This window comes from Vibrio sp. YIC-376, assembly GCF_052353105.1.
Taxonomy (GTDB): domain Bacteria; phylum Pseudomonadota; class Gammaproteobacteria; order Enterobacterales; family Vibrionaceae; genus Vibrio.
Window position 1 is genome coordinate 1 of record NZ_JBBWFK010000023.1, and the last position, 50,972, is coordinate 50,972.

Annotated in this window: 46 protein-coding genes and 12 tRNA genes; 11 read left to right on the forward strand and 47 right to left on the reverse strand. The window is 46.4% G+C overall.

The features are described from left to right. Nucleotides 1–14: 14 nt before the first annotated feature. The 9 genes from tuf to fkpA all read right to left on the reverse strand — a co-directional run bounded on the left by tuf (nt 15) and on the right by fkpA (nt 7,392). Nucleotides 15–1,199, reverse strand: a complete 1,185-nt coding sequence (gene tuf, locus WJM94_RS22995) for an elongation factor Tu (RefSeq protein ID WP_444496495.1) — start codon at nt 1,197–1,199, stop codon at nt 15–17. Nucleotides 1,200–1,352: 153 nt separating this feature from the next. Continuing rightward, nucleotides 1,353–3,452 (reverse strand): elongation factor G, encoded by a 2,100-nt coding sequence (gene fusA, locus WJM94_RS23000; RefSeq protein ID WP_444496496.1) that lies wholly within the window; start codon nt 3,450–3,452, stop codon nt 1,353–1,355. A 135-nt stretch (nt 3,453–3,587) separates the two neighbouring features. Beyond that, nucleotides 3,588–4,058 carry a 30S ribosomal protein S7 gene (rpsG, locus tag WJM94_RS23005; protein ID WP_005488949.1) on the reverse strand — a complete coding sequence of 157 codons (471 nt, stop codon included), beginning with the start codon at nt 4,056–4,058 and terminating at the stop codon, nt 3,588–3,590. A 101-nt stretch (nt 4,059–4,159) separates the two neighbouring features. Then, entirely contained in the window at nt 4,160–4,534 is a 375-nt protein-coding gene (gene rpsL / locus WJM94_RS23010; protein ID WP_004399892.1) for a 30S ribosomal protein S12, read from the reverse strand. Between the two features lie 178 nt (nt 4,535–4,712). After that, a complete protein-coding gene (gene tusB, locus WJM94_RS23015; protein ID WP_444496497.1) occupies nt 4,713–4,988 on the reverse strand; it encodes a sulfurtransferase complex subunit TusB in 276 nt (91 codons plus the stop codon). 7 nt (nt 4,989–4,995) lie between these two features. After that, on the reverse strand, nt 4,996–5,352 hold the full coding sequence (tusC, locus tag WJM94_RS23020; RefSeq protein WP_444496498.1) for a sulfurtransferase complex subunit TusC: 357 nt from the start codon (nt 5,350–5,352) through the stop codon (nt 4,996–4,998). Further along, nucleotides 5,349–5,744 (reverse strand): sulfurtransferase complex subunit TusD, encoded by a 396-nt coding sequence (tusD, locus tag WJM94_RS23025; protein WP_444496499.1) that lies wholly within the window; start codon nt 5,742–5,744, stop codon nt 5,349–5,351. The genes tusC and tusD overlap by 4 nt, the downstream gene beginning before the upstream one ends. 2 nt (nt 5,745–5,746) lie before the next feature. Beyond that, the gene (locus tag WJM94_RS23030; RefSeq protein ID WP_444496500.1) at nt 5,747–6,463 is read right to left on the reverse strand and encodes a helix-turn-helix transcriptional regulator; all 717 of its coding nucleotides are present in this window, start codon (nt 6,461–6,463) and stop codon (nt 5,747–5,749) included. Between the two features lie 146 nt (nt 6,464–6,609). Next, entirely contained in the window at nt 6,610–7,392 is a 783-nt protein-coding gene (gene fkpA, locus WJM94_RS23035) for an FKBP-type peptidyl-prolyl cis-trans isomerase (protein WP_444496501.1), read from the reverse strand. 128 nt (nt 7,393–7,520) lie between these two features. Here fkpA and WJM94_RS23040 point away from each other — a divergent pair, with 128 nt between their 5' ends. Both WJM94_RS23040 and WJM94_RS23045 read left to right on the forward strand, forming a co-directional pair. Then, a complete protein-coding gene (locus WJM94_RS23040; protein WP_444496536.1) occupies nt 7,521–8,507 on the forward strand; it encodes a WD40 repeat domain-containing protein in 987 nt (328 codons plus the stop codon). Further along, on the forward strand, nt 8,504–8,731 hold the full coding sequence (locus WJM94_RS23045) for a SlyX family protein (protein WP_444496502.1): 228 nt from the start codon (nt 8,504–8,506) through the stop codon (nt 8,729–8,731). The genes WJM94_RS23040 and WJM94_RS23045 overlap by 4 nt, the downstream gene beginning before the upstream one ends. Before the next feature lie 61 nt (nt 8,732–8,792). Here WJM94_RS23045 and WJM94_RS23050 read toward each other — a convergent pair whose 3' ends face one another. From WJM94_RS23050 to kefG, 5 genes are all read right to left on the reverse strand, one after another. Beyond that, complete coding sequence (locus WJM94_RS23050) at nt 8,793–9,734, reverse strand: isoaspartyl peptidase/L-asparaginase family protein (RefSeq protein ID WP_444496503.1); 942 nt, start codon at nt 9,732–9,734, stop codon at nt 8,793–8,795. Between the two features lie 122 nt (nt 9,735–9,856). Continuing rightward, nucleotides 9,857–10,414 (reverse strand): peptidylprolyl isomerase, encoded by a 558-nt coding sequence (slyD, locus tag WJM94_RS23055; protein ID WP_444496504.1) that lies wholly within the window; start codon nt 10,412–10,414, stop codon nt 9,857–9,859. A gap of 88 nt (nt 10,415–10,502) precedes the next feature. Continuing rightward, nucleotides 10,503–10,703: a YheV family putative zinc ribbon protein gene (locus WJM94_RS23060; protein ID WP_444496505.1), complete on the reverse strand. Its 201-nt coding sequence runs from the start codon at nt 10,701–10,703 to the stop codon at nt 10,503–10,505. Between the two features lie 33 nt (nt 10,704–10,736). Further along, the gene (gene kefB / locus WJM94_RS23065) at nt 10,737–12,533 is read right to left on the reverse strand and encodes a glutathione-regulated potassium-efflux system protein KefB (RefSeq protein WP_444496506.1); all 1,797 of its coding nucleotides are present in this window, start codon (nt 12,531–12,533) and stop codon (nt 10,737–10,739) included. Further along, nucleotides 12,517–13,113, reverse strand: coding sequence for a glutathione-regulated potassium-efflux system ancillary protein KefG (kefG, locus tag WJM94_RS23070; RefSeq protein WP_444496507.1), 597 nt, complete (start codon nt 13,111–13,113; stop codon nt 12,517–12,519). Before kefG ends, kefB begins: the two co-directional genes overlap by 17 nt. Before the next feature lie 210 nt (nt 13,114–13,323). On the opposite strand from kefG, the gene WJM94_RS23075 reads away from it, so the two are divergent. The 6 genes from WJM94_RS23075 (at nt 13,324) to crp (ending at nt 19,031) form a co-directional block, all read left to right on the forward strand. After that, on the forward strand, nt 13,324–15,243 hold the full coding sequence (locus WJM94_RS23075; protein ID WP_444496537.1) for an ABC transporter ATP-binding protein: 1,920 nt from the start codon (nt 13,324–13,326) through the stop codon (nt 15,241–15,243). After that, on the forward strand, nt 15,240–15,728 hold the full coding sequence (locus WJM94_RS23080; RefSeq protein ID WP_444496508.1) for a TIGR02444 family protein: 489 nt from the start codon (nt 15,240–15,242) through the stop codon (nt 15,726–15,728). Before WJM94_RS23075 ends, WJM94_RS23080 begins: the two co-directional genes overlap by 4 nt. A gap of 184 nt (nt 15,729–15,912) precedes the next feature. Further along, nucleotides 15,913–16,920, forward strand: a complete 1,008-nt coding sequence (locus WJM94_RS23085; RefSeq protein ID WP_444496509.1) for a hydrolase — start codon at nt 15,913–15,915, stop codon at nt 16,918–16,920. A gap of 33 nt (nt 16,921–16,953) precedes the next feature. After that, nucleotides 16,954–17,166 (forward strand): YheU family protein, encoded by a 213-nt coding sequence (locus WJM94_RS23090; RefSeq protein WP_444496510.1) that lies wholly within the window; start codon nt 16,954–16,956, stop codon nt 17,164–17,166. 122 nt (nt 17,167–17,288) lie between these two features. Then, the gene (locus WJM94_RS23095) at nt 17,289–18,158 is read left to right on the forward strand and encodes a phosphoribulokinase (RefSeq protein WP_444496511.1); all 870 of its coding nucleotides are present in this window, start codon (nt 17,289–17,291) and stop codon (nt 18,156–18,158) included. A gap of 240 nt (nt 18,159–18,398) precedes the next feature. After that, complete coding sequence (crp, locus tag WJM94_RS23100) at nt 18,399–19,031, forward strand: cAMP-activated global transcriptional regulator CRP (RefSeq protein WP_005381432.1); 633 nt, start codon at nt 18,399–18,401, stop codon at nt 19,029–19,031. A 148-nt stretch (nt 19,032–19,179) separates the two neighbouring features. On the opposite strand, the gene WJM94_RS23105 is transcribed toward crp, so the two are convergent. From WJM94_RS23105 to nsrR, 11 genes are all read right to left on the reverse strand, one after another. Then, nucleotides 19,180–19,971: a DUF1338 domain-containing protein gene (locus WJM94_RS23105; RefSeq protein WP_444496512.1), complete on the reverse strand. Its 792-nt coding sequence runs from the start codon at nt 19,969–19,971 to the stop codon at nt 19,180–19,182. A 247-nt stretch (nt 19,972–20,218) separates the two neighbouring features. Beyond that, entirely contained in the window at nt 20,219–21,676 is a 1,458-nt protein-coding gene (gene astD / locus WJM94_RS23110) for a succinylglutamate-semialdehyde dehydrogenase (protein WP_444496513.1), read from the reverse strand. 28 nt (nt 21,677–21,704) lie between these two features. After that, a complete protein-coding gene (gene astA / locus WJM94_RS23115) occupies nt 21,705–22,724 on the reverse strand; it encodes an arginine N-succinyltransferase (RefSeq protein WP_444496514.1) in 1,020 nt (339 codons plus the stop codon). A gap of 117 nt (nt 22,725–22,841) precedes the next feature. Continuing rightward, the gene (locus WJM94_RS23120) at nt 22,842–24,053 is read right to left on the reverse strand and encodes an aspartate aminotransferase family protein (RefSeq protein WP_444496515.1); all 1,212 of its coding nucleotides are present in this window, start codon (nt 24,051–24,053) and stop codon (nt 22,842–22,844) included. Between the two features lie 361 nt (nt 24,054–24,414). Then, nucleotides 24,415–25,002, reverse strand: a complete 588-nt coding sequence (locus WJM94_RS23125; RefSeq protein ID WP_444496516.1) for an aminodeoxychorismate/anthranilate synthase component II — start codon at nt 25,000–25,002, stop codon at nt 24,415–24,417. Between the two features lie 201 nt (nt 25,003–25,203). Further along, nucleotides 25,204–28,143: an ExeM/NucH family extracellular endonuclease gene (locus tag WJM94_RS23130; RefSeq protein WP_444496517.1), complete on the reverse strand. Its 2,940-nt coding sequence runs from the start codon at nt 28,141–28,143 to the stop codon at nt 25,204–25,206. Between the two features lie 362 nt (nt 28,144–28,505). Then, nucleotides 28,506–29,522 (reverse strand): tryptophan--tRNA ligase, encoded by a 1,017-nt coding sequence (gene trpS, locus WJM94_RS23135; RefSeq protein ID WP_444496518.1) that lies wholly within the window; start codon nt 29,520–29,522, stop codon nt 28,506–28,508. A gap of 114 nt (nt 29,523–29,636) precedes the next feature. Further along, nucleotides 29,637–30,323, reverse strand: coding sequence for a phosphoglycolate phosphatase (locus WJM94_RS23140; protein ID WP_444496519.1), 687 nt, complete (start codon nt 30,321–30,323; stop codon nt 29,637–29,639). Nucleotides 30,324–30,418: 95 nt separating this feature from the next. Continuing rightward, nucleotides 30,419–31,162 (reverse strand): 23S rRNA (guanosine(2251)-2'-O)-methyltransferase RlmB, encoded by a 744-nt coding sequence (gene rlmB / locus WJM94_RS23145; RefSeq protein WP_444496520.1) that lies wholly within the window; start codon nt 31,160–31,162, stop codon nt 30,419–30,421. A 99-nt stretch (nt 31,163–31,261) separates the two neighbouring features. Next, nucleotides 31,262–33,781 carry a ribonuclease R gene (rnr, locus tag WJM94_RS23150; protein WP_444496521.1) on the reverse strand — a complete coding sequence of 840 codons (2,520 nt, stop codon included), beginning with the start codon at nt 33,779–33,781 and terminating at the stop codon, nt 31,262–31,264. Between the two features lie 115 nt (nt 33,782–33,896). Further along, complete coding sequence (gene nsrR / locus WJM94_RS23155) at nt 33,897–34,322, reverse strand: nitric oxide-sensing transcriptional repressor NsrR (RefSeq protein WP_444496522.1); 426 nt, start codon at nt 34,320–34,322, stop codon at nt 33,897–33,899. Nucleotides 34,323–34,433: 111 nt separating this feature from the next. Here nsrR and hmpA point away from each other — a divergent pair, with 111 nt between their 5' ends. After that, nucleotides 34,434–35,618: an NO-inducible flavohemoprotein gene (gene hmpA / locus WJM94_RS23160; protein WP_444496523.1), complete on the forward strand. Its 1,185-nt coding sequence runs from the start codon at nt 34,434–34,436 to the stop codon at nt 35,616–35,618. 81 nt (nt 35,619–35,699) lie between these two features. On the opposite strand, the gene motX is transcribed toward hmpA, so the two are convergent. Together motX and WJM94_RS23170 are read right to left on the reverse strand one after the other, a co-directional pair. Then, on the reverse strand, nt 35,700–36,335 hold the full coding sequence (gene motX / locus WJM94_RS23165; RefSeq protein WP_444496524.1) for a flagellar protein MotX: 636 nt from the start codon (nt 36,333–36,335) through the stop codon (nt 35,700–35,702). A gap of 228 nt (nt 36,336–36,563) precedes the next feature. After that, nucleotides 36,564–37,880, reverse strand: a complete 1,317-nt coding sequence (locus WJM94_RS23170; protein WP_444496525.1) for an adenylosuccinate synthase — start codon at nt 37,878–37,880, stop codon at nt 36,564–36,566. A 162-nt stretch (nt 37,881–38,042) separates the two neighbouring features. Between WJM94_RS23170 and WJM94_RS23175 the strand changes: the two genes are divergently transcribed. Next, the gene (locus WJM94_RS23175) at nt 38,043–38,228 is read left to right on the forward strand and encodes a DUF2065 domain-containing protein (RefSeq protein ID WP_444496526.1); all 186 of its coding nucleotides are present in this window, start codon (nt 38,043–38,045) and stop codon (nt 38,226–38,228) included. A 71-nt stretch (nt 38,229–38,299) separates the two neighbouring features. Here WJM94_RS23175 and hflC read toward each other — a convergent pair whose 3' ends face one another. The 8 genes from hflC to tsaE all read right to left on the reverse strand — a co-directional run bounded on the left by hflC (nt 38,300) and on the right by tsaE (nt 47,458). Then, nucleotides 38,300–39,280 carry a protease modulator HflC gene (gene hflC / locus WJM94_RS23180; RefSeq protein ID WP_444496527.1) on the reverse strand — a complete coding sequence of 327 codons (981 nt, stop codon included), beginning with the start codon at nt 39,278–39,280 and terminating at the stop codon, nt 38,300–38,302. A gap of 2 nt (nt 39,281–39,282) precedes the next feature. Further along, on the reverse strand, nt 39,283–40,488 hold the full coding sequence (hflK, locus tag WJM94_RS23185; RefSeq protein ID WP_444496528.1) for an FtsH protease activity modulator HflK: 1,206 nt from the start codon (nt 40,486–40,488) through the stop codon (nt 39,283–39,285). A gap of 45 nt (nt 40,489–40,533) precedes the next feature. Beyond that, nucleotides 40,534–41,823 (reverse strand): ribosome rescue GTPase HflX, encoded by a 1,290-nt coding sequence (gene hflX / locus WJM94_RS23190; protein ID WP_444496529.1) that lies wholly within the window; start codon nt 41,821–41,823, stop codon nt 40,534–40,536. A 39-nt stretch (nt 41,824–41,862) separates the two neighbouring features. Further along, on the reverse strand, nt 41,863–42,126 hold the full coding sequence (hfq, locus tag WJM94_RS23195) for an RNA chaperone Hfq (RefSeq protein ID WP_444496530.1): 264 nt from the start codon (nt 42,124–42,126) through the stop codon (nt 41,863–41,865). 193 nt (nt 42,127–42,319) lie between these two features. Continuing rightward, nucleotides 42,320–43,252 carry a tRNA (adenosine(37)-N6)-dimethylallyltransferase MiaA gene (gene miaA / locus WJM94_RS23200; RefSeq protein WP_444496531.1) on the reverse strand — a complete coding sequence of 311 codons (933 nt, stop codon included), beginning with the start codon at nt 43,250–43,252 and terminating at the stop codon, nt 42,320–42,322. Beyond that, nucleotides 43,249–45,267, reverse strand: a complete 2,019-nt coding sequence (gene mutL, locus WJM94_RS23205) for a DNA mismatch repair endonuclease MutL (protein WP_444496532.1) — start codon at nt 45,265–45,267, stop codon at nt 43,249–43,251. The genes miaA and mutL overlap by 4 nt, the downstream gene beginning before the upstream one ends. A gap of 17 nt (nt 45,268–45,284) precedes the next feature. Further along, nucleotides 45,285–47,000 carry an N-acetylmuramoyl-L-alanine amidase gene (locus tag WJM94_RS23210; RefSeq protein WP_444496533.1) on the reverse strand — a complete coding sequence of 572 codons (1,716 nt, stop codon included), beginning with the start codon at nt 46,998–47,000 and terminating at the stop codon, nt 45,285–45,287. Beyond that, the gene (gene tsaE, locus WJM94_RS23215) at nt 46,994–47,458 is read right to left on the reverse strand and encodes a tRNA (adenosine(37)-N6)-threonylcarbamoyltransferase complex ATPase subunit type 1 TsaE (protein ID WP_444496534.1); all 465 of its coding nucleotides are present in this window, start codon (nt 47,456–47,458) and stop codon (nt 46,994–46,996) included. The genes WJM94_RS23210 and tsaE overlap by 7 nt, the downstream gene beginning before the upstream one ends. Before the next feature lie 362 nt (nt 47,459–47,820). Here tsaE and queG point away from each other — a divergent pair, with 362 nt between their 5' ends. Beyond that, on the forward strand, nt 47,821–48,948 hold the full coding sequence (gene queG / locus WJM94_RS23220) for a tRNA epoxyqueuosine(34) reductase QueG (RefSeq protein ID WP_444496535.1): 1,128 nt from the start codon (nt 47,821–47,823) through the stop codon (nt 48,946–48,948). 619 nt (nt 48,949–49,567) lie between these two features. Here queG and WJM94_RS23225 read toward each other — a convergent pair. From WJM94_RS23225 to WJM94_RS23280, 12 genes are all read right to left on the reverse strand, one after another. Next, nucleotides 49,568–49,644, reverse strand: a tRNA-Met gene (locus WJM94_RS23225). Nucleotides 49,645–49,677: 33 nt separating this feature from the next. Continuing rightward, nucleotides 49,678–49,753, reverse strand: a tRNA-Gly gene (locus WJM94_RS23230). A gap of 34 nt (nt 49,754–49,787) precedes the next feature. Beyond that, nucleotides 49,788–49,863, reverse strand: a tRNA-Gly gene (locus WJM94_RS23235). Nucleotides 49,864–49,897: 34 nt separating this feature from the next. Beyond that, a tRNA-Gly gene (locus WJM94_RS23240) sits at nt 49,898–49,973 on the reverse strand. 18 nt (nt 49,974–49,991) lie between these two features. After that, a tRNA-Met gene (locus WJM94_RS23245) sits at nt 49,992–50,068 on the reverse strand. Between the two features lie 41 nt (nt 50,069–50,109). Beyond that, nucleotides 50,110–50,185: transfer RNA gene (locus WJM94_RS23250), tRNA-Gly, on the reverse strand. A gap of 32 nt (nt 50,186–50,217) precedes the next feature. Continuing rightward, nucleotides 50,218–50,294 (reverse strand) — tRNA-Met (locus WJM94_RS23255). Between the two features lie 41 nt (nt 50,295–50,335). Next, nucleotides 50,336–50,411, reverse strand: a tRNA-Gly gene (locus WJM94_RS23260). Nucleotides 50,412–50,531: 120 nt separating this feature from the next. Then, nucleotides 50,532–50,608 (reverse strand) — tRNA-Met (locus WJM94_RS23265). Nucleotides 50,609–50,668: 60 nt separating this feature from the next. Then, a tRNA-Gly gene (locus WJM94_RS23270) sits at nt 50,669–50,744 on the reverse strand. Nucleotides 50,745–50,776: 32 nt separating this feature from the next. Further along, a tRNA-Met gene (locus tag WJM94_RS23275) sits at nt 50,777–50,853 on the reverse strand. A gap of 41 nt (nt 50,854–50,894) precedes the next feature. Beyond that, nucleotides 50,895–50,970 (reverse strand) — tRNA-Gly (locus WJM94_RS23280). Between the last annotated feature and the right edge of the window lie 2 nt (nt 50,971–50,972).

The following is a 50,972-nucleotide window of genomic DNA, read 5'->3' on the forward strand; positions in this document are numbered from 1 at the left end:
TAATTCGTTATGAATTAGTCGAAGATCTTAGCAACAACACCAGCACCTACTGTACGGCCACCTTCACGGATCGCGAAACGTAGACCTTCGTCCATTGCGATTGGTGCGATTAGCTCAACAGTCATCTGAATGTTGTCACCTGGCATTACCATTTCTACGCCTTCTGGTAGAGAGATATCACCAGTTACGTCAGTTGTACGGAAGTAGAACTGTGGACGGTAGCCTTTGAAGAATGGAGTGTGACGACCACCTTCATCTTTAGACAGTACGTATACTTCTGATTCAAACTTAGTGTGTGGAGTGATTGAACCTGGTTTAGCTAGTACTTGACCACGTTCTACTTCGTCACGCTTAGTACCACGTAGAAGTGCACCAACGTTCTCACCCGCACGACCTTCGTCTAGAAGTTTACGGAACATTTCAACACCAGTACATGTAGTTGTAATAGTGTCTTTGATACCGATGATAGCAACTTCGTCACCAACTTTTAGGATACCGCGCTCGATACGGCCAGTTACTACTGTACCACGACCTTGGATTGAGAATACGTCTTCGATAGGCATTAGGAATGGCATATCGATCGCACGCTCTGGCTCTGGGATGTAAGAATCTAGAGCTTCAGCTAGTTCGATGATTTTCGCTTCCCATTGCTCTTCGCCGTTTAGTGCGCCTAGAGCTGAACCTTGGATAACTGGTAGGTCATCACCTGGGAAATCGTACTCAGATAGAAGTTCACGAACTTCCATTTCTACTAGTTCTAGTAGCTCTTCATCGTCAACCATGTCACATTTGTTCATGAATACGATGATGTAAGGGATACCAACCTGACGGCCTAGTAGGATGTGCTCACGAGTTTGTGGCATTGGGCCATCTGTTGCAGCAACAACTAGGATACCACCGTCCATTTGCGCAGCACCAGTGATCATGTTTTTAACATAGTCAGCGTGTCCTGGGCAGTCTACGTGTGCGTAGTGACGAGTTGGAGTGTCGTACTCTACGTGAGAAGTAGAGATTGTGATACCACGCTCGCGCTCTTCTGGAGCGTTATCGATAGATGCGAAGTCACGAGCAGCACCGCCGTAAACTTTAGCAAGAGTAGTACAGATAGCTGCAGTTAGAGTTGTTTTACCGTGGTCAACGTGGCCGATAGTACCAACGTTTACGTGCGGTTTTACACGTTCAAATTTTTCTTTAGACACAATCGTGTTCCTTCCTAGTTATGATTCGCCGTGATCATTATTGATCGACGACGCGCCAGAAATTGTTATTTTATGCGCCAACGTCCGTTAGCGCAATATTTGGACGGCTTGATCTGGCAAAAAGTCTTAAACTTTTTGTAGTTTAACCGTCAATTAGTAACCACGTTCTGCAATGATTGCATCGGCAAAAGTCTTAGGCACTTCAGCATACTCGTGGAATTCCATTGAGTAAGACGCACGGCCTTGAGTTGCAGAACGTAGGTCAGTTGCGTAACCAAACATCTCAGATAGTGGTACTTGAGCACGGATGATCTTAAGACCTGCCACACCTTCGTCCATACCTTCGATAATACCGCGACGACGGTTTAGGTCACCAACAACGTCACCCATCCAATCTTCCGGAGTAGTTACTTCGACATTCATCATTGGTTCTAGAATCACAGGTTGCGCTTCTAGAGCACCTTTCTTAAATGCCATTGAGCCAGCGATCTTAAACGCCATCTCACTTGAGTCTACATCGTGGTAAGAACCATCAAATAGTGTAGCTTTAATATCTAGTACAGGGTAACCCGCTAGAACACCACTATTCATTTGTTCTTCGATACCTTTCGCTACCGAGTTGATGTATTCCTTAGGAACTGCACCACCCACGATTTCGTCTACGAATACGAAACCTGCACCAGGTTCTGAAGGCTCAAGTTTGATCCACACATGACCGTATTGACCACGACCACCTGATTGACGAACAAACTTACCTTCCACTTCCGCTTTACCACGAATGGTTTCACGGTAAGCAACCTGAGGTTTACCAACGTTACAGTCAACGCTGAATTCACGCTTCATACGGTCTACGATGATATCCAGGTGAAGTTCACCCATACCAGAGATCAGAGTCTGACCTGTTTCGTCGTCCGTTTCCACGCGGAATGATGGATCTTCCGCAGCCAGTTTACCTAGCGCGATACCCATTTTCTCTTGGTCTGCCTTAGAACGAGGTTCTACAGCAATCTGAATAACTGGCTCAGGGAACTCCATGCGCTCCAGAATCACCTTGTGGTTCTGATCACACAGCGTATCACCTGTAGTTACGTCTTTCAGACCGATAGCAGCAGCGATGTCACCAGCGCGAATTTCTTTTATCTCTTCACGCTTGTTTGCATGCATCTGAACGATACGACCAAAACGCTCTTTCTTCTCTTTTACAGAGTTGTAAACGCCATCACCTGAGTTTACAACACCAGAGTAAACGCGCATGAAAGTAAGCGTACCCACAAATGGGTCGGTCGCGATCTTAAACGCTAGCGCAGAAAATGGTTCGTTGTCGTCAGCATGACGTTCAACTTCATTTTCGTTTTCATCGACACCTTTAATTGCAGGCACATCGGCTGGCGATGGTAAGAAGTCGATCACAGCATCTAGTACCGCTTGAACACCTTTGTTCTTAAATGCACTACCACAAGTGGCCAGCACGATTTCGTTATTTATTGTACGGGTACGTAGCGCTTGCTTGATCTCAGCTTCAGTAAGCTCACCTTCTTCAAGGTACTTATCCATCAGCTCTTCGCTAGCTTCAGCAGCAGATTCAACCATATGGCTGCGCCACTCTTCAGCAAGCTCCATCATGTCAGCTGGAATGTCTTCGTATGTGAACGACATGCCTTGGTCGGCTTCATTCCAGTTGATCATTTTCATCTTGATAAGGTCGATAACACCTTTGAAGTTCTCTTCTGCACCAACGTTTAGTTGGATAGGAACAGGATTCGCACCAAGACGATTCTTAATTTGGTCCACAACGCGTAGGAAGTCTGCGCCTGCACGGTCCATCTTGTTCACAAATACCATACGAGGAACGTGGTACTTGTTTGCTTGACGCCATACCGTTTCAGACTGAGGTTCAACACCAGATGAACCACAGAACACAACCACTGCACCATCAAGCACACGAAGAGAACGCTCTACTTCGATGGTAAAGTCAACGTGTCCAGGGGTATCAATGATGTTTACGCGATGCTCTGGGAATTGTGCTTCCATACCACGCCAGAAAGTAGTAGTCGCAGCGGAAGTGATAGTGATACCACGTTCCTGCTCCTGCTCCATCCAGTCCATGGTTGCGGCACCATCGTGAACTTCACCGATTTTATGAGACAGACCAGTGTAGAACAGAATACGTTCAGTAGTAGTTGTTTTACCTGCATCTACGTGAGCACAGATACCGATGTTACGGTAGCGCTCAATAGGAGTTTTGCGAGCCACGATTGAATCCTCTTATTAGAGATAGGGACTATTGCTATAGCTAAAAATGCTATCCCCTAGATATAGCAATAGTTCCTAGCATAAGCATAGGAACTAAAGAAGTGCTGCAAGGAACCTTGCAGCACTGAAAAGGTATTACCAACGGTAATGTGCAAACGCTTTGTTCGCTTCTGCCATACGGTGAACGTCTTCACGTTTCTTAACAGCAGTACCTTTGTTCTCAGACGCGTCTAGCATTTCAGCAGCTAGGCGTTGAGCCATAGATTTTTCACCACGCTTGCGCGCAGCTTCAACCAACCAACGCATAGCAAGTGCGTTACGGCGAACCGGACGTACTTCTACAGGAACTTGGTAAGTTGAACCACCAACACGGCGAGATTTAACCTCTACCGCAGGGCGAACGTTTTCAAGAGCTTCTTCAAAAATAGCTAGGTGGTCTTTACCAGACTTTTCAGCCATAGAATCTAGTGCAGTGTAAACGATTTTTTCTGCAGTAGATTTTTTACCGTCAACCATTAGGATGTTAACGAATTTTGCCAGCAATTCAGATTTGAATTTTGGATCTGGAAGGATCTTACGCTGACCAATGACGCGACGACGTGGCATGGATTTATCTCCGTTGTCTTCTTCAGGTTTTATCCAAAACTTTTCAGTTTTTTCAAAAAATTAAAAATAATTTAGTGTTTGGCCTTACTTAACGGAATCCATTAAGACTTAGGACGCTTCACACCGTACTTAGAACGACCTTGTTTACGGTCATTTACGCCAGCACAGTCAAGTGCGCCGCGAACAGTGTGGTAACGCACACCTGGAAGGTCTTTAACACGACCACCACGGATTAGAACAACTGAGTGCTCTTGAAGGTTGTGGCCTTCACCGCCGATGTACGAAGTAACTTCGAAGCCGTTTGTCAGACGTACACGACAAACTTTACGAAGTGCTGAGTTAGGTTTTTTAGGTGTAGTAGTGTAAACACGAGTACATACACCACGTTTTTGTGGGCACGCTTCTAGTGCAGGCACGTTGCTTTTAACAACTTGCTTTGCACGTGGCTTACGTACCAACTGGTTAATAGTTGCCATTAACTAGCTCCTGATTTACTTGAAAGTAAGCTTTGTGAAAAATCTATCCCCAACAACCGTTGGCAGTTAGGGACGCAAAATTCTATGCAGCAGTGAGAGGTGTGTCAAGAATTATACGGATCTTTTTTGTTCAATTAGAGCATTTCGTCCGTAAAGCGTTATCGACAGGAAGTGACGTTTAATCCCAAGTCAGGGATTTATCTTGTTTTACCGTTAGTTCAACGAAACCTGAGTAGCTCACTACCTTGACTGATGGGCTGATTCGATTCGATATACCACGAGCCTGAACATCGCTCTCCAGTGCAAACACGGTGGTGTTCTTAATATGACTGAACGCGCGATGCTGTGGGTTAGCCGCATACACCGCATCTTCGATGAGCAAAATGTCGTCTTGCTCACTGTACACGACCACTGCCTCTTCTAAGGCAGAGACGGTTTTGATGATATGTAACATGACTTCCTCAGAATGACAGCAGTTTACCTGCTTGTTGCAGTTTCTCTTTTACTTGCTCAACGCATAGTGCCTGCGCATCGATGATCAGGTCGGCTTGAGCTAACCCTCGCTGAGCCAGTGATTCAGAACAAACGAACACTTGTTCGATATCATACAGATCGAACAACTTAAGCATAGGTGCGTAATCTTTGCTTAAAATCGCACTCGGGTCCTGCCCCAGTAAAAGCTGATAAACGCCATCTCCGATAAAAATCACACTGATATCTTCGCAGTAGGCCGAAGCGGCAAGCAGGGCATCAATCCCCTCCCGTCCAGAAGAACGACCATGCGGCGCACTGCGAAATAGATAAGTTAACTGACTCAAAACTGTACCACTCTGTCTTGGGTTAACGTCGCTTCGGCTAAGCTGCCTAAACCGGCCTGAACAAAACCTTCAGCCAAATTATTTTGAACTAAACCGTGCAAGTTGGCCTCTTCCTCACTGATGACACCGCGACGCAGAGCCGCTGCCACGCAGGTTTCCAGCCGCACATCATGTTCTTGGGCTAAGGTTTGCCATGCTTTACTCAGGTCAAATTCATCATTCGCAGGTACGCTAAGTGAGCTGCCGTTGGTCACGCCGTCCTGGTAGAAAAACACACTCACCAGCGTATGACCTTGCTCAATCAGGGCCTTAGCAAATTGATAAGCACTGCGAGCAGATTGGCTACCGTAAACCGGGCCATTCACAACTAACGTGTAAGTTAATCCACTCACGCTTATTCATCCTCAGTTTTACGCTGACGGATGTACAAATAAACGGTGTGTTTGGAGATATTCAGACGATCAGCCACTCGGTTGATGGCGTCTTTAATATCAAAAATACCTTTGTCGTACAGCTCCATGACGATCTGACGGTTCTTGGTATTGTTCGATACTGATTTATCCGCATTAATCTCTTCAATCGTACGCTCAACCGTCTGATCCACCAGCTCTTCAACATCGCTTGCGAAGTTCACCGATGAAGCGGCTTCTTTTGCCTCTTGTGTTGGCATGAATGATTGCAGGACTTGCGAGAATGGCGCATCGAGGTTGACGTTAATACATAGCAGCCCGATAACACGGTTCTCGCCATTGCGAATCGCTACCGTAATCGACTTCATTAACACGCCACCTTTCGCACGTGTGAAGTAGGAACGGGAAAAGTTACGCTCAGAACCTTCGATGTCCTTGAGCATTCTGAGTGCTAAGTCAGTAATAGGCGAACCAACCTGACGGCCAGTATTCTCACCATTGGCAATTTTAATCGCAGAGGTATTTAGATCTTCCAAAGAGTGAAGAACGATCTCACAGAACGGGCCAATCAGGCTGGCAATACCATCAACGACCGCTTCGTATGATCTCAAGATGATTTTATCGTGCTCGGTGAATGGCATCACGTGAACGGATTCCATTTCGAGCAACATCTCCGCATTTATTGTATCTGTAGTTGTCATAAGCCTTCGAGCGAAAAATCAACAAATTGGTGTAAGTTTATCAGAAAATTTGAAAGGCAACCTAGCAAACTCTCCAACTAGTGACCTAGAACAAAAAAGGCCCGTTAAACGGGCCTTTTTCAACAACTTAGCGTAAGTTTTTCAGATTACTCAGCTTTGTCATTCTCAACTTTTAGTAGCTCAACTTCGAATACAAGCGTTGAGTTAGCTGGAATACTTGGCGTGTCTTGGTCACCGTAAGCTAGCTCTGGCGGGATAACGAACTTGAATTTAGAACCAACAGGCATTAGCTGTACGCCTTCCGTCCAACCCGGGATTACACGGTTTAGAGGGAATGTTGCTGGCTCGCCACGATCGTATGAACTGTCGAATTGAGTACCATCAGTCAGTGTACCTTTGTAGTGAACCTGTACTGTGTCAGTATCTTTTGGCTTCTCGCCTTCAGCTGGAGTGATCACTTGGTAAAGAAGACCAGACTCAGTTTTCACAACACCTTCCTGCTTCTCAAACTCTGCACGGAAGTCATCGCCAGCTTTCTTCGCTGCTGCCGCTTTCTCAGCTGCTTGTGCCTGCATCTTATCTGCAACGCGCTTGTCCAGAGATTCTAGCGCTGCACGAGTTTCTTCTTCGTTTAGCTCAGCATTGCCTTTAAATACATCTTCGATGCCTTTAAGAACAAGATCTTTGTTTAGATCGATACCGATTTCGCTTGGTTTCTCGATGCTAGCGCTTAGGTAGTTAGCAAATGAAACACCGATTGCGTATGCCGCTTTATCATCGTCGGTTTTAAAGTGAACTGCTTTGCCGGTTTCTGCTTGAACTTGTTCAGCTTGAGGTGCGGCTTCTGCTTTTGTTTCTTCTTCTTTCTGACAACCTACCGCTAGCATTACTGTTGCAGCAAGTAGCGACACTTTTAAAACTGATTTCATTAAATTCTCCCAATAATGGCTTCGCCATTGGTTGTTGTGCACAAATCTTCCATGAGACTAGTGAAGACAATCGTTATACCAATATACTAGCTATATGTCTCAAGACACAAACCGGATTATTAGATGTGATGCAAAGAATTTCTCATTTATTCCTATATTTAATTGTCATCACCACGTCAAATGGTTGCTTTTTTACCGAGCAGAATATGCAACGCTGGCCCCTTGAACCACAAGGCTCGACCAGCTTTGCCCTTAGCCGCGATGGACGGTTCGCCCTGCTTTATTCTCAAGAAGACCACTTGATGCTGTGGGACCTTGAGCAAAATGAGCAATTAGCCCAGCTTGGTGAGCTGGATGCCGACGCCAATGTAGTGTCCCATATACGCATCTCAGACAATGGTCGTTATGCGGTGACCGCGGGCCAGATGAACTTTGCGGTATGGGATCTCGGCTGGACACAAGCCAAAGGCCTCTGGTCTGTTTCAGATGCATTGATTCGCGACGTTGATATCACAAGTAACGGTGAACAGGTACTACTTGGACTCTCAAACGGTAAAGCGATTTACGTCAACTTAGTCACCGGACGACGTCTTGAGTTCCTTGCTCATCAGGAAAAAGTCAATTCCGTCGCGATATCTCCCAATGGCCGATTCGCACTGACTGGTGGCAATGACTACAAAGCTTACCTTTGGGACACCGAGTCCGGCCAGATTCTGCGAACCTTTGAGCATGAACAACGAGTGGTTCGAGTTGCTTTGCAGCGCGACGGGAAACTGGCCATGAGCTCCGATGGCGGCAATCAGGCGGTGATCTGGAATTTAGAGACAGGGAAAACAGTGTCGCATCTGAGTAGCTGGTCTCGTCAGCTAATTTTCTCCGCCGCCCGTTTCTCTGATGATGGCTCTCAGCTGGTCACCGGAAGCCCTTCTGGTCAGGTATCCATCTGGGATACTCAAACCGGCAAGCGAGTTGATGGATTTGAAGTTGAGCCGAAAAAAGATACTCGCCCTCCTCGCGCGGTCGTGTATGATGCAGCCTTTGATTCCAAACAACGTGTAATTACTGCCACTTCAGCAGGCATAGCCCAAGCTTGGCAGCTAGAGAACGGATCATGACAGAAAAACTTATTCAGCAACTCGAAGCGCGGATTAATGACCTTGAGTGTCAGGCAGCGTTTCAAGAACAGACGATTGAAGATCTGAACGAAGCTTTATCTCAGCAGCAACTCTTGATTGCCAAAATGCAAGATCAGATGAAGTATGTAGTGGGTAAAGTGAAAAATATGGATTCGTCGAATATGGCCGATCCAGCTAACGAGCCGCCACCGCCACACTACTGATATTCAGTATTAAACAAAGCCCAGCTCTCGCTGGGCTTTGTTCTTTATCGCCTTTCAATACCTAATCATCGGCGTAGATTTTGACACTCAATTCGCCTTGAGTGTTGATGCCAGCCCGGTACATGCCCGAACTGTTCATCGCAAAGTGCGCCTCTCCGTGAGCATCGATGGCAATCAAACCACCTTCACCGCCCATGGTTTTGAGATCACCCTGAATCACCGCTTCACACGCTGTATGTACGTCTTCTTTGAGGTAACGCATTCTCGCTGCGACATCTTCTGCAACACGCTTACGAATAAAGAACTCACCCACACCTGTCGTTGAAACTGCCACCACGCCATTTTCGGCCACCGTGCCACAGCCAATCAGTGCGGAATCACCGACCCTACCGTATTTTTTGTTGGTTACACCGCCAGTGCTGGTTGCCGCAGCCAGGTTGCCATGCTGATCCAGTGCCACCGCACCGACTGTTCCATGTTTACGATCATCTGGATAGCGGGATTCAGAAAGCGCAAACTCGCCCTTTTCACGCATCGACAAAAGCTGCTCATAACGGCGATCGGTAAAGAAGTAATCTTGTTCGGTATATTGATGACCTTGCTCGAAGGCAAACTTTTCCGCTCCGTCGCCAACCAACAGGACATGATTGCTCTTTTGCATCACATCACGCGCCAGCTCAATTGGGTTTTTGATATGTCGAATGCCAGCCACCGCACCTGCTGCCAGAGTTTTACCATCCATAACAGAGGCATCCATCTCAACCATTTCATTATGCGTTAACACTGACCCTTTACCGGCATTGAAGTGGGGTGAATCTTCCAGCACTTTGACCGCAGCAACGACAGCATCGAGAGCGTCTCCGCCGTTCGATAATATTTGATGGCCAGCTTTTGCAGCAGATTCCAAATCCGCCAAAATCGCTTGTTGCAATGTATCGCTCATTTGTTCACGCAGGATGGTGCCCGCACCACCATGAATGGCGATAGAGAATGGTTTATTCATAACCTTGTCCACGACTGTAATTTCCGCCACTACACCTCAGATAAACAAAAAGCGCAAGTTGGGCATCAACTTGCGCTTTTCTAATTCAGAACCTAGATGTGTTATCTAGTGTGGGCTGCGAATTAGTGAGAACCGCAGCTACCGCCGCCACAACAGCCGCCTTCATGATCGTGATCGTGACCATGGTCGTGATCATGACCACCACAGCAGCCACCACCTTGGTGGATGTGACCGTGTTCGATCTCTTCAGCCGTAGCTTCGCGAGTTGCTACTACTTCCACTTCAAATGTTAGTGTTTGACCAGCTAGCATGTGGTTACCATCAACCACTACTTCGTCACCATCTACTTCAGTCACTTCTACAGGGATTGGACCTTGGTCAGTGTCTGCCAGGAAACGCATACCAACTTCGATTTGGTCAACACCTTGGAATACTTCTGCAGGAACGCGCTGTACTAGAGCGTCGTTGTGCTCACCGTAAGCATCTTCAGGAGCTACAGTCGCAGAAAACTTGTCGCCAGACACTTTACCTTCAAGTTCTTTTTCAAGACCAGAGATTAGGTTGTCGTGACCGTGAATGTAATCTAGCGGCGCTTCAGCTGTTGACTGATCAACCACTACACCGTCTTCCAACATGACTTTGTATGCAATGCTTGCAACAACGTTCTTTTCAATTTTCATACTAACTCCAGAGAGATTAACTGACTTAACCAAAATGGGGTTAAGTACCAAGATGGTAGTATTATGGGGATCTATTATCGAAGTTCAATTATTCCGGCTTAAAAATACCGATCATTTCCTGTTCTGAGTGTTTATTTTTCTCTACAGATTGCGGTTTACGCTGCTCAGTGTAATCACACTCAACGCACTCAACCAATTCTATGTTGTTCTCGATCCACCAGCGTAGGGTATCTTGCTGGCTGCACTGTGGACAACTTGCACCGGCAATAAAACGTTTCTTAACTTTCACGCTACTTCCTTATCTTGAGCCTGAGCTCAAGTACTACTTCCAATGATTGGGCGACTGATGATCGCTTTCCATTTCACGACCAAAAATTTCTTCCAGCTCTTTACGAGCTTCTTTCGCTCTTTGAGCGAGTTTCTTATCTTCACTGTGCTGAGGCAGCAAGTCTTTAAGCATAGCATTATCCAGCCTGCGAAAATGTGCTTCTGCCCGCTTTGCTTGATATGGATGCATGCCGAGTTCTACGAGCGTCTGGCGTCCAAGATCAAGGGCACCTAAGAAGGTTTCACGTGAATAGTTCTGCACGCCATGGCTCATTAACTGATAAGCTTCTACCCGGCTTCTGGCACGGGCGAGTAATTTAAGCTTAGGGAAATGCGCTCGACAGATATCAACGATAGCCATCACCTCATCCGGGGAGTCAGTACAAATCACCAACGCTTCCGCTTTATCAGCACCAGCAGCACGTAATAGGTCAATCTGTGTTGCGTCACCATAAAACACCTTGTAGCCATACTTCCTCAACAAGTGTATCTGGCTGGCATCACTCTCTAAGACGGTAACTTTAATTTTATTGGCATACATCAAGCGACCGACAATTTGCCCGAAACGGCCAAAGCCCGCAATGATGACCCGAGGGCGACGATCGACCACATGACTGGTGACGCTTTCTTCCTCTTGGTTTAACGTATGCGCAAACCACTTCTTTTGCCCCATCAGTAAAAGGGGTGTGGTGACCATCGACAAACTTACTACGACCAACAGGAACGCCACTTGTTCTTTGCTTAAGATCCCTTCCTGACTGGCTGCTGTAAAAATAACGAAGGCAAATTCACCGCCCTGGCTCAAAATGGCAGCCATGCGGCTACGCGCTTTAGGTCGAACGCGGGCACAGCGAGCCAAGGCATACAACACCAGCCCTTTAACTATGACCAATGCCAAAACAGCGGTGAGAATTTCCAGAGGTTGCAACGCCAGTAAACCTAGATTCACAGCCATACCAACAGCGATGAAAAACAGACCAAGTAGTAGCCCTTTAAAAGGTTCGATGGCGATTTCCAACTCATGTCGGTATTCACTTTCTGCCAACAGCACGCCCGCTAAGAAGGTTCCCAATGCCATCGACAACCCAAGCTTTTGCATCACTACCGCGATTCCGAGAACCACCAACAAAGCAGCAACGGTAAAAAGTTCACGAACCCCACTCATCACGACAAAACGAAACAGTGGTCGCAACAAGAAATGACCGCCTATCAGCAACGCAATCACACTGCCTAATACAGTCAGCGCGTCGAACCAGCTGCCGACATTTTGTTCCCCCGCCAGTAACGGCAATGCCGCTAACATTGGGATCACGGCTATATCCTGAAACAGCAGAACAGCAAATCCGGACTGGCCGGTTTCAGTACCATTCAGCCCCTGTTCTTCGATCACTCTTAAAGCAATCGCGGTCGAGGACAGCGCTAACCCCATGCCGATGACCAAGCTCACTTGCATACTAAAACCGAACAAGCTGATAATGCTGCCAATCACCGCAGTGGTCACGACAACCTGAGCGCCACCGAGCCCCAAAATCGGCCCGCGCATCTGCCATAGCTTTTTCGGATTCAGTTCTAAGCCGATCAAGAATAGCAACAGTACAACCCCGAGCTCGGCAAAGTGTAAAATCGCATCGACATCGCTTATCAATCCCAGTCCCCATGGACCAATCAAAACCCCGGCCAATAGGTAGCCCAGCACTGATCCCAACCCAAACCTCTGGGCAAGTGGCACCGCAACAACAGCAGCGGAAAGAAAAACCACACTGCTTTGAAGAAACTCACTGGTCACTGCCATGCTGAACTCCCTGTTCGTTTGACGCGTTCCAATCTTTTAGCGGGTCGCCTAGCCATCGACGATACAGCTCTGCGTGCTCATAACGTTCAATATCAGAGACATTCCGCGACCAATACAGAACCAAAGGCTCTAACCAGTGCATTTGACACAGAGCCGCAGTCAATTCAAACGGCTGCAAAATCTGCTCTAGAGGATACTTGTTGTAACCTTTGATGCTGAACGCTTCCTCTTTGCCCCCGGTGGTGATCACACTGCGCCAATATTTTCCTTTCAATGCGCAGCCTTCGCCAAAAGCAAAGCCCTTACCCAGCACCCGATCCAACCACTCTTTTAACAGAGCCGGGCAGGAATACATGTAGAGAGGATGATGAAACACGATCACATCATGCTTCATGAGGAGTTCATGCTCGTAGTTTATATCAATGAAAAAGTCCGGATAGGCACCGTAAAGATCGTGCACAGTCACGTGATCAAGCGGTTCGATTCTTTTGATCATCACTTGATTAGCTATAGAGTTGTGTGGCTCTGGATGAGCGTATATGACCAGAACTCTTGGGAGAATTGACGATGCGACAGTCAAATGGTCGTCCTTGTGGTAATTTTTATCCGTTATCAAATTGTTATACTTTTTTGTACAGCATAATGCAATTCACGGTCAGAGATCGACTTTTAACGCCAATACCCCTACTATTCACCGCTAGATATATACCCAAGTGGCTTCAAAAAATAGTTGAGGTCACTTCGCTATGTGACCAAGCAACGCGCACTGCGCAAAGTGAATGACAACTTTATGATTACCTTCTCTGATATTCAGTTACTGCGTGGCGGTAAACCTCTTTTAGAACAAGCCTCTGCTACTATCCATCCGGGTGACAAAGTGGGCTTAGTCGGCAAAAATGGCTGTGGTAAATCTACCCTGTTTGCCTTGATGAAAGATGAACTGTCCATTGATGCCGGCTCTTTTAGCCAACCACAACACTGGGAACTGGCGTGGGTAGCACAGGAAACACCTGCTCTGGAACGCAGCGCATTAGAATATGTCATTGATGGTGATCGTGAATTTCGCGATCTTGAAAAGCAGCTAGCTGTCGCTGAAGAAAAAGACAACGGCACACTGGTTGCTGAAATCCACGGTAAGATTGAAACCATTGGTGGTTACAGTATCCGTGCTCGAGCCGCTGAGCTACTTGATGGCTTAGGGTTCAGTCAGGAACAAATGAGCTGGAGTCTGACTCAGTTTTCTGGTGGCTGGCGTATGCGCCTCAATCTGGCTCAAGCGCTGCTTTGTCGCTCTGATTTACTGCTGCTCGATGAACCGACCAACCACTTGGATTTAGATGCGGTAATGTGGTTAGAGCGCTGGTTACAAAACTATCCGGGTACGCTTGTCCTGATCTCGCACGACCGAGATTTCCTCGATCCAATCGTTGGGCGCATCATTCACATTGAAAACCAGCAATTAAACGAATACACAGGTAACTATTCATCGTTCGAGAACCAACGAGCGCAGAAAATGATTCTACAACAAGCGATGTACCAGAAGCAGCAGAAACAGATGTCGCATATGCAAAGCTACATCGACCGCTTCCGCTACAAAGCATCCAAAGCTCGTCAGGCACAAAGCCGCATTAAAGCTCTGGAACGAATGGAGAAAGTGTTACCTGCACAGTTTGATAACCCATTCAGTTTTGAGTTCCGTCAACCGGCGGCGCTGCCAAACCCAATCATGATGATGGATGACGTCTCTGCGGGTTACGGCGACAATTTAATTCTGGAAAAAATTCGCCTTAACCTCGTTCCGGGTAGCCGAATTGGTCTTCTAGGCCGCAACGGCGCGGGTAAATCAACGCTGATCAAATTGCTTTCCGGAGAACTGAAAGCACAAGGTGGCGATCTGACCTACTCACAAGGGGTGAAGATTGGTTACTTTGCTCAGCATCAACTAGAAACTCTGCATCCTGAAGAAACGCCGCTGCAGCACATGATGCAAATCGCCCCCGATCAAACCGAACAACAGCTGCGTGACTACTTAGGTAGCTTCGGTTTCCAAGGTGATAAAGCCCTGGAAAAAGTGGCCCCGTTCTCAGGTGGTGAAAAAGCACGTCTGGTATTGGCATTAATCGTTTGGCAAAAACCAAACCTATTGTTACTCGATGAGCCTACCAACCATCTGGACTTGGATATGCGTCAAGCGCTGACCATGGCACTGCAAACTTTCGAAGGCGCGATGGTGATTGTCTCGCACGACCGCTACCTGCTGCGTGCCACAACCGATGACTTGTACCTTGTTCATGATCGCCAAGTTGCTCCATTTGATGGTGACTTAGTTGATTACTACAAATGGCTTACTGAGCAGCAAAAAGCAGAGCGTAAAGAAGCGCAAGCGGCACAACCTGCCAAAGATTCAGCCAACAGCGCTGCTGCAAAAAAAGAGCAGAAACGTCGCGAAGCAGAATTTCGTAAACAAACCGCACCAATTCGCAAAACGCTGACACAATTAGAAAATAAAATGGATAAGTTAGGTGTAGCACTAGCAAAAGCTGAAGAACAATTGGCGGATAACTCACTTTATGAAGCCGAAAATAAAGCTAAACTAAATGAAGTGTTGGCACTTCAGGCATCGAGCAAGTCGGAGCTTGAAGAGGTAGAAATGGAATGGATGTCTGCTCAGGAAGAACTGGAGCAGATGGAGCTCGAGTTTAACCAATGACAGATAAACACGCGGAATACACTCTTACCTTAGAACACCTGTGGCAGTTCAGTCTGCAGTTTTATGGCGTGCGAGAAGTAAAAGAAGCGTGTTTATCATTGCAAAACAATTATCACGGGAACGTGAATCTGCTACTGCTGCTCCGTTGGCTTGACGAGCAGCAGCTCATTTTCCAAGAAAAAGACTGGCATCTGGTACAGAGCTGTCTTGGTCGCAGTGAAACGTTACTGCACTCTTTTCGCGAACTAAGACGTCATCTCAAGTCGCAAGTAAACGATGCGTTATATCGCGAGACCTTGCAGTTTGAACTGCAACTCGAGAAGCAACAGCAATCCGACTTGGTGAACTGCATCAACTCCCTAACCCTGATTAAGAATGATGGCGATCCGCTCACGCTCAGATATTGTCGCCAGCTAGGTGGTGAGCACTTGCAGCATGCTTTTGCTATCCCAGTGCCAAACATTCACCCGCCCAAACATCCATAAATCGCCATAAATAACTTGGAAAGCTGACTATTCCACTGCGTAGTTGTCCTTGAACTTACGCCAGTGACTACGCTCTGAATCCTGCATCTTAAAGTCATTTGGGTATAAAATACCTATACTATGTAAAGGATTATATTAATAAGTCCTCCTATGGATGTCGGAGGGCGTATAAGAGCAGTTAGGTATGACACAATTTTTTGCAGCCGCAGGGATGAAAAACCCGCACCTTCAGACCCTTCTCCCACGCTTTATTCGTAAAAAAGCGCTGTTTACTCCTGTCTGGCAGACGCTGGATACCGAGGATGGTGACTTTCTCGATCTTGCCTGGAGTGAAGATCCAAACAAAGAACCCGCTCAACACAAACCAATCTTCATCCTGTTTCACGGCTTAGAAGGCTGCTTCTACAGTCCTTATGCCAATGGATTAATGAATGCCTTTGCTCAATCGGGCTGGATCTCTGTGATGATGCACTTTCGTGGCTGCAGTGGTAAACCAAACAAAAAGGCCCGTGCGTACCATTCCGGTGAGGTAACGGATGCGCGTTATTTCCTGGAGCATCTTGAGCAACGTTTTCCGCATAGTCCCAAAATCGCGGTTGGCATTTCCCTTGGTGGCAATATGCTGGCGAACTATCTGGCGCAATACAGAGATAACCCCATCCTGAAAGCGGCAGCCATAGTGTCCGCGCCACTCGATTTGGCCGCCTGTGCTAACCGAATTGAACAAGGTTTTTCCAAAGTATATCGACGTTATTTACTCTCATCACTCAAACGTAACGCCTTACAAAAGCACACACTACTCCATGGTGAACTGGCGCTCTCTTACAACTCCATCAAACGCGTAACGCGCTTACAAGAGTTTGACGATTTGATCACCGCGCCACTGCACGGTTTTAAAGATGCTCATGATTATTACACCCAGTGTTCTGGCTTGAGTAAGTTGCAGAAAATCAAGCTGCCAACCCTGATTATTCATGCCAAGGACGATCCATTTATGACCGATGAAGTCATTCCAAAATTCGTCCTGCCAGATAACATCGACTATCGCTTGTATGAACATGGCGGTCATGTCGGTTTTATCTCTGGCTCCGCGTTAAAGCCGAAGTTCTGGCTGGAAGAAGCACTGCCCTCCTACTACCAGTGCATCGCTGCCGGTCACCTTTCTGCTGTTTCAAAACGTAAGACACAGTAAACTGGGGACCCATCATAAAATTTCGAGGTATTTATGATCATTCCTTGGCAAGACATTGCGCCGGATACGCTGGAAAATCTGATTCGTGAATTCGTTCTTCGTGAAGGGACGGATTACGGCACGGTAGAAGTCTCCCTGCAAGATAAGATCGATCAGGTAAAGTCACAACTAGAAAAAGGTGAAGCAGTCATTGTGTATTCTGAGCTGCATGAAACTGTAGATATTCAAAGAAAAGCAAAGTATTAGACTCTTCACATTTTACCGTACCCCAGTCGATGACAAGGCGTTGTTACGTGCTATAGTGGGTTATCAATTGTGCAGTAGACACCTGCTGCACCTTAAAGGAAAAACTTTCGACAAGGTTTGTCATGTCAGCTAAACACCCAATTATTGCGGTTACCGGTTCATCTGGTGCCGGAACAACTACTACATCTGAAGCCTTCCGTAAGATGTTCAACATGATGAACGTCAAACCGGCATGGGTTGAAGGTGACAGCTTCCATCGCTTTACTCGCCCGGAAATGGATATCGAAATTCGAAAAGCACGCGAACAAGGCAGACACATCAGCTACTTTGGTCCACAAGCCAATGACTTTCCTGGCCTGGAAAAGTTTTTCCATCAGTACGGCGAAAACGGTACTGGTAGCATACGCCGTTATCTGCACACATTCGATGAAGCCGTACCATACAATCAGATGCCAGGGACTTTCACTCCTTGGCAAAATTTGCCAGAGAACAGCGATGTACTTTTCTATGAAGGGTTACATGGTGGCGTTGTAGATGGCGACGTGAACGTAGCTCAGCACGTCGATTTTCTGATTGGCATGGTACCGATTGTAAACCTGGAGTGGATCCAAAAGTTCGTGCGCGATACACGTGACCGTGGCCACTCACGAGAGGCCGTCATGGACTCCATCGTTCGCTCGATGGATGACTACCTGAACTTCATCACTCCACAGTTTTCACGTACTCATATTAACTTTCAGCGTGTACCGACGGTGGACACTTCAAACCCGCTCAACGCGAAAGGTATTCCGAGTTTAGATGAGAGTTTTGTGGTGATCCGACTTCGTGGTATCAAGAATGTCGATTTCCCATACCTTCTGGCCATGATTGATGGTTCGTTTATGTCACGCCACAACACCATCGTTGTACCTGGCGGAAAGATGAGCTTTGCGATGGAGCTGATCGTACGGCCTATCCTACAACAACTCATAGAAACAGGAAAAATTGGCTAAAAATCTCGCTTTCGTAGTGTTTACTTTTCATACCGTGATCATGTGCACAGTTTTGCGTACAAAATAGCAACCATGGCACGATTAAAATCAAGAAATAATCCTAGAAAAAGGATACTATTTCTTACCGAAACACAAGATAGCTTGCAGCATATAAAAAGTGCTCTTATTCTAGTAAACCTGATTCAGGCTTAGCTAAAATATGGATAGCGCAAGCGTACCCTGCAGAGGAAGTGAGATATTATGGTTCTAGGTAAACCTCAAACCGACCCAACATTAGAGTGGTTTCTTTCACACTGTCATATTCATAAGTACCCATCAAAGAGCACGCTAATTCACGCGGGCGAAAAAGCGGAAACCTTGTACTACATCGTTAAAGGTTCTGTTGCGGTTCTTATCAAAGACGAAGAAGGTAAGGAAATGATCCTTTCTTACCTAAACCAAGGTGACTTTATTGGTGAACTTGGTCTATTCGAGGAAGACCAAGAGCGTACAGCTTGGGTTCGAGCTAAATCTCCTTGTGAAGTGGCTGAGATTTCTTTCAAGAAATTCCGTCAGCTTATCCAGGTAAACCCAGACATCCTAATGCGTCTTTCTGCGCAGATGGCTCGTCGCCTTCAAGTAACTAGCCAAAAAGTGGGTGACCTAGCGTTCCTAGACGTAACTGGTCGTATCGCTCAGACGCTTCTGAACCTGGCAAAACAACCAGATGCGATGACTCACCCAGATGGCATGCAAATCAAGATCACTCGTCAAGAAATCGGTCAAATCGTTGGCTGTTCTCGTGAGACAGTAGGTCGTATCTTGAAGATGCTAGAAGAGCAGAACCTAATCTCTGCGCACGGTAAAACTATCGTAGTTTACGGTACTCGTTAATCTCTGATAAGAGTAACGTAAGTCAAATAAATCAAAGCCACCAATGGCAACATTGGTGGCTTTTTCTTTACAGATAAAAGTGAGTCAGTCTAGAGCCCCATTCCCAACGGCCTTAAGCAGCCATCGGGAATCGAGTTAACGTATTGAATTAACTATTCGTGCTCTCAAAGATTTTATCTGCAGAAGCAGCAACGAATCCTGGATAAAGTTCACCATTTGCCATTGGGTAACGTTTAGCAAATTCGTAGAAGCCACCTGGAATGATCTCAGAGCCTTCAGTAAAGTGAACAGGCACTTTATCAGCCATGGTGGAAGATTGCTCCAGCAAAACTTCTGGCGAGCCCTTAACTTCACCACCAGACTCGTTAATCACAAATCCAGCTTGACGTAAGTGATCATTCACTTCTTGCACTTCATTGTGCTGGTTCAACTGATTCACGCTAACCGTAAAGTGGTTTGCACCGTAACCATGTGCAGCAAGCCAGGACGCGTATTCGCTCTCTTTAGCCAGAGTCTGATAATCTGCAAAACTTAGGTCCCATAAACGGCCACCATGCAAAAATGCGCTGCCTGTCAGTTTCTCTGCATCTACTTGTGCCACCAGCTTCGCAACAATCGCTTGTAGCTCTGGAGAACACTCTTCTACTTTGAGCTCACTAATAAAGACTTTTGGCTGTTTTGGATCTGGGTGCTCGTAGTGCTTAGCAACGAGTTTCTTGCTTTCAAAGACATAATCACCACACGCTTCATAGCCAATCGCTAAAAATGGCTTAGCCAGCGTTTCAATGCCAAGAGGCTCAACATTAAATGTGCGTAAAGCAATATGGTCGTTAATTAAAGGTTCATCTTCCTGAAGAAGCTGATGAACTTTAGCAGCAGAAGGGCATAGACGTTGAATGTAGTCTTGCCATAGTGATTCAAATAACACATCGGGCGTCATAACGGCTCCTTGTTACGAGATGTAGGGATAAGATAAGAATGTTGGCGGCTCGTTCACAGCCTTAAAAGCTGTCCAGAATAATGAACGAGCAGCCACCAACCTGTGACGGAATATCAGTCAGTCTAAACACGCTTGTCTAAGTTTTTAATCACTTCACTAGTCAGCCAACGCACATTAATACTCCATACATCAGCAGTGCGCTGGCAAACTGAGCCACAGTACATTGCCGAGGCTCATATACTTCAAATTAAAGCGTTAAACCCGGGCTCAACGTTGCAGGTAGTTCAGTCGCGCTACCTTCCATAGATGCCATTGGGTAAGCACAGTAATCCGCTGCGTAATATGCGCTTGGACGAAGGTTACCTGATGCACCAGGACCACCAAATGGCGCGTCGCCACTTGCACCAGTCAATTGACGGTTACGGTTTACAATACCGGCACGAATGTGGTCTACAAAGTATTCCCACTCTTGGTCATTCGTTGAAACGAGACCAGCGGACAGGCCAAAGCGCGTGTCGTTCGCCAGTTCCACTGCCTTTTCCAGACCTTCGTAACGCACCAGCTGCAATAGCGGGCCGAAATACTCTTCATCAGGTAGCTCAGCAATATTAGTGACATCGATAATGCCCGGAGATACAAATGCCGCTTCCCCTGCTTTGGCTAAAACTAGACTCTCGCCGCCTAAAGACTGAAGATTTGATTGAGCATCCAGAATGAACTTCGCCGCTGCCACAGAAATTTGCGGCCCCATAAACGGCGCTGGCTCAGCGAACGGTTGATCAACACGAATGTTCTTCGTCGCTTCAACTAACTTAGTGATTAGCGCATCGCCTTTCTCTCCCAATGGCACGTACAGGCGTCGTGCACAGGTACAACGTTGGCCTGCACTGATGAATGCAGATTGAATGATGGTGTAGACCGTTGCGTCTAAATCGCCGTAGTTCTCAGAGATAACCATTGGGTTGTTGCCACCCATTTCCAGCGCCAGCATCTTGCCAGGTTGACCCGCGAATTGGCGATGTAGAATATGACCGGTGTTTGCACTACCAGTAAACAGTACGCCATCGATACCTTTCGCATCAGCCAGAGCAATGCCTGTCTCTTTGGCACCTTGAACCAGGTTAATCACGCCTTTAGGCAAACCCGCTTCTTCCCACAGCTTCATCGCCACCTCACCAGTCCAAGGTGTTTGTTCTGATGGCTTAAATACCACGGTGTTACCCGCCAAAATTGCAGGAACGATGTGACCATTTGGAAGGTGACCAGGGAAGTTATAAGGGCCGAATACTGCCATTACGCCTAGTGGACGATGGCGCAGGACTATCTGGTTGCCTGCAGCTTCACGTGTCGCTTCACCCGTGCGTTCATGATAAGCACGAATCGAAATTGCGATTTTACCAGCCATTGCAGCGGCTTCTGTGCGAGTTTCCCAAATAGGCTTACCCGTTTCTTTAGCGATCACTTCAGCAATCTTTTCGCTGTTTTCTTTTACTTTTTCTGCAAACGCAAGCACGATCGCTTCACGTTCTGCGAATGGACGATTTTTCCACTCCACAAAAGCAGCTCGAGCAGCGGCTACCGCTTGGTTAACCTGTTCAGCAGTTGCACCTTTACCTTGCCAAATCACTTCTTGGTTGTACGGAGACAGAGATGTGAACTCTTCACCCTGACCTTGTACCCACTCACCTGCAATCCAATGTGTCATTGTTACTATCCTTAAATTCTGTCTTCTATTACTGCGGTAGAAGGCGAACGAAGTCCCCTTCCTCTACCAATAGTGCGTCCGCAAGTTCTGGCGCAAGTACGACGCTCTTGCTCTCTGCGTCATACGCCGCTTTTGCCGCTGCGGCACGGAAGTTTTCGAATGATGAGTTACACATCAAGAAATCTTGTGTACTGTTGTGCGATGCGATTTTTACTCGAGCGCGGAATGAATGACGCACAGATTCAATATTACGTACGTCACACTCAACCGTTGGACCCGCATCGAAAATGTCTACGTAACCACGGTTGGTAAAGCCTTCACGCTCCAGCAGCTTCAATGCAGGACGAGTTTTGTCATGTACCTGACCGATTACTGCTTGTGCTTCTGGACTGAGCAGGTTGATGTAGATTGGCAGCTTCGGCATTAAGTCAGCGATGAAGCCTTTCTTACCGATACCAGTCAGATAATCCGCCAACGTGAAATCAATCGAGAAGAAGTGCTCTTGCAGCCATTGCCAGAATGGAGAATTACCGTTGGCATCAGAAACACCGCGCATCTCGGCAAAAATGGTCTGAGAGAAGCGCTCTGGATGTTCAGCCATCATTAAGAAACGACACTTTGACATCAGACGACCATTCAGGCCCAGGCGGAATTTCTCACGCAAGAAAAGAGTACAGATTTCACTGTTACCCGTGTAGTTGTTGCCAAAGGTCAGCAGCTTAACGACATTGTTTACGCCTAATTTTGGCGATGAGTGAACCACTTTGCTGATGTGGTAAGAATAGAAAGGCACATCCCAACCGATAGATGCTTCGATTCCGGTAGTACCTGCAACTTCACCCGTTTCAGAGTCAAAACCCACCATCAGGTAGCCTTCGTCACCAGGTTTAGTTACGTCAGGCTTACCAAAGCTGTACTCCGAGTGTTTGATTCGATTGGTTAACAGTTCTTCGTTAACCGGTAGAGATGTAAATCCGTGGCCAGACTCAACCGCACAAGTGTGCAGAGCGTCATAATCTGACATCGCGATAGGGCGAACTACTAGCATCAATGCTCCCTCCAGATGCAAGAAAATCCTAACTATATTGATTATATTTTAGGAAAATTCCCCCGTCAGAGATCCTTGACGGGGGTTAATACGTTGGCGTTTTATTTGTTGTACCGCTTACACTAAAGTCGCGATAGCTTTATCCAGTTTCGCCAAACCTTCTTCAATTTCTTCTTTTGTAATAACCAGTGATGGCGTGAAACGGACAACGTTAGCACCTGCAATCAGTACTAACAGGCCTTCTTTACCAGCAGCGACTAATACATCACGTGCGCGACCTTGCCATGCTTCGTTTAGCGCAGCACCTAGCAGTAGGCCTTTACCACGAACTTCTGCGAAGATGTTGTATTTCGCGTTAATCTTTTCCAGACCTTCACGGAACATCGCTTCACGCTCTAAAACACCAGCCAGAACTTCAGGTTTAGTAACTTCGTTTACTACTGCTTCTGCCACCGCACAAGCCAGTGGGTTACCACCGTAAGTAGAACCGTGCGTACCAACTTTAAAGTGTTCAGCAAGCTTCGCTGTAGTTAGCATTGCGCCGATAGGGAAACCACCACCAAGTGATTTAGCTGTGCTTAGGATATCTGGCGTGATACCAAGACCTTGGTATGCGTAGAAGTGACCTGTACGGCCGTTACCCGTTTGTACTTCATCAAAAATAAGTAGTGCGTTGTACTTATCACAAAGTTCACGTACTGCTTGAGCAAACTCTGGTGTTGGAGGCACGATACCGCCTTCACCTTGCAATGGTTCCATCATCACGGCACATGTGCGGTCTGAGATGTGCGCTTGCAGTGCTTCGATATCATTGTATGGAAGATGCGTTACATCGCCTGGCTTAGGACCAAAACCATCTGAGTAAGCCTCTTGGCCGCCAACGGTTACGGTAAAGAACGTACGACCGTGGAAACCTTGTTTAAATGCGATAATTTCTGATTTCTCAGGACCGTATACGTCTGCTGCATAACGACGAGCCAGTTTTAATGCGGCTTCGTTTGCTTCTGCACCTGAGTTCGAGAAGAAAACACGCTCTGCAAAGCTTAATTCTGTCAGCGTCTTCGCCAGACGAAGTGCTGGCTCGTTAGTCATCACGTTACTAAGATGCCAAAGTTTGTTGCCCTGTTCAGTCAACGCTTCCACCATCGCAGGGTGACAATGACCAAGACAGCTCACTGCAATACCACCAGCAAAGTCGATGTATTCTTTACCTTCCTGATCCCAAATACGTGAACCTTTACCTTTCACAGGGATCATTTCCATCGGGTTATAACAAGGTACCATTACCTCATCGAATAAACCGCGCTCTACTTTAATTTCCTTTGTCATCGCACTTTCCTTCTTAATACCGCATGCCTAGCAGATAAGCGAACTTAATCGGTTCTATTTACCAGCAAATAAAGTTTTGCATTTAAGCTATTGCGGCATTGTATTTACATTCAATTAACCATTTCAATAGTGATTTATTCTTTTTACATTGAACAAAAACTGCCAATAATCACTACCTGTGATTATTTATGCACGAAGAAACAAAAATAGAGAAGATTTTTTTTATCAATCCCTGCTAATACAAGGGACAAAAGGAAAAAACTGGCGTGAATAGACAGATTCAGAGTAGTGAAACGCATAGTTTTGCAGTTCACTAACCCCGACGGAAAGATGAATTATTTGTTAAGAAAAGTGATCACGATCAGATCGTTTTACGCGCAAGAAAGTTTGCCAGCAGCTCATGGCCCTGTTCTGTTTTGATCGATTCTGGATGAAACTGCACCGCGTCAATAGGCAGAGTTTTATGTTGATAGCCCATAATCTCATCCATACTGCCATCCGGTAGCTCTGTCCAGGCAGTCAATTCAAACACATCTGGCAACGTACCATTCTTCACCACAAGAGAGTGGTAGCGGGTTACGGTGAGGGGGTTATTGAGATTTCTAAACACACTGCGACCATTGTGGCGGATTGGCGATGTTTTACCATGCATCACCTGTCGCGCCCGTACGACTGTCCCACCAAACGCCTGTGCTATGGCTTGATGACCCAAACAAACACCGAGGATTGGCAACTTACCCGCGAAATGTTGAATCGCTTGTAATGAGATACCCGCTTCGTTTGGCGTACAAGGTCCGGGAGAGATCACTAAGTGCGTAGGATTAAGTGCTTCAATACCTTGAATATCAATTTCATCATTGCGCACTACCTTTACTTCTGCGCCAAGCTCGCAAAAATACTGATAAAGGTTGTAAGTAAAAGAGTCGTAATTATCAATGATCAACAACATAAGGTGTCGGTTGCTCCCAATCCGTTTGGCAATACTGTCTCAACCACACATTTGTGATAATTGAGGGCGGTATTTTGCAACACCAAGCAAGAAAGGCAAGCTTTTGCGCAATAAAAAAGGCCAGCATCGGCTGGCCTTTGGTCTCCACAGTAACCTGAGTGACTGAGTTGCAGGAAATAAAACCGATCAATGTTGGTGACGTTAGGAGCCTAATCCAAACATCGCGAAGAGTGCTCCTAAGCCAGATGAACCAGCATTGGCCCCTTTTGAAGGTTTATTGCCAGAAGCAGTACGTTCAAGGGTTACTTGACGTGGAGAACTGAACTTCACCGAACTCCCTGTAGCGTCAGTTAATCGCTCTTCTAACTGATACATACCAGGCGCTGGATTCTTATCAAACTCCAGCGTTACGCTGCGCGCCTCAATGTCATTTTGAGTTAATGTTACGCTCGCGCTGTAAGCTCGCGCTTTCGGGCTCGCTGCTGCTGGGCGCTTTGAAGAAGTGAAGCTTACCGCAGCAACATCTCCCGCTACTGCATTTGGCGGTAATCGCATACCCACCGTTAATTTCCCGCCAGCTTTTGGTAATTTCATCTCGGAATCAGGAAGCTCAATCGCAATGATCACTGGATCATGGTCAGACGCAGAAAAGGCATCTTTGTACTTCGGCATATCGCCCGTGTACTTGCTGCTGTATTCGAACAAGTTACTTTCCAGTGAGTTGATGTGCCAATCTTCAATCGCCACCACCTTTTGTGCCAGACTACTGCTCGCTAAAGCGTGGTCTAAGTTGCCTAATTCACCAGAGTAAGTGTACGAAAACGTATCGCTGCCATGCAGCAGTGTGTTGAGGTTATGCAAACCATAACCTCGCGCAATTTGCGTCTTCTCTATCTGCAGATCTCCACCATCAATTGTCGTATACGCCGCTGTGTAGATATCACGTCCGTATTTCTCTTTTGAGTAATCCGTCAGAGTCAGAAGAGGATCTTCCTTGCCATAAGCATTCAGGTCGCCGATTACAAGTACATCACCATCAACGTCTTTAAGTGTCTCACCCACAACCTGCGCAGCAGAAACTCGGAAGTTATTACAGTTACCTTGCAAGTCTTCAGGCTCCGAACCTTCCACTCCTGCAATCCATTCTTCAATACATTCCGAACCTTTCGATTTGAAATGATTCACTACCACCGAAAGATCTTCGCCGGTTTCTTTAACCGTAAAGGTTTGCAGTAAGCTGTGACGTTGGTATTGGTCATACGCCGGGTTGCCTTCTGCACCGTCATTGCGGGTGATGGTATGCTCTTCAACATGTTGCTCTGGAGTAACGATGACTTTCGCGGCTTCTTTCGGAGCAACGGATTTAGCACGGTATAAGAGCGCAACCATAATCGCATCGCTACCGAAGTACTCATCTTGATATTTATCCTGATCAGCGATTTCCACGTAGGTGTAGTGATCGTCTACATCCGCAATGTCGGCATTCAGTGCGTCTACTAAGTTCTGTATCGCACTACCCTCACCAAAACCGTTGTTTTCTATTTCCATCAATCCAATAATATCGGCATCCATTGTGTTCATGGCAGCTACGATTTTGGCTTGCTGAATTAAGAACTCGTCGTAGTTTGTTGCCCCACGGTTTTGACCCGTTGGATTATCATTGCCGCTGTCAGCAACCGAAGTGAAATAGTTCAGGACATTAAAACTTGCGACACGTAAATCTGAGTCGGCAATCGCTGGGGCTGCTTTACGTGTGACATCAAAGTCATCACCAGAAGTGACAAAGTTGCGGCTATCAACCTCGTTCGTCGCGATCAATCGATACTCGTTGTAGCTGTAGTTCACGACACCTTGTAACCCTTCAACAAGAGAGCCCAAACGAATATGCTGCTCGGATGAACCGTCCTGATCAATATCCTCACCAAAGGTCGGGTAGTAAGGGAGCTGACCATCAGGCGCTTTGCTGTCTGACTCTAAGTACACACGATTGTTCGTATTGTCTTTTGCCAGGGCAACGGCTGCATCACTTTCTGCAGCATAAAGTTGAGTCGGCTTAAATAGCGGCGCTTGATAGGACAACATCATGTTGTTGCGTCTTGCATCATAGTCATAGGAGAAGTTGCGGGTAACGAAAAGTTCACTAGCGGATTGAAGCACCACTTGCATCCCTTCATGACGTTCAAGAGCATCACGCAGCGTCTCCCCGTCTTTAATATTTAATACAGTAACAAGAGGGATGTCTGATGTACCCGTTTTGACGTAATTCGTCGCATCGGAAGATAACTGGGTATTACTGTAGTACTCCTGAACCTTACCTTTAACACAAACAACATCTCCAGGTTTCAGCTCACTATCCTCAGTGTCAGTATAAATAAACAGACCTTCTGAGGTCTTGTCATTGCCATCATTCTCAAGCGCTTGAAGATAAAAACCTTTCGTTAATCCAGTAGTTACCGCACTGACGACACCAGTAACAAAATGATCTTCGGTGGTGATGTAAGGGTAGCCATTAATGAATGGAGAAGAGGCACCTTCACCCTGGATCTCTTGGATGGATGTGAAAACAGGGGTATTTCCATCGACTTCACAGGCAAATGGGACTGGAGGTTCCGCAGCGTTTAGCTCTCCAAGGCCTTCTATATTGTCTTTAGCCAGAGCAGTCCACTGGGCCGATTGGTAAGTAGCAGAAGGGATTAGGGCGTCGCTGTTGCGCACTAGAGTGGTATCTTGGCCGAATGACACATCGCCCATTACACCTACGATATCATGTACTTCACCATCTTTGAGTAGAGCTAAGGGGTCATCGCCATTAAAGTTGGCCACGTTTTTATCAGTAATATCAGCAACGGCTTTTATTGCGTCACTCGCATCACCATGAGCAAGAACAAATACCTGATTCGCTTGCAACGTTACCTGGCTTAAATCGATTTTACTTCCCCAAGTACCGCCGCCATTTGACGATTTCGCCAGTTCAAAACCGGTTAACGTCACTGCAGTATCACCTGTATTAGCGATTTCTACCGCTTTATTGTAGGAGCCGCCTTCGACGTACTGAGAAATAATAATTTCCGCATTTGCATGCGCGCTAAGCGTACTGGCGATGGTTAGTGCAAGGAGTGAGGGTTTGATTAACGTGTCCATTGTCATACCTGATCGTTATTGAAATGCAAACTAAGCCCTAATAAGAGCCAACCTTTGCGTTTACTATCAGGTTTGTTTATGAAACAAATAAGAAAGGCCAGCAAAACTCGTGAGACATATCACATATGAAATTAAGAAAGTATGCCACAGCAGCCTATTAAAACAGTTTTAGTAATAAATACAGGTCAATAGGTAACTTACAGCTCAGAATTAGACTAATTACTCAACATTATATTTACGAGTATGTTAAGGAGAGCAACAAGGTGATGGGTTATTTAAAACGGTGCCTTTTGATATCGATGAAATAAAAAAAGCCCCATCAATAAGATGGAGCTTTTCAAAATAAGGAGTGTTAGTTACTGCTATGGGCGAGTAACAAAACCTACCACTTCGTAAGCTTTCTTCAGCGTTTCTGCTGCGCGAGCCGACGCTTTTTCTGCGCCTTGCTTCATCACTTCGTTCATGTAAGTACGGTCTGCACGGATACGGTGATACTCTTCTTGAATTGGCTCAAGCATAGCAACAACAGCTTCACCGACATCTTTCTTAAATGGGCCGTACATTTCGACACCTTTGTACTTCGCTTCGATTTCTTCAAAGCTCATGCCTGTCGCTGCCGAGTAAAGGCCCATTAGGTTCGCGATGCCCGCTTTGTTATCAAAATCATAACGGATACTCGGTGGCGTTTCCGTATCAGTTTGCGCTTTGTTGATCTTCTTAATGATCGATTTTGGGTCTTCAAGTAGCGTGATAACGTTCTTACGGTTGTCATCAGACTTCGACATCTTCTTAGTCGCATCCTGAAGGCTCATTACGCGCGCGTTGACCGTTGGGATGTATGGTTCAGGAACCGTGAAGATTGGGCTCTCAGGAGAGTAAATATTGTTGAATCGCGTAGCGATATCACGAGCCAGCTCAAGGTGTTGCTTCTGGTCGCTACCTACTGGCACCTGATGTGCGCCGTAAAGCAGGATATCTGCAGCCATCAGCACTGGGTAATCAAATAGACCAACGTTTACGTCGTTCGCGTAGCGTGCTGATTTGTCTTTGAACTGAGTCATACGGCTCAGTTCACCCATTTGCGTGTAACAGTTAAGAAGCCAACCAAGCTGAGCATGCTCTGGTACGTGTGACTGAACAAATAGCGTGCTCTTCTTCGGGTCAACACCCACTGCCAGACAAATCGCCAGTGCATCCAGAGTCGCTTCATGCAGCGCTTTTGGATCCTGACGAACCGTAATCGCATGAAGGTCTACCACACAGTATTGGCAATCATAATCGTCTTGCATCTGGTGCCATTGACGTAGAGCACCCAAGTAGTTACCGATACTTAGTTCACCTGACGGTTGAACACCACTCAATACAATGGGTTTGCTCATTAGAATGATTCCTTTGACTTCTTAATCTAATTAAATGAAAAACCGTGCAGTTTTTGATGCACGGTTAGCTCAGTGTACTCATTAACAAGTATTTTGGAAGATTTTTTGTCACCGTTATGCAGAAACGGCGACTATCTCCAATAATTCCGCCAGCTGATCAGCAACGAAGTCCGGGTTAGATGCCGAAATAGGCTCGCCGTGGTTGTAACCGTATGTTAAGCCGAAGGAAGCGCAGCCAGCGTTCTTCGCCGCAAGGATATCGTTTTTCGAATCACCGACCATAAGCATTTCGCCCGGTTGCACCTGATGTTTTTCCATTAACCAGTTTAGTGCTACTGGGTTAGGTTTTTTCTCTGGGAACGCATCGCCACCCAGTACATCCACAAAGTAATGTGCAATGCCGTGTTGTTCCAAGATATGCGGTACAAACTTAGACGGTTTATTCGTTACCACTGCAAGGGTAAAACCCGCTTGGTGTAACTCTGCTAGCGTCTCTTTTACTGTCGGGTAAAGATGACTCAGCTTATGACCACTTTGTTCGTAAAAATCATCAAACAGCTCTCGAGCCTCGGCACGCAGCTCATCACTCAATTCAGGATTGATGGTCAGACTTTGACTTAGCGAGCGGCCAATGAGCACATCTGCGCCATTCCCCACATAGTCACGAACTTGTTCTACAGAAACCGAAGGATAACCTAATGCCTGAACGGCTTGGTCAGCAGCAATGGCCAAATCTGGTACGCTATCAAGCAAAGTGCCGTCCAGGTCAAAGGCGATGAATTTTATAGATTGTTGAGTCATAACTTCCCTACACATTAAAAATAACAAAGGATGGTTGCCCATCCTGAGTGTCGGTCATTATTGCTGACCTTTTTATTAAGTAATTGGTTATAAGGCTATTTTGAAGCCAATCGCTGACGAACCGCTTCAAATAAGCAGATGCCTGACGCTACCGATACATTCAGACTTGATACGCTACCTGCCATTGGGATTTTAATCAAGTCATCACACGTCTCTCGAGTCAAGCGACGCATCCCGTCTCCTTCGGCACCCATGACGATAGCAAGAGGGCCTGTCAGTTTCGCTTGGTAAATATCGTGCGTCGCTTCACCTGCGGTACCAACAAACCAGATGCCTTGCTCTTGCAACGTGCGCATGGTGCGCGCAAGGTTGGTCACACGAATTAATGGCACCACTTCGGCTGCGCCACATGCAACCTTACTTACTGTTGCGTTCATGGCTGCTGAACGATCCTTTGGCACGATAATCGCGGCCACGCCTGCAGCATCCGCATTACGCAGACATGCGCCAAGGTTATGTGGATCGGTTACGCCATCAAGCACTAATAACAATGGGGACTCATGCTGTGCCAGAATCGCATCAATGTCATTTTCATTCAGCTGTTTTGCTGGTTTCACGCGGGCGATGATGCCTTGGTGATTTGCACCATGCGCTTTGTCATCCAGAGTTTTGCGTGTCATTTGCTGAATAGAGACGCCACATACTTGTAAGTCATTCAAGATAGGCATCAGGCGATCATCCTGGCGTCCTTTTAGTACGTACGCTTCGATAAAACGCTCTGGCTCACGTTCCAATACCGCTTTAACGGCATGGATACCGTAAATAAATTCGTTACTCATTATCTAACCTGTTGTTCTGGTTATACCAATCAAGAGAAACCTCAATGATTGGTATTGGTGCCTTAGCCAACCTGATTACAACCAGATTGGCGCTTCAGCCTACTGCTCGTCTCGTTTAGAGTGCTTCGTTTTCTTTGGCTTACTGTGAGGCTTTTTCTTGCTGGCTTTTCTCACCTTAGGCTTCTTTTTTCCTTCAGTGTCACCACGCTTAGATTCATGCTTAGCGCCGTTACGCTTGCTTCCCGCTTCACTTCTCTCCGGACGTTTCGTCGGTTCGATAGCAGGAACCGCACGTGTCGCGCCACTTTCTAGAGATGAAGAACGACTTGCTGTGCGTTTTTTCTCTTTGGCTTTACGTTTTGCTTCCGCTGCTCGTTTCTTAGCAGTCTTACCTTCGCCGCGTAGCTTACGACTTGTTTCGACCAATTCAAAGTCAATTTGCTTGTCATCCAGGTTAACGGCCAGCACTTTGACTTTCACCGAGTCGCCTAATCGATAAATTAAGCCAAAGCTTTCGCCGATAAGTCTTTGACCAATAGGATCATACTGGTAGTAGTCGTTCGCTAAGTTCGAAATGTGTACCAAACCGTCGATATGTAAATCAGTTAAGCGAACAAAGAAGCCGAAGCTGGTTACATTGGCAATTACGCCGTCTAACTCGTCACCAACGTGATCTTGCATGTACTCGCACTTCAACCAGTCGGACACATCACGGGTCGCATCGTCCGCTCGGCGTTCTGTCATGGAGCATTGCTCACCATAGAAGTCCATGTCATCGAAAGAGTAGTGATAACCACCAGTTGGTGTCCATCTATCTTGGTTGCGGCCTTCATGTTTCGCAATCAGATACTTGATTGCCCGGTGCAACAATAAGTCAGGATAACGACGAATTGGTGAAGTAAAGTGTGCGTAACGCTGCAACGCCAGACCAAAGTGCCCTGCATTGTCGGCATTATACACTGCCTGCTTCATTGAGCGCAGCAGCATGGTCTGAATCAGTTCCTGATCCGGGCGATCACCCACCTGACTCATCAGATGCGCATAGTCTGTTGGTGACGGCTCAAGACCACCACCCAATTCCAGTCCCAGTTCAGCCAGAAACTCACGGAAGCCCATCAGACGTTCTTCACCTGGAGTTTCATGGATACGGTATAACGCTGGTTCTTTCGCTTTTTCTACCAGAGAAGCCGACGCAATGTTTGCCATGATCATACATTCTTCGATCAATTTGTGTGCATCGTTACGCTCCAGCGGTTCAATGCTCTCAATCTTACGCTCAGCATTGAAAATAAACTTAGTTTCAACGGTTTCGAACTCAATCGCACCACGCTGCTCACGAGCACCTTTGAGCACTTTATACATACGGTGCAACTCTTCCAGATGCGGGACCAGCTCTTTGTAACGCTCACGCAGTTCTTCGTCACCTTCCAAAATGTTATGCACTTTGGTGTAAGTCAAACGAGCATGTGAGTTCATCACCGCTTCGTAATGCTTGTAACCAGACAACTTACCGGTGTCCGAGATAGTCATCTCACACACCATACACAAGCGATCCACTTGTGGGTTCAAGGAGCAAAGACCGTTGGAGAGCACTTCTGGCAGCATCGGAACTACCTGAGACGGGAAGTACACTGAGTTACCGCGGATAATCGCTTCTTTATCCAGTGCAGAGTCAGGACGTACGTAGTAACTTACATCAGCAATTGCAACCCAGAGACGCCAGCCACCGCTTTTCTTCTTCTCACAGAACACGGCGTCATCAAAGTCACGAGCGTCTTCACCATCAATCGTAACCAATGGCAAGTCGCGCAGGTCAACACGCCCGACTTTGGCTTCTTCCGGAACTTCTTCCGTTAAGTTGGCAATCTGCTGATCAACCTCTACAGGCCATACATGTGGAATTTGATGAGTGCGGATCGCAATTTGTGTTTCCATGCCCGGCGCCATATTTTCGCCCAGCACTTCAACCACTTGCCCCATCATACCGCGCGAGCGTGAACCGCGATCGGTAATTTCGATCACGACAACATTACCCATGCGGGCACCCGCTTTGTGCTCATTCGGGATCAGAATATCGTGGCTGATGCGCGAATCATCTGGCACGACATACGAGTAGCCGTATTCGAGGAAGAAACGCCCAACAATTTGATCATTGCGCTCTTCCAGAACGCGCACCAAGCGACCTTCACGGCGACCACGCTTACTGTTGTCGGTCGGTTGAACCAGCACGAAATCACCATGGATAATGTTCTTCATCTGATGGTGAGGCAGCAAAATATCATCATCCTTGCCGACGCTGCCTTCTGGGCGCACCCAACCGTGACCATCTTTGTGGCCAATCACGTAACCTTTCACCATTTCAAGTTTTTCAGGCAATGCGTAGCACTGACGGCGGGTAAACACCAACTGACCATCTCGTTCCATGGCACGTAAACGACGACGCAACCCTTCGTATTGCTCTTCGCCATCAAGCTGTAGCGCTTCGAACAAATCATTGCGGTTCATTGGAACACCCGCTTGTTCAAGGAACTCGATGATAAACTCTCGGCTTGGGATTGGATTTTCGTAATTCTGGGATTCACGATCTGCGAAAGGATCGTTTGGAATATTGTCTGACATAGGCACGCCTATCTAGCAAGGAAGGTATAGAGCTAGTATATCCGAGTCTCTCGATAACCTACAGAATTGCTTTGAAAAAAGAATGATCGGGATCGACTCTCAGCGGCAAGTTGGTTTATGGTCGCTCTAGTAAGATCAAAAGCTCAGAGTTGTCACGGATTAACTCGTCGATCGTGCAGTAATCCAGTTCAGCCAGGAAAGCACTTTTTGCTTTCGCTAACTTATCTTTTAGCCGACATGCCGGAGTGATGTGGCAAAAATCTGCACTGCAGTTCACCAAGTCTAACGGTTCAAGATCGCGTACAACACCGCCAACGGTAATCTCGGCAGCAGGTTTCATTAAACGAATACCACCATTTTTACCACGCACCGTCTGTACGTAGCCTAACTGCCCTAATCGATTGATTACTTTAACCATATGGTTACGTGACACACCAAATAAATCCGTCACTTCAGTAATATTGGTTAACTCGTCTTTTGGCAATGAAGCCAGATAGATCAAGGTTCTCAGCGCGTAATCTGTGAAGCTGGTTAACTGCATATTGCTATCCTCTCTAATAACAAAAGTGTAATTCGATTCTTGATCGAAAGATAGATTTGAGATACAACTTTAAACATGCATTATAAATACAACTTAAATTAGGAAGCCAGTATGCTCAGCAACCAAACCATCGAAATCGTAAAAGCAACCGCACCACTTATCGCACAAACCGGACCAAAGCTGACTGCGCATTTTTATGATCGTATGTTTAACCACAACCCTGAACTGAAAGACATTTTCAATATGAGCAATCAGCGTAACGGAGATCAACGTGAAGCACTGTTCAACGCGATCTGCGCGTATGCTGCAAATATTGAAAATCTGCCAGCATTGCTTGGCGCTGTAGAAAAGATAGCTCATAAACACACAAGTTTTTTGATAACGAAAGATCAGTACCAAATCGTCGGTACACACCTGCTCGCAACCATCGATGAACTGTTCAATCCGGGTCAAGAAGTATTAGACGCGTGGGCTGAAGCATACGGTGTTCTGGCAAACGTGTTTATTCAACGAGAAGAGCAAATTTATCAAGCGAATGAGGCTCTGGATGGTGGTTGGCGTGGTCAGCGCGAGTTTGAGTTAGTCGCAAAACAACCGGAAAGTGAACACATCTGCAGTTTTATGTTTAAACCGACAGACGGTGACAAAGTCGCGCCATTTAAGCCTGGGCAGTATTTAGGCATTTACATCAATAGCGATAAGTTTGATAACCAGGAGATCCGCCAATACAGCCTTTCGTCAGCCGCACAGGAGAACACATACCGTATTTCAGTGAAACGCGAGCAAAACGGTAAAGTATCGAACTTCTTACATGATGAACTTAACGTCGGCGATAAAGTAAAACTGGTCGCCCCAGCGGGTGACTTTTTTATGGATGTTGAAGCTGATACTCCGGTGGTACTGATTTCTGCTGGCGTTGGTTTGACACCTACCCTCTCGATGCTTGAGAGCTTATCTGAACATCAAGCGCCGGTGACATGGGTACATGCAACGGAAAATGGCCAGCAACACGCGTTCAAACAACATGTAAGTCAGCTTGTTGATTCGAAGGAAAACATGGATGCTGTTGTTTGGTATAACCAACCTACTGCAGAAGATAAGCATGGTGAGGACTACCACTTCACGGGATTTGTTAGTCTGAAAGAGATCGAAACGGCGCTGAAGCAAAGCAATGTTCAAGTATACTTCTGTGGTCCGGTAGGTTTTATGCAACATGTAGCCAAGCAACTGCAAGAAATTGGCGTTCCGCAAGATCAGTTTCACTACGAGTGTTTTGGCCCGCATAAAGTGATTTAAGGCTAGGCCTTATCCTGTAAAAGCAACCAAGCCCACTCGAAGTGGGCTTGGTTGTATGAAGTGACAGAGCATTGTTGGGATTTACCAGAACGTATCTCTTCGCTTAGCACGCGCGATGATGTTCTGTGGCATACGCTGTTCGAGGCCATCTCGCAGGATAGCGATACGCTTGTGCTGCATTTTATCTGCCGTTACTGAGTTATATAACCAGCGATAAGCATCTTCATAGTCTAGCGGGCTACCGTAATCGCGCAGAAGCAACTCAGCAAGGTGAATACGAGCATTTAAGTTGCCCATAGAGGCCGCTTCTCGCAGATACGGAATAGCACGTTCTTTGTCTTGCTGAACCAGCGTACCAAGAGAATAGTAACGTCCAATTTGTTCAAGCGCGGCAGGTAAACCTTGGCGTGCAGCGTTTTCCATATAGTAAAGCCCGAGCTCCACGTCTTGCTCAACGCAAACGCCCCACGCAAGCATGTCACCATAAAGGAATTCATACGCAGGCAGACTAATTCGAGTCGCACGAGCAACGATATCTTCAACCAGCTGGCAGTTATCAGCGCGGACACGCTGTAAGTGCTTATTCTGCTCAATAAGCTTTATCAGTTCTGCTTCGGTATAGATAGGAACTGGTGCTCCGACATCAGCGGCACTCGCCCCTGATGCTGTCGTAGTCAGCATCAGTAACAGTGAAGCAGCCACTGTTCGTAACTTCATAAACGTACTCTCAAGGTGTCTGAAAACAAAAGATCGCCGAAAGATCTCCTCTGCTTAATAAGCTTATCGGCAAAGAGCCACTGAGCTTTAGACAAAAATTGCCTCTCGCTCAAACACAGCGGCAAGAGATTGCCACATTGAGATGCTTATTCCACAACTTAAGAATTTTCATCAGACACAAAAAAGCCGACCTTTTGGTCGGCTTTTTCAATCTCTAACGAGTATCAATTAAGATTCAAATGGGTGAACCTTGATGATAGTTTCGTTACGGTCTGGACCAGTTGAGATGATGTCTACTGGTACGCCTGTTAGCTCTTCGATACGCTTGATGTAGTCTAGAGCCGCTTTTGGTAGCGCGTCTAGCGACTTAGCACCAAAGGTGTTTTCAGACCAGCCTGGCATTGTTTCGTAGATTGGCGTTGCCTTTTCGAATGCTTCAGCCGCCATTGGAGAAACTTCCATTACAGAGCCATCTTCCATCTTGTAACCTGTACAGATTTTTAGCTCTTCCAGACCATCTAGTACGTCTAGCTTAGTTAGACAGAAACCAGAAACTGAGTTGATCTGGATTGCGCGACGCATTGCAACAGCATCGAACCAACCAGTACGACGTAAACGACCAGTTGTTGCACCGAACTCATGACCAACAGTACCTAGATGCTTACCAACTGGATCTTGCTTGTCTTTGCCATCGTATAGTTCAGTCGGGAATGGACCAGCACCTACACGAGTACAGTAAGCTTTCGCGATACCAAGGATGTAACCAATGTGACGAGGACCAAAACCAGAACCTGCAGCAACACCACCAGCAGTCGTGTTAGAAGAAGTTACGTATGGGTAAGTACCATGGTCGATATCTAGCAGTGTACCTTGAGCACCTTCGAACATGATCTTGTCGCCGCGCTTACGTGCTGCGTCTAGTTCGTCAGTTACATCGATAACCATTGAAGTTAGTAGCTCAGCATAACCTTTCGCTTCTTCAAGTACTGCTTCGTAGCTTACTGGCTCAACTTTGTAGAAGTTCACTAGCTGGAAGTTATGTAATTCCATTACTTCCTTTAGCTTTTCAGCGAACGTATCCATATCGAATAGATCGCCAACGCGTAGACCACGACGAGCAACTTTATCTTCGTATGCTGGACCAATACCACGTCCTGTTGTACCGATAGCTTTTTTACCGCGAGCGATTTCGCGAGCTTGGTCCATTGCAACGTGGTAAGGAAGAATGAGAGGACATGCTTCAGAAATGAAAAGACGATCGCGTACTGGAATACCGCGCTCTTCAAGAGGTTGCATTTCTTTAAGTAGAGCTTCAGGCGATAGTACTACACCGTTACCGATAACACATTTTACGTTATCGCGAAGGATACCTGATGGAATTAAATGAAGAACGGTTTTTTCACCGTCAATTACGAGTGTGTGACCTGCATTGTGACCGCCTTGGTAGCGTACCACGTACTTTGCATCTTCAGTTAAAAGGTCAACAATTTTACCTTTACCTTCGTCACCCCATTGGGTGCCTAGAACGACTACGTTATTTCCCATCTTTCCAAGTCTGATTGCTAGTTAAAAATGGATTCTAGCACCGAATCGGTATTCTTGCAGTCATTTTTTGTTCACAGACTCAGAGTCTTGTTGCATTCGTACATTTCGAAATCAGCATATCACTGATAATATTTAGCTTTATGAATTTAAATGGAAAGCGTTATGTCTGAGTCAATATGGATGGCGATAGGGCTCGTTTTGATTGTTGAAGGTATCGGCCCACTTATCGCGCCAAATGGCTGGCGCAATATGGTTGCCCAATTGAGTGAGCAACCCAACAACCAGCTGCGCCGTATCGGTGGATGTCTGGTCGTTGCCGGAGCAGTGATCGCTATTATGATGAGTTAGCAAGATAGCTCCCGGACCTACAGAAACAAAAAAGGCTCCTGATGGAGCCTTTTAGCTATTGAACGGTTCTTTTACTCAGCTTTTCCACCTTTCGAGTTGTTCATGTACTGGAAGAAGTCGCTCTTCGGATCCAGAACAAGGATGTCGCTCTTAGAGCTGAACGATTTTTCATATGCTCTTAGAGAACGCAGGAAACTGAAGAATTCAGGCTCCTTGTTGTAAGCATTTGCGTAAATCTTCGCAGCTTCTGCATCCGCTTCACCTCGTGTTACACGAGCTGTTTTGTCTGCTTCAGCCAGAATGGTTGCCACTTCAAGCTCTGCTTGAGCGCGAATAACTTCTGCTTTTTCACGACCTTGAGAACGGTGTTTACGAGCTACCGACTCACGCTCAGCACGCATACGGCGGTAGATAGATTCACTGATCTCATCAGGCAGGTTGATTTTCTTCATACGGAAATCAACAACACGAACGCCTAAGTCTTTCATCGCGCTCTGGCGCGTGTCTGTCAACACGTTAGACATGACTAGGTCACGCTCACCATCAATTTCTAGTGCTTCACGCGCTGCTTCAGTGGTCACTTCATCGCTGCTTGCATCTTCTGGTAACACATCGTTATTACGTGGGCCAGACACGATTTGCTTGATTTCACGAGCACCGATTTCAGAACGAAGCACGTCAGTTACTTTACGCTCAAGAAGTGCTTCTGCCGTTAGTGAGTTGCCACCACCTGTTGCCAGGTAGTAAAGACCAAAATCTTCAATACGCCACTTTACGTAGGTATCAATGATTACGTCTTTTTTCTCAGACGTTACAAAACGGTCAGCACGTCCATCCATTGTCTGGATACGTGCATCAAGAGTTTTTACACGATCAAACAGTGGCATTTTGAAATGCAGACCCGGCTCGTAAATTCGAGTGATGTCGTTGCTGTCTTTAAGAACACGACCAAATCGAACCACAATACCGCGTTCACCTTCAGGAATCACAAACAGAGACATCAGTAACAATGCTAGGGCTATTACCAATACAGGGATCATTAACTTACGCATTCTTAGTATCTCCCTTGACGTGAACCAGTTGAACGAGACTGCGAGTCCGACGCATCTTCTTGTGGGCGATCAGACTCTAGTTGAATTTGATCGTAGGATGAAGAAGACTTCAATTTACGTTTAGTGTCGGCTTGGCCTTCTTGTCCAGCCAACTTATCAATTGGCAGGTACAGAAGGTTACCACTTGATTCAGAGTCAATCAGCACTTTCGAGGTGCTTGAATAAACTTCTTCCATAGCATCAATGTACAGACGATCACGAGTTACTCGAGGAGCTGCTTGGTATTCTGGTAGTAGTTGTTCAAACTGTGCTACCTGACCAAGTGCTTCGTTGGTTACACGCTCGCTGTAACCTTGCGCTTCTTTCTTCAAACGCTCAGCACGACCTGTTGCTTTCGGCAAAATCTCGTTTTTATATGCTTCTGCTTCGCGGATGAAACGCTCTTCATCCTCACGCGCTGCAATAGCATCATCAAACGCATCTTTCACTTGCTCTGGCGGACGAGCAGACTGGAAGTTCACGTCAACAAGCACAAGACCCATATCATAGCTATCGATAATTTGGTTCAGTGTTTCTTGGGTAGTTTGACGAATTTGCTGACGGCCGCTGGTTAGGATGCTATCCATCAGCGAGTCACCAATTACTGCACGCAGCGCAGAATCCGTCGCCTGACGTAAACTGTCGTCTGCATTAGTTACACGATACAAATACTTGTACGGGTCAGTAACACGGTACTGAACATCCATACCCACCGTTACGACGTTTTCGTCTTTAGTCAGCATTAGACCAGAGGCACGAAGTGAACGAATCGCCTGTACGTTAACCGCTTCATATTCATCAATAAAACGAGGGCGCCAGTTAAGACCTGGGTCTACGATACGATCGTATTTACCTAAACGCAGCACAACACCACGTTCTGCTTCACCGATGGTGTAAAAACCAGCGAAGAACCAAACCGCAACAGCAATAAGTGCAATGACACCAAAGCCAATTGCGCTACCACCGCCGCCGATAGAAGAACCACCGCCACCTTTTTTACCAAATTTGCCGCCCAGCTTTTGACTCAGTTTGTTGAACACTTCATCTAAATCTGGCGGACCTTGATCTCGGCCACCACCAGGACGCTGGCCACCACGATTATTATTACCCCAAGGGTCGTTATCGCGGCCATTGTTGCCGTTGTTATTTCCAGGCTCATTCCACGCCATTAGAAAGCTCCATCATTTGATATGACGTTATACTGTAGCAGTCCTTTAAGTGACTATAAAGTCAGTCAAAACTGCCCCTTCTCTTTTTTCAAGTCTAGACCAATCTACGTGCTGCATTCGAATATTGATCAACAAGTTACCTTCCTGGTCATATTCTTCACGCTGAATACACTTCATTTGGAAAAATGTACTGCGGAACCGTCCTTGATACTGTGGAGGAATACACAGTTGAAGCTCAACCATTTGTGACGCGAGACGTTCGGTCAACGCATCAAACAGGAGATCGATGCCTATTCCTTCCATTGCAGATACCCAAACCGCGCGAGGTATGCCTTCCTCATCACGTTCTATTCGTGGTTGCTGCGAATCTAGATTGTCGATTTTGTTCATCACTAGCAGACTCGGCACTTCATGTGCATCGATCTCTTCTAGTACTTCATGAACAGCTTGAATATTCTCACGAAAACGCTCATCACTGGCATCAACAACATGTAACAAAATGTCAGCTTCTTGCGTTTCTTGCAAGGTTGCTTTAAATGCAGCGACTAAGTCGTGAGGCAAATGTCGAATAAAACCAACCGTATCTGCAAGTATGGCAGGTCCAACATCCGCTAACTCAATCTTACGTAATGTAGGATCCAAAGTTGCAAACAACTGGTCTGCCGCATATACACCCGCTTCAGTGATGCGGTTAAACAGTGTCGACTTACCTGCGTTGGTGTAACCCACGAGAGAAACCGTTGGGATTTCTGCTCGACTTCGGGCGCGTCGCCCTTGTTCACGCTGCTTGGCCACTTTTTCTAAGCGACGAAGAATGGTTTTGATTCTTTCACGCAATAATCGACGGTCGGTTTCCAGCTGGGTTTCACCAGGGCCACGTAAACCGATACCACCTTTCTGCCTTTCAAGGTGCGTCCAACCACGAATCAAACGAGTAGAGATATGACGAAGTTGAGCCAGCTCTACCTGTAGCTTACCTTCATGTGTTCGAGCTCGTTGAGCAAATATATCGAGGATGAGACCAGTGCGGTCGAGAACTCGACATTTGCACAGTATTTCGAGGTTACGTTCTTGGGCAGGAGAGAGGGAGTGATTAAAAATCACAATTTCAGCACCATCTAATTGTACCGCAGTAGCAATTTCCTGAGCTTTACCCTCTCCGACATAGTATTTCGGGTGTGGGGATTGACGACTACCAGTAATCACTTGTAGCGTCTCTACCCCAGCGGAAGAAGCCAGCATTTCGAACTCAGCCAGATCTTCCCATTCACCTTCTTGCGTGAAGTTGATATGAACAAGTACGGCTCGCTCACCGGATTCATAACGGTCAAACAAGCAATCAACTCCTTACTTTAAAAAATACTCGATGAAGAATTAATCTTCTGATTTATCTTGTGGACGATCACCTTGTGGACGCTCACCGCTGTGATGGCTCACTGGACGAGCTGGCACAACTGTTGAAATCGCGTGCTTGTACACCATTTGGTTAACTGTGTTTTTCAATAGGATCACGAACTGATCGAATGATTCGATCTGACCTTGCAATTTAATGCCGTTCACAAGATAGATAGAAACTGGAATACGCTCACGACGTAGCGCGTTTAGAAATGGGTCTTGTAGAGATTGCCCCTTAGCCATTTTATTTTCCTTATTTAATTTGTAGTTGTAATTATTTAGCTAGTGGTGCACTGCAAAAAAGTACTGCTTTTGCATCTGAGCTAAACGAATCAAAAATGCACTCTAAGTAATTAGCAGCATAGTATAAAACCGCCAACTACTGATCCCTAGAGAGTGCGTTCACGCAAAAACGATCACATTATACACAGCTATCTCAATCAGATGCTATTGCTTCCGAAATGGTTTCGAGAGACTGTTCAATGTTATCACTATCTAACCAAGTTAAGTCATCCCAGCTGCGTAACCAGGTGATTTGACGCTTGGCCAATTGACGAGTCGCACATATACCACGAAACACCGCTTCTTCGCGGGTGCAGTCCCCGTCTAAATACTCCCACATCTGTCTGTAACCTACGCATCGAATAGATGGAAGATCCGGATGAAGATCTTGTCGCGCATACAACGCTTTCATTTCATCTTCGAATCCCGCTTCCATCATTTTTTCAAAGCGCAGTTCAATGCGACGGTGAAGTTCTGCCCTATCCTTGGGAGCTATTGCAAACTGCTTGACCCGGTACGGCAGGCTTTCACCTTTCGTTTGAGTCAATTCAGTAAGAGTTTTACCTGAAATTCGGAAAACTTCCAATGCCCTAGATAAACGCTGAGGATCATTGGGGTGAATTCTCGCCGCAGATACAGGATCAACCTCTTTGAGTTCATCGTGCAACACCGACCAACCTTTAGTCAATGCTTCTTGCTCAATTTGCTGACGAATTTCAGGATTTGCAGCAGGAAGAGGTGATAAGCCTTCAAGTAATGCTTTGTAATACAGCATGGTACCGCCAACAAGCAACGGAATTTTCCCTTCTGCAACAATATCATCCATCGCCTGTAAGGCATCACGACGAAAGTCTGCCGCTGAGTAGGACTCACTCGGATCCAAGATATCTATTAATCGATGAGGCGCTAAGCTTAGCTCGCGCTCGTCAGGCTTGGCAGTACCAATGTCCATCCCTTTGTAGATCAATGCAGAATCTACACTGATGATCTCAACCGGGAACTTTTGACGTAATCGAATCGCAAGCTCTGTCTTACCTGATGCAGTTGGCCCCATTAAAAAAAGAGCCAAAGGTAGTTTTTCTGTCATGGTGTTAATTTGGCTATCGTGGCAGAGAAATCAACAGCAGATACGAATGTAGTATCTTCTAATGGCAACTGGCCATGTCTCAACTGTTCAAGTTCCGCAATAATTTGAATGGCTTCGGAGAGAGTATAGTGGCTCTTCACTTTAGTTACCTGTAAAGCGAGCCAATCGACCAGCGCTGAAAGCATCTGATTCGTAGCCATCTCCTCCTTTACCCACGTTTGCGCGTAAGATAACAGATCTGGCACCAAATTTTGCAAGTTTTGTTGGCGTAATGGCGCAGGTACACCCATGACCATTAAAGCCTTGTCATTTCTGGCTTTCAACTGAATACCAAGTTGCGCAAAATCTTGCTGATAATCCTGTGCCAACTTGACCAGTTCAGTATCCAATTTTATCGATAACGGTACGAGCAATGGTTGTGCTTTTAATGCACCTTCAGATGGCGTTAGCTGGCCTTTTATTCGGTAGAATTCCGCTCTTGGTAATGAAACTAATGCAACGCCGCTGTCACTACTCATCAAAACAAATTGCTCATCTACCACTGCCAATGCTTTCCCCAATGCAGTGACCTGAGGCAACGGCGCTTGTTCAATCCGTGTACCGACCGAACTATCAGCAGGTGTAGCTTTAGGCTCAAAGTCTGGCGTTTGTAGCAGCTCATGATAAGCACGCACTTCTTGTTTACTTGGTGCGGGTTCAACATGACGCTCTTTACTGTGCGTCGGTTTCAGGGCTGGCTTGGATTCAATCCAGTCCGAGCGCTTGTAGGCATCTGACTGGCGACCTTCTCGCACAGAAGAATCAATCGAAGAACGCTCGCGAGGTTTAGTTTCATAATCACTTCGGCCCGGATAAGCCGGTGTATTATCTATCGCTTGATACACGCGCTCAGGCACTGGCGACGATACGCTCGCGGTCTCTGACGACATTTCGGAATCCGTATGACTATCGCTATTCTTCTGAGAAAGATCTGAATGATGAAACGCAGATTCATTAACGTGCGGCTTTTCTATCACCGCGCTTTGCACCAGCGCATCCGCCAAGGCCTGATAGATAAAATCATGCACCAATCGCGCCTGATGGAAACGAACTTCATGCTTTGCCGGATGGACATTCACGTCAACCTGATGAGGATCGAGCTCAATAAACAGAACATACGCAGCAAACTGATCCGGTTTTAAGCTCATTTCATAGCTTTGACGGATGGCGTGATTAATCAGCTTGTCACGCATCATACGTCCATTCACATAACAATATTGCAAATCACTTTGCTGACGAGCGCCTTCCGGAGTGGTGATCCAACCATGCAGTTTTAAGCCTTGATGCTCTAGCTCAATACGCAGCATGTGACGAACAAACGCATTGCCACAGACCGCAGCAATACGCTTTTCGGTTTGAAGCGGATTTTTTGCCGCACGATACTGGCGAACGATTTTTCCGTTATGGCGAACGTTAATCGACACGTCGAAACGGCTTAATGCAATGCGCTTTAACAGCTCATCAATGTGGGTGAATTCCGTTTTCTCTGTACGAAGAAATTTACGACGGGCCGGTGTATTGAAAAAGAGATCCAATACTTCAACCGTTGTCCCAATGGGATGAGCCGCAGGTTGCAGCTTAACCTGCATCTCACGACCTTCGGAATAGGCACTCCATGCTTCCTCTTGCACCGCAGGACGCGAGGTAAGTGTAAGGCGAGAAACCGAGCTTATACTCGCTAACGCCTCGCCTCGAAAGCCTAAGCTCATGATCGCTTCTAAATCATCCAAGGTATGAATCTTGGACGTCGCATGACGACTCAATGCCAACCCCAGCTCATCTTTCGCGATACCTTTGCCGTTATCACGAACACGAATAAGCTTAGTGCCCCCTTTTTCGATATCGATATCGATTCGAGTGGCACCTGAATCAAGGCTATTCTCAACCAGTTCTTTAATAACAGAGGCTGGTCTTTCGACCACTTCCCCTGCCGCAATTTGGTTGGCGAGCCTGGCTGGCAGAATTTTAATCGTCATAACGCGTTAAAGCTCACTTACTTATTTGGAATGATCAGAACTTGCCCTACTGCGAGCTGATCTGAACGTAAGTTGTTTGCCTGACGAATACTCTCCACGCTCACACCATACTGAGAAGCTATCTTACCAAGATAATCACCTCGTGAGACTTTGTGCTTACGGATTGGCTTATCTTTTACCGCGACAGTGATCTTAAGTTTCTGACCTACCCATAATGTATCCGATTTCAGACTGTTTTCTCGGCGAATGTCAGAAACCTTCACTTTGTAATGGCTGGCAATTTTACCTAAGAACTCACCCGGCTTAACAGTATGAATGATGCTTTCAGTCTCAACCGTAATTGGTTTGCTCGGTACTTGAATCGTTCCTGCGGAAGGAATTAGAAGTTTTTGACCCACAACTAAGCCAGTCGATTTCAAACGATTCTCGGACATCAGCGCGTTCGTACTGACACCGTATTTATTCGCGATCACCGATAAGGATTCACCACTCTTAACAATGTGTATCATTGACTGAGAAGGTGATGAGAACACCGTGCCTTCTGGCGGGTTGTCTTTCAGATACTTAACAACGGCTTTTGTAATCGCCTGCGCCAGCTTGTCTTGATGCGCGCGCTGGAAGAGTAGCTGCTCTTCCGTTGGGTTAGAGATAAAGCCGGTTTCTACCAACACCGATGGAATTTGTGGAGAACGCAACACGGCCAGACTAGTATTAATTGGCTTAGCATTGTGCAAATGCGCAACACGCCCCATTTCACCCAGGATATCTGTCGCTAGTTTGTAACCTTCTTTTTGTGAATGGCTAAACTGCAGATCCAGCAAGGTTTGGTTAACGTTGCGATCTTTAGTATTGGTGACAAAAGCATTGCCTGAACCACCTAAAAGTTCAGATTGTTTTTCATGGTTCTCGACCCAACGAGCAATCTCGGTATTAGCACGACGCGTATTCAGCACAAACACCGATCCACCGCGAGGATTCGGAGACGTAAACGCATCCGCGTGAATAGAGATCAACAAATGTGCATCATTTTCACGCGCGATTGCCACACGTCGATTGAGGTTGACAAAGTAGTCCCCAGTTCGTGTCAGGCGGGCTTTGACGCCCGGCGTTGCATTGAGTTGAGCTGAAATCTTACGAGAGATACTCAATACCGCATCTTTTTCAAATTTACGGCGTGACGGACCAATCGAACCAGGATCCTCACCTCCATGACCAGGGTCGATAACGATCAGCACTTCTTGAGCACGTTGTACTGAGCTCATGTCTTTGCTCGTAGTGGTTTTTTCTGCCGGTTTTGATTCCGACGTCGCAGCTTTGTTGCCATGCGGCAGATCAACAACTAATCGGTGGCCATATTGCCCGCCCGGAGTCGGACTCAATTTGAAAAGATCAGCTTGGACACTTTTCTTCAGCTCAAAAACCAGACGATAAGTCCCCGTTTCTGGAGGAGAGCTTTGTCGTACCAATTTCAAAACTGGGCTATCAGACACCGTCACCGGTAATTTGGCTTGCATGGTGGTGTCTTTCAAATCGACGACCAGGCGATCCGGTCCAGACAATGAGAAATAGGAGTAGTCAGCTTCCGAGCCTAAATCGATGACAACACGAGTCTCATCCGGTGAAGGCCAAACTCGGAAACTATTAACGACGTTAGCAAACGCTAAATTGGGGATGATAAGGAGAGCAGCGGCGACAAACGTCGCCACTGCTTTAAAATTTGAAAAACTCAACATAACTCCAATCGACTGAGTAACTGCACACCATAATCATTATTCGCTGTTAGTTCGGCTACACGCTCCTCACCTTGGTAGCGAATGTTCACATCAAGATCGGGCTTCGGCAATAAGCCGTGCCCTTTTTCTGGCCATTCAACCAAACAAATCGCATCATCGGTGAAATAATCTCGAATCCCCATGAACTCAAGCTCTTCAGGATCGGCAAGGCGATAAAGATCAAAATGGTAAACCTGCCACTTATCCAACTGATAAGGTTCAACCAAAGTGTAAGTTGGACTTTTGACGTTTCCTTGATGTCCAAGAGCACGGACAAAACCACGACTAAAAGTTGTTTTACCTGCACCCAAATCACCATGCAGATAAATTGTCGTTTGTTGAGAACAAAGCTGAGCCAATGCGGTGCCCAGTGCTACCGTTTCTTGCTCATCTTTCAAATTAAAGTGTTTCGTGCTCATTGATGCTTCTCTAACTAATGATCGTTGACTATATAAAAATCAAAAGAACAGGAATATTAAACTGTGTTGGTTTTGGGAGACAAGCTTTCAAATGTCATATATGCGAAAAAAGTAGCCAAAAAACTGTATCTTATTGACCGAATGTTCACTTCAGGCAATAAGAGTTTAACTCACCTTTATAAGAATGCTGCGGATAGCAAAAGGTTCCATTATAAATAAGTGATTATTCTCGCGATAATACGATCAGGCTACGCCTTGATGATTTTTTGGCATGTAGGCTTACCTGAAATACTTCGACTTTACGGTAGCACCAATGAAAGAGATCCGTTAAGATCCGCCCCCCATTTATCTCGGTGGCACGCATGAACTACGAACAACTCGCACAACAAATCAAAATTTGGGGAAAAGAGCTCGGCTTTCAAAAAGTCGGCATTTGCGATGTTGATCTTAGTGAACATGAAGTCGCATTGCAGAAATGGCTCGATGCGGGCTATCACGGTTCAATGGACTGGATGGCACGTCACGGCATGATGCGCGCGAGGCCAAATGAGCTACTGCCGGGTACAGTGCGTGTCATTAGCGCGCGAATGGATTACCTGCCACCTGAAGCTCAATTCGCTTCTAACCTTGCCAATAAAAATCACGCATACATCAGTCGCTATGCGCTTGGACGTGACTATCACAAACTAGTGAGAAAGCAGCTCAATAAACTCGGTAAATTAATCGAAGAAGAAGTCGGTCAGTTTGGCTACCGTCCTTTTGTTGATTCTGCACCCATATTAGAGCGTCCTCTAGCTCAAAAAGCAGGATTAGGTTGGACAGGAAAACACTCACTTATTTTAGATAAAGAGTGTGGGTCTTGGTTCTTTCTAGGTGAGTTGCTCGTTGATTTACCTCTGCCAGTCGATCAGCCAAGTGTTGAACAGTGTGAAAAATGCAAAGCCTGCATTACCTCTTGCCCAACACAAGCCATCGTAGAAGATAAGATCGTGGATGCTCGACGTTGCATCTCGTATCTCACCATTGAGTTTGATGGTGTGATTCCAGAAGAGTTTCGCAAACCTATGGGCAACCGTATTTACGGCTGCGATGACTGCCAACTTGTCTGTCCTTGGAATCGGTATGCCGATATCACCGAACAAGAAGATTTTCACCGTCGTGATAGTTTCCAACATCCCGACTTGGTCGACATGTTTTACTGGGATGAAACAACGTTTTTAAGAAACATGGAAGGCTCCGCGATTCGCCGAATAGGCCACTTGCAATGGCTACGCAATATTGCAGTTGCGCTTGGCAATGCAGAATACAGCCAGAGGGTCATTGATGCATTGACGTCTCGCCAAGGTGAAAGTGAATTACTTGATGAACACATTAACTGGGCACTGGCTCAGCACCTCAATCAAGTTCCTGGACAAGGGAGCGAGTCAATTGAGACGAAAAGAAAACGTTTAATCAGAATTATCGAGAAAGGCTTAACGAGAGACGCATAATGCGTAGTCTATATGCAAAAGATTGAAAATACTTTTTGCATGCGCAATCCTTGACCTCGTTCTCAATTTTGAAATGTGGAAAAAAATTTGAGATTCGGTAAAAAATGGGGCAGATAAAAAAGTTAAACACAATCGTAGTAAATGATTAGGATCAAAAAAACACAATCTAATGATCGTATTTTAACGTATCCGATCCAGAAAAAAACCAGACTTTTCCTTATTTAACAGTAAGTTAAAAAAAACTTCACGCCATCAGAAATATCTGCCAGACAAAAGATCTTCGTTTACTAACAAAAAATGTCACGCTAAAAACACTTTATCAACTAACTTATCCACAGAACGTTGTATGTGGATAACTCTGTTAATGAAAGATAGTATAACGCTCCGCATACCAGAGTACTCTTGTGCCTTCCGATTCATATTATGTTTTAAACACAAACGAAAACGTCCGACATCATATAATGCGGATTAAACTTTAGTTTTAGGGGATTCATGCTTCACAGCATAATGAAAAGAGCAATGTGGATTGGTTGCAAGAGCCTGATGAGAACCGGGCAGAGCATCCGTCGATGGCTTGAGGGTTATGAAATTCTTAACCACCCGTACTATCGTTTGAAATTGGTTGCGGGAGCCGGATTTGAACCGACGACCTTCGGGTTATGAGCCCGACGAGCTACCAAGCTGCTCCATCCCGCGTCCGTGTATTATTGCTTATGCAATAATTAAAACTGGAGCGACACACGAGGTTCGAACTCGTGACCTCAACCTTGGCAAGGTTGCGCTCTACCAACTGAGCTAGTGTCGCATATCACTGTTAAGCACAATGAGGGCTATATGTTTGGAGCGACACACGAGGTTCGAACTCGTGACCTCAACCTTGGCAAGGTTGCGCTCTACCAACTGAGCTAGTGTCGCATGTCACTGTTAAGCACAATGAGGGCTATGAGTTTGGAGCGACACACGAGGTTCGAACTCGTGACCTCAACCTTGGCAAGGTTGCGCTCTACCAACTGAGCTAGTGTCGCATATTCTCGGAAGAGAATTGGTTGCGGGAGCCGGATTTGAACCGACGACCTTCGGGTTATGAGCCCGACGAGCTACCAGGCTGCTCCATCCCGCGTCCATAATCATCATTCAAAGCATGATGAAAGCTTTTTATATTGGAGCGACACACGAGGTTCGAACTCGTGACCTCAACCTTGGCAAGGTTGCGCTCTACCAACTGAGCTAGTGTCGCATGATTAACCGCTATTGCGTTTAATCTGAATTTGGTTGCGGGAGCTGGATTTGAACCAACGACCTTCGGGTTATGAGCCCGACGAGCTACCAAGCTGCTCCATCCCGCGTCCGTAATCATCATTCAAAGCATGATGACAGCTTATCAAACTGGAGCGACACACGAGGTTCGAACTCGTGACCTCAACCTTGGCAAGGTTGCGCTCTACCAACTGAGCTAGTGTCGCATGATTAACCGCTATTGCGTTCAATCTTAATTTGGTTGCGAGGGCCGGGATTTGATCCGGGCGGCGCATCCGTCGACGGCCTGAGGGTTATGAAAAATAACAATCAAACTGTCTTAAATTTGGTTGCGGGGGCCGGATTTGAACCGACGACCTTCGGGTTATGAGCCCGACGAGCTACCAAGCTGCTCCACCCCGCGTCCGTATTGTGTCACCGTTAAGTACGATGAAAACTTAGCTTTCTTTTTAAAGAAAGAATTTGGAGCGACACACGAGGTTCGAACTCGTGACCTCAACCTTGGCAAGGTTGCGCTCTACCAACTGAGCTAGTGTCGCATGATTAACCGCTATTGCGTTCAATCTAAATTTGGTTGCGGGAGCTGGATTTGAACCAACGACCTTCGGGTTATGAGCCCGACGAGCTACCAAGCTGCTCCATCCCGCGTCCGTAATCATCATTCAAAGCATGATGACAGCTTATCAAACTGGAGCGACACACGAGGTTCGAACTCGTGACCTCAACCTTGGCAAGGTTGCGCTCTACCAACTGAGCTAGTGTCGCAT

What these genes read in the sequence shown, in the direction of transcription:
- WJM94_RS23050 (WP_444496503.1), bottom strand. Translation starts at nt 9,734, where the DNA reads ATGAATAAACCATTCTCTATCGCCATTCATGGTGGTGCGGGCACCATC.
- WJM94_RS23125 (WP_444496516.1), bottom strand. Translation starts at nt 25,002, where the DNA reads ATGTTGTTGATCATTGATAATTACGACTCTTTTACTTACAACCTTTAT.
- astA (WP_444496514.1), bottom strand. Translation starts at nt 22,724, where the DNA reads ATGCTAGTAGTTCGCCCTATCGCGATGTCAGATTATGACGCTCTGCAC.
- WJM94_RS23210 (WP_444496533.1), bottom strand. Translation starts at nt 47,000, where the DNA reads ATGTTGAGTTTTTCAAATTTTAAAGCAGTGGCGACGTTTGTCGCCGCT.
- motX (WP_444496524.1), bottom strand. Translation starts at nt 36,335, where the DNA reads ATGAAGTTACGAACAGTGGCTGCTTCACTGTTACTGATGCTGACTACG.
- kefB (WP_444496506.1), bottom strand. Translation starts at nt 12,533, where the DNA reads ATGGCAGTGACCAGTGAGTTTCTTCAAAGCAGTGTGGTTTTTCTTTCC.
- slyD (WP_444496504.1), bottom strand. Translation starts at nt 10,414, where the DNA reads ATGAAAATTGAAAAGAACGTTGTTGCAAGCATTGCATACAAAGTCATG.
- WJM94_RS23130 (WP_444496517.1), bottom strand. Translation starts at nt 28,143, where the DNA reads ATGGACACGTTAATCAAACCCTCACTCCTTGCACTAACCATCGCCAGT.
- rlmB (WP_444496520.1), bottom strand. Translation starts at nt 31,162, where the DNA reads ATGAGTAACGAATTTATTTACGGTATCCATGCCGTTAAAGCGGTATTG.
- fkpA (WP_444496501.1), bottom strand. Translation starts at nt 7,392, where the DNA reads ATGAAATCAGTTTTAAAAGTGTCGCTACTTGCTGCAACAGTAATGCTA.
- astD (WP_444496513.1), bottom strand. Translation starts at nt 21,676, where the DNA reads ATGACACATTGGATTGCAGGTGAGTGGGTACAAGGTCAGGGTGAAGAG.
- queG (WP_444496535.1), top strand. Translation starts at nt 47,821, where the DNA reads ATGAACTACGAACAACTCGCACAACAAATCAAAATTTGGGGAAAAGAG.
- WJM94_RS23080 (WP_444496508.1), top strand. Translation starts at nt 15,240, where the DNA reads ATGACAGATAAACACGCGGAATACACTCTTACCTTAGAACACCTGTGG.
- hflK (WP_444496528.1), bottom strand. Translation starts at nt 40,488, where the DNA reads ATGGCGTGGAATGAGCCTGGAAATAACAACGGCAACAATGGCCGCGAT.
- WJM94_RS23140 (WP_444496519.1), bottom strand. Translation starts at nt 30,323, where the DNA reads ATGACTCAACAATCTATAAAATTCATCGCCTTTGACCTGGACGGCACT.
- crp (WP_005381432.1), top strand. Translation starts at nt 18,399, where the DNA reads ATGGTTCTAGGTAAACCTCAAACCGACCCAACATTAGAGTGGTTTCTT.
- WJM94_RS23095 (WP_444496511.1), top strand. Translation starts at nt 17,289, where the DNA reads ATGTCAGCTAAACACCCAATTATTGCGGTTACCGGTTCATCTGGTGCC.
- WJM94_RS23045 (WP_444496502.1), top strand. Translation starts at nt 8,504, where the DNA reads ATGACAGAAAAACTTATTCAGCAACTCGAAGCGCGGATTAATGACCTT.
- WJM94_RS23120 (WP_444496515.1), bottom strand. Translation starts at nt 24,053, where the DNA reads ATGACAAAGGAAATTAAAGTAGAGCGCGGTTTATTCGATGAGGTAATG.
- WJM94_RS23040 (WP_444496536.1), top strand. Translation starts at nt 7,521, where the DNA reads ATGCAAAGAATTTCTCATTTATTCCTATATTTAATTGTCATCACCACG.
- WJM94_RS23085 (WP_444496509.1), top strand. Translation starts at nt 15,913, where the DNA reads ATGACACAATTTTTTGCAGCCGCAGGGATGAAAAACCCGCACCTTCAG.
- hfq (WP_444496530.1), bottom strand. Translation starts at nt 42,126, where the DNA reads ATGGCTAAGGGGCAATCTCTACAAGACCCATTTCTAAACGCGCTACGT.
- WJM94_RS23090 (WP_444496510.1), top strand. Translation starts at nt 16,954, where the DNA reads ATGATCATTCCTTGGCAAGACATTGCGCCGGATACGCTGGAAAATCTG.
- mutL (WP_444496532.1), bottom strand. Translation starts at nt 45,267, where the DNA reads ATGACGATTAAAATTCTGCCAGCCAGGCTCGCCAACCAAATTGCGGCA.
- tsaE (WP_444496534.1), bottom strand. Translation starts at nt 47,458, where the DNA reads ATGAGCACGAAACACTTTAATTTGAAAGATGAGCAAGAAACGGTAGCA.
- WJM94_RS23105 (WP_444496512.1), bottom strand. Translation starts at nt 19,971, where the DNA reads ATGACGCCCGATGTGTTATTTGAATCACTATGGCAAGACTACATTCAA.
- tusB (WP_444496497.1), bottom strand. Translation starts at nt 4,988, where the DNA reads ATGTTACATATCATCAAAACCGTCTCTGCCTTAGAAGAGGCAGTGGTC.
- nsrR (WP_444496522.1), bottom strand. Translation starts at nt 34,322, where the DNA reads ATGCAGTTAACCAGCTTCACAGATTACGCGCTGAGAACCTTGATCTAT.
- hflC (WP_444496527.1), bottom strand. Translation starts at nt 39,280, where the DNA reads ATGCGTAAGTTAATGATCCCTGTATTGGTAATAGCCCTAGCATTGTTA.
- miaA (WP_444496531.1), bottom strand. Translation starts at nt 43,252, where the DNA reads ATGACAGAAAAACTACCTTTGGCTCTTTTTTTAATGGGGCCAACTGCA.
- trpS (WP_444496518.1), bottom strand. Translation starts at nt 29,522, where the DNA reads ATGAGCAAACCCATTGTATTGAGTGGTGTTCAACCGTCAGGTGAACTA.
- WJM94_RS23170 (WP_444496525.1), bottom strand. Translation starts at nt 37,880, where the DNA reads ATGGGAAATAACGTAGTCGTTCTAGGCACCCAATGGGGTGACGAAGGT.
- rpsG (WP_005488949.1), bottom strand. Translation starts at nt 4,058, where the DNA reads ATGCCACGTCGTCGCGTCATTGGTCAGCGTAAGATCCTTCCAGATCCA.
- WJM94_RS23030 (WP_444496500.1), bottom strand. Translation starts at nt 6,463, where the DNA reads ATGACAACTACAGATACAATAAATGCGGAGATGTTGCTCGAAATGGAA.
- rnr (WP_444496521.1), bottom strand. Translation starts at nt 33,781, where the DNA reads ATGTCAGACAATATTCCAAACGATCCTTTCGCAGATCGTGAATCCCAG.
- rpsL (WP_004399892.1), bottom strand. Translation starts at nt 4,534, where the DNA reads ATGGCAACTATTAACCAGTTGGTACGTAAGCCACGTGCAAAGCAAGTT.
- WJM94_RS23175 (WP_444496526.1), top strand. Translation starts at nt 38,043, where the DNA reads ATGTCTGAGTCAATATGGATGGCGATAGGGCTCGTTTTGATTGTTGAA.
- hmpA (WP_444496523.1), top strand. Translation starts at nt 34,434, where the DNA reads ATGCTCAGCAACCAAACCATCGAAATCGTAAAAGCAACCGCACCACTT.
- WJM94_RS23075 (WP_444496537.1), top strand. Translation starts at nt 13,324, where the DNA reads ATGATTACCTTCTCTGATATTCAGTTACTGCGTGGCGGTAAACCTCTT.